This window comes from Pseudomonas moorei (assembly GCF_042846945.1).
Classification (GTDB): Bacteria; Pseudomonadota; Gammaproteobacteria; order Pseudomonadales; family Pseudomonadaceae; genus Aquipseudomonas; species Aquipseudomonas moorei.
The window spans coordinates 1,767,822-1,825,492 of sequence record NZ_AP035776.1 but is presented as its reverse complement, the minus strand read 5'-3'; the positions used below and the strand labels follow the sequence as shown (position 1 = coordinate 1,825,492).

Sequence of the window (57,671 nt, the reverse complement as noted above, 5' to 3'; positions counted from 1 at the left end):
TTGGCGAAAATCGGGCTCGCGGCGGCATCTTCGATGTCACCTTCGATCGCCATCATGCCTTCACGGCGGCTCTTGTTGAGAATCTCGTAGATCAGGCCCAGCACTTCAAGGTAGAAGCCATGGTTGAAACGCGAACTGAACATGCTCAGGGACTTCTTGAGCACGTGCATCGTCATGTAGCCAGGGTTGGCCTGCAGGAACGCACCGAGGGCCGCGCCGCCGATGATCATCACCTCGAAAGGCTGGATCAGGGCTGCAATTTTGCCGTGGGAGAGCACGTATCCGCCGAGCACGCTCGCGAATACGACGATGATGCCGATAATTTTAGCCATAGGTAGGAGAGCACTTACTGAGTCGGGTTCAAGGTCATATTCGGAAGTTAAAAAATCTCTTCTTCTACTTATCGGCAAAACTGCGCCAGACTATAGCCAGTTCAGGCGAAAAGCCAATTTGACCCGCTCCGGGCACAGTTAACGCTGACGATGATCGCCTCCCGACATGCCTAACGAAACGAACGTTCCAACTCCAAAACCGACCACTCTCGAAGGCTGGGTCAAGCTTCTCGATGGCGTGCGCCTGCCGGTTCCGCAAGCCAGTCACGACCGTGTCTGGCGGGCCATTCGCGACCAACGCAGCTCGTTGCGCGACATCGCCGAATTGATGCAGGAAAGCCCGGCCCTGGCCTTGAGCGTGATTCGCGAAGCCAACCGACACACCCATGGCAGCATGACCGAGCCGGCGGAAAACCTTGAGGTCGCGATCAATCGCCTCGGCCTCAAACGCACCGAAGAACTGCTCGACCGGTTGCCTGTACTGCCTCAGGCCGATATTCCGAAAGCACTGCGTCAGTTGCAGATGATCAGCCAGCACGCCACGCAACAGGCCAACGGTTTTTTTGCCGGTCGCCTGGCGCGCCTGTGGCAGGACATCCATTGGGGCAGCCTGCTGTTTCTGTCGCCGCTATGGCCATTGGCGCTCACGCATCCGCAATTGCTTGAAGACTGGGAACTGCGGGTCATCCATAAAGGCGAGTCGGCGCGCAAAGTCGAAAAGCAATTGTTTGGCGTACGCCTGCTGGAAATCGGTCAGGCCCTGGCGGATATCTGGCGCCTGCCGATCTGGGTGCAACAGGGCTACCGTCTGCTGCTCACCGAGCAACGGGAACTGGTGAAGGTTCTGCGCATTGCCCGCGACAGCGAGCATCCATTGCGGCAACAGAACCGCCTCGATGACGATCCGACCCTGCGCCGCTGGCTCAATCAACCGGCCAACACCGTATTGCTGGCCAACGGCCTGGCACTGTCGGCGCAACAGGCCTGGGACAGTCCGCACAGTGAGCGGTGGCAGTATCTGACCAGCCTTTACCTGCAGATACCGATGGACCAAGTGCAACAGCAACTGCACCAACAGGCAGCCAACAGCGCGCGCCATCACGCCATGCCGGACCTTTGGCACCCTGCCGAAGCCCTGATCTGGCCGTGGGGCATGAATCGCATCCACGCCAGCTTGTTGCCTGCGGCGGCGCCCACTGCCGAGGACCTGGCAAACTGGCGTAAACAATGTGCCGAGCTGCTGCTCGAGCCCAGTCGTTTCACCAATGCCATGCACTTGACCATCGCCGCCCGGGACGCCTTGGTCGCGTGCGGCATGCGTCGCGTCATGATCCTGATGGCCGATCGCACCCACGCCAACCTGCGAGTGCACCAAACGGCGGGGTTGCCCAAGGAAGTGGCGGCGATGAATTTCGCAGTCAGCCAGAGTACCGTGCTGCAACGCCTGCTTTCACAACAGGCCCAGGTACGAATCAACCCGACCAACAACGCGCAATTTTCAGCCCGGCTGCCCAATGGCCTGCGTGCGCAGTTCAGCGGCGAACACCTGCTGCTGCGCTCGCTGGTCAACAATGGTCGGGTGATCATGATTGTCGTGGCCGATCAGGGCGGCGGGCCGTTCTCGGAAATCACCGTGCAAGCCTTCGGCAAAACGGCGCAGTGCATCGAGAAAGCGCTGCACAACTTTAGCCGCCGCGGCCAATAGCGCTGCGCTACAATCCTCCCTTTTGTGCCCTGGAGACCTCACATGCCTGACTTCTCTGGCTTGCCGCTGGTGATCGAACCGAGCGACTTGCTCCCTCGCCTCGACGCCCGTGATCTGATCCTGGTGGACCTGACCAGCAGCGCCCGCTACACCGAAGGGCATATTCCCGGTGCACGGTTTGTCGATCCCAAACGCACACAGCTCGGGCAGCCGCCGGCGCCCGGGCTGATGCCGCCGCAAGCGGCACTCGAAGCGTTGTTCGGTGAACTGGGGCACAATCCCGACGCGGTCTACGTGGCTTATGACGACGAAGGCGGCGGTTGGGCCGGGCGTTTTATCTGGCTTCTGGATGTCATCGGCCACAGCAAATACCACTATGTCGACGGCGGCCTGACGGCCTGGCTGGCAGAAGGCTTGCCCATGTCGATCCAGGTTCCCGCTCCTGCGGGCGGCCCGGTTGCATTGACCCTGCATGATGAGCCCACCGCGACCCGCGAATACCTGCAATGCCGCCTCGGCGCTGCCGATCTGGCGATCTGGGACGCGCGCGGGCCGCTGGAGTACTCAGGCGAGAAAGTCCTGGCGGCCAAGGGCGGACACATTCCTGGCGCGGTCAATTTCGAATGGACCGCCGGCATGGACAAGGCCCGCAACCTGCGTATCCGCACCGACATGACGCAGATCCTCGAACAACTCGGGATCAGCAAAGACAAAGAAGTGATTACCCACTGCCAGACTCACCACCGTTCTGGCTTCACCTATCTGGTGGCCAAGTCCCTCGGTTATCCGCGGGTCAAAGGCTACGCCGGCTCCTGGGGCGAATGGGGCAACCATCCCGACACCCCTGTAGAGATTTAAGGTTTTTAAGGACAGTTAATGAACAAGCGTCTGTTTATCCTCAGCCAGTACCTGCTGCCCCACCACTTGCTCTCGCGACTGGCCGGCTGCATCGCCGAATGCCGCGTGCGCTGGTTCAAGAATGCGTTCACCGCATGGTTCGCCAAGCGTTATCAGGTGGACATGTCCCAGGCGCTGGTCGAAGACCTGACGGCCTATGAGCACTTCAACGCCTTCTTCACCCGCGCCCTGAAAGACGGTGCACGCCCCCTGGACCAGACTCCGGGCGCGATCCTCAGCCCGGCCGACGGCGCGGTCAGCCAACTGGGTCCGATCGAGCACGGTCGCGTGTTCCAGGCCAAGGGCCACAGCTTCAGCGTGCTGGAATTGCTGGGGGGCGATGCGGCCAACGCCGCGCCGTTCATGGGCGGTGATTTCGCAACCATCTACCTGTCGCCGAAGGATTACCACCGTGTGCACATGCCGCTGGCCGGCACTCTGCGCGAAATGGTCTACATCCCGGGCCGAATATTCTCGGTCAACCAGACCACCGCCGAAAACGTCCCGGAACTGTTCGCCCGCAACGAGCGTGTGGCGTGCATCTTCGACACCGAGCGCGGGCCAATGGCCGTCGTGCTGGTCGGCGCGATGATCGTTGCATCCATCGAAACCGTATGGGCCGGCCTGGTGACGCCGCCGAAGCGCGAGCTGAAAACTTTCCGTTACGACGAAGCCGCTCGTGCGCCGATCCATCTGGAAAAGGGTGCGGAACTGGGCCGCTTCAAGCTGGGTTCGACCGCTATCGTGCTGTTCGGGCCGGATCAAGTGAAGTGGGCTGAAGAACTGGCGGCCGGTTCGCCGGTGCAGATGGGCCAGGGGATGGGCTCACCGAAAGCCTGATAGACACCACCCGTGCAGGAGCAAGCCTGCTCGCGAAGAACTTGAGGGCGCCGCGGACATTCAGAATGCCCGCGTCATCGTTAACGTCCGTCGCGAGCAAGCTCGCTCCTACAAGTGTTTTGCAGTGTTACAGCTGGCCGTCGCGATCGCGAAAGCCCAGCAGATACAGCACACCATCGAGTCCCAGGGTGGAAATCGCCTGCTTCGCCGACTGTTTGACCAGCGGCTTGGCGCGGAATGCCACGCCCAACCCGGCAATCGCCAGCATCGGCAAGTCGTTGGCGCCGTCGCCGACCGCAATGGTCTGCTCCAGACGCAAACCTTCCTTGTGCGCCAGTTCCTTCAGCAGATCAGCCTTGCGCTGCGCATCGACAATCGGCTCGATCGCCACGCCGGTCACCTTGCCATCCACCACTTCCAGCTCATTGGCAAACACGTAGTCAATGCCCAGCTTGGCCTGCAATTGCTTGGCAAAGTAGGTGAAACCGCCCGACAGGATGGCGGTTTTGTAACCCAGGCGCTTGAGTTCGGCGAACAGGGTTTCAGCGCCTTCGGTCAGGCGCAGGGACGCACCGATGGAATCGAGTACGCCAACATCCAGACCTTTGAGCAACGCCAGACGCTCTTTGAAACTGGCGCGGAAGTCCAGTTCGCCGGCCATCGCCCGTTCGGTAATTTCCGAGACCTTGTCGCCCACACCGGCAGCCTTGGCCAGTTCGTCGATCACTTCGGCTTCGATCAGGGTCGAGTCCATGTCGAACACCGCCAGGCGACGGTTACGACGGAACAGCGAATCCTCCTGGAACGCGATGTCGACGTTCAGCTCCTGGGCGACGCTGAGGAATTCGGCACGCAGCGCCTGTGGATCGGCCGCCTCGCCACGTACGGAAAACTCGATGCAGCCCTTGCCTTTATCCGCTGGTGTATCCAAAGGCATGCGCCCCGACAACCGATCGATGTGGTCGATGTTCAGGCCATATTTGGCGGTGATCGAACTCACGGCCTGCAGTTGCCCTGCTGTCACTTTGCGGGTCAGCAGCGTCACGATGTGGCGCTTTTTGCCCTGGTTACCGACCCACTGCTGGTAATCCTCTTCGGACACCGGTGTGAAACGTACTTGTTGATCGAGCTCGTAGCCCTTGAACAGGATGTCCTTGAGCACCGACTTGCCTTGCTCAGTGTCAGGAATTTCAACCAGGATGCCGAACGACAGGGTGTCGTGGATCACCGCCTGACCGATGTCGAGAATGTTCACACCACCCTGGGCCAGAACGCCGGTAATGGCCGCAGTCAGACCGGGACGGTCGACTCCCGTGATGTTTATCAGGACGATTTCGCGCAAGGCGCACCCCCGCAAGTGGAAAAAAACCGCATTCTACCCACTTTCAGTGACCATCGGGCACCGTGAGCGCTTTGCCGGTCTAGACCCTGTCGCTATACTGCGCGTCAACTTCACGGATAAAAGAGCCGAGCTCAAGTGAACCGGCCCACGCCAGTAAAAACCGACAACTTCTTCCTGCTGATCTTCCGTGCACTGCGCCACCGCCGTGTACCGATTGCATTGCGCATCGCCAGCCATAACGTGATCCTGGTCGCTCTGGCTCTGGTGATCTATGCCTGCGTGATGGGTTTGCAGTTCAAGCAGGCCATGCACGAGCAGGCAGACGCGCTGGGCGAAAGCCTGACCACGCAGACGGCCACCTCGGCCACCGAGCTATTGGTGTCCAACGACATCCTCAGCCTCAACGTGCTGCTCAACAACCTGACCAAGAACAAGCTGGTGGCCCACGCCGCTATCTATAGCGTGGATAACCGCATCCTCGCCGAAGCCGGTCAGCGCCCCAAGCACGGCCTGCTGGGCGAAGCCGAAGGCATGTACCAGAGCAAGATCACTTTCCAGGACGTGACCGCCGGTCAGCTGCGCATCAGCCTGGACATGGATCAGTTCCAGCAACCGATGACCATCAGCCTGCAAAGCATGGGCATCCTGAGCGCGATTCTGCTGGCCCTGTCCCTGGCCTTGAGCCTGCGCCTGGGTCGGCATATCTCCACGCCGCTCCTGCAATTGCGGGTGTGGTTGCGCAATATCGATGAATACACACCGGCCACCGAACGTCAGGACGAGATCGGCGATCTGGCTCGCCAGCTGCATGCCAACTTCGCACCGGAACCTGCCGAGCCAGAGCCTGTGCCGGAACCCGAGCCGGAAATGGATGACATCGACGACGTCGAGCCGGGTTTCGAAGTACGCAACCTGCGAGACCCAAGCTTTGACGAAAGCCGCCCGATGGCTGCGATGAAAGCGGCGCCACGACGCACCATCAGCACCGTCGAAGACGATGACGAAGATGCCTTCGCCGATTTGCTCGATGACTCGACAGACAGTGCACCGATTCCGGCCGCCCGACCTGTCGTTTCGAACGTGCCGCAGCACAGCGCCGTACTGGCGGTGCAACTGGGCTCCCAGGAGCAATTGCGGCGCCTGCCTCGTACCCGCCTGGAAGAACTGCTCAAGCGTTACCGTGACTGTCTCGACCAGGCTGCCTCGCTCTACGAGAGCGAACTGCACACCCTGAACGACGGCAGCACGCTGATGCTGTTCCATAGTGAAGACAGCGGCGACGATTACCTGACCAATGCCATTTGCTGTGGAGAGTTGCTGCGGGCGCTGGGCCATCAGTTGCAGATCGAAGTCGCCGACAGCGGCATCACCCTGCAATTGCAATTGGGCCTGACCCTGGGTGACGACCTGTTCGGCCTGAGCCAGATCGACCTGCTGCTGACGGACACCGCCCAGGACGCCCTGGCCTTGTCGCAACACAGCCGCAACCTGCTGCTGGTCGAGCGCAAGATCGGCGACGACGCACTGATCCGCCAGCGCGCGCGGATCCGCCCGATTGCCAGCCCTGAAGGGGCTTGCTGCGTGGAGCGTTTGATGGAGCCTTATCCGTCGATGCTTGAGCGGCAGCTGGCGCGGATGTATGAACGCCGCGCATAACCCTTAAGCCCGCTGTGAAAAAGCCCGCAGATGATCACTCGTCTGCGGGCTTTTTTGTTGTCTGTAGCGGCCTCATCGCGAGCAGGCTCGCTCCCACTGGGGACTTCGATCCAATGCAGGAGCGAGCTTGCTCGCGATGAGGTCAGCACTGAGTGCGAAGGTCTCCAACCAGCAGAAACAACAAGGCCCGCATTAACGCGGGCCTTGTTCAGATTCCATCCGGGCTTAGAAGCGGAACACTTCCATATCTGTCCGGATCGGCGCAGCCATCGGAATCTTCGGCTGTTTATCCTGTTCTGCCGCTGGCGCCGCAGGCTTGGCCGCCGGTTTTTTTGGCGCTTCGGCAATCGGCGGCTGGTTGGCCAACGGCTTGAGCGCGACAGACAGCTGTTCTGCCAGTCGCTGCAGCAAAACACCCTGAGCCTGGACTTGTGCCGCCGTGGTACCGGCATGCTGCTCCTGCAGGTGAATGATGCGGTTATCGCGCACCTGACCACGGCGATCGATCAGACGCCATTGCGCATCGAGGATCGCCGGTTGCTTTTCACCCGAGTCCAGGCGCGTGATGGTCAGCAACACCTGAACATCCGGCGTGAAACCCGCGTTGGCGGGCGCCAGCACGACACGCTGGCTGTCCAGGCGCCCAGAGACCTGACGCAGCAATAGCTGGTCAATATCGGAAGACAGGCTACCGGCCCAGCGACCATCGAGCGAGGCTTGCAAGCTGCCGTCGGGCTGACGCTGCAACAGGGTTTCGCGTTGCAGGTAGTCAGCAACGGTTACCGGACCCAGCAAAACCGCCATGCCCGCGCTTTGCGCAGGCTGAACCGGACTTCCGCTGTCCAGTTGATACAACGACACCGGCTGGTGAACGCTGCAACCCGCCAGGCCAAGAACGCCAGCGAGCATCAAAATAAAAGGAAGGCGCAGAGCAGTCATCGTCCCATCCAGGTGATCGCCACAAGGCTGACCACAGTGAAAATACTCAATAAATATGAAGAACGCTCGGCCACGCCGGCGCTTGAAAGGCCATATCATCCGTGAATATGCGTTCCGACTCCAGCGCGAAAGCGCCGATCTACGGGTTAAATCGTAGGTCGAGCGCTCTAGGGGGCGTTCTTGGCTACTTTCGCCTCCGCGAAAGTAGCCAAGAACACCCCCTAGACGCTTAATTGAGGTTTTCGACGAGCAGCGCATCTACCCGCTGGAAGCCACGTGGCAATTTGTTACCACGACGCCCACGCTCACCTTTGTAGTGTTCGAGGTCGTCCGCTTTCAGTGACAAGGTACGTTTTCCGGCCTGCAGCACCAGGGTGGCGCCCTCCGGCAGAACGGCGATGTCCGTCACATACTCTTCGCGACTGGCCACTCGCTCACCGGAAATCCCGATGATCTTGTTGCCTTTGCCCTTACCTAATTGTGGCAGATCGCTGATTTTGAAGATCAGCAGGCGACCTTCGGTGGTCACCGAAGCCAGCCAGTTCTGCTCACGATCAGCCACCGGACGCGGCAGGATCACCTTGGCGTTGTTCGGCAGGCTCAACAGGGCCTTGCCGGCCTTGTTCTTGGCCTGCAGGTCTTCACCCTTGACCACGAAGCCGTAGCCGGCGTCCGAGGCAATGACATACAGCGCATCATCCTCGGGCATCAGCACGCATTCAAAACTGGCCCCCGGCGGCGGTGTCAGACGGCCGGTCAGCGGCTCGCCCTGGCCACGGGCCGATGGCAACGTGTGCGCCGCCACCGAATAACTGCGACCGGTGGAGTCGATAAACACCGCAAACTGGTTGGAGCGCCCCGCCGCCAGGGCCTTGAAGCCATCCCCGGCCTTGTAGGAAAGCCCGGTGGCGTCGATTTCGTGCCCCTTGGCGGAACGAACCCAGCCTTTTTCCGACAGCACGACGGTCACTTTCTCGTTCGGCAGCAGATCGTGTTCGGTCAGGGCCTTGGCTTCGGCGCGCTCGACGATCGGCGAGCGACGGTCGTCGCCGTAGGTTTCGGCGTCCTTGATCAACTCGGTGCGCACCAGCTTTTTCAGCTTGGCTTCACTGCTCAGCAAGGCTTGCAGCTTGGCTTGTTCCTTGAGCAGCTCATCTTGTTCGGCACGCAACTTCATTTCTTCCAGTCGCGCCAACTGACGCAAACGAGTATCGAGAATGTAGTCGGCCTGGATTTCGCTCAGGGCGAATCGCTCGATCAGTGCGGCTTTCGGATGTTCCTCGGTGCGGATGATGTGAATCACTTCATCCAGATTGAGGTAGGCAATCAGCAAACCGTCCAACAGGTGCAGGCGACGCTCGACCTTGTCGAGGCGGAATTGCAGGCGACGACGCACGGTCTGAACGCGGAATTCCAGCCATTCAACCAGCAAGGCCCGCAGGTTTTTCAGCTGCGGCTTGCCGTCCAGCCCGATGATGTTGATGTTGACCCGGTAGCTCGACTCCAGCTCGGTGCTGGCGAACAGGTGCTGCATCAATGCATCGTGATCAAAGTTTTTGCGGGTGCCCGGAATGATCACGATCCGGCATGGGTTCTCGTGGTCTGATTCATCGCGCAGATCGGCGATCTGCGGAGCCTTGGACGGCTTGGCCTGCATCATCGCGGCGATCTGCTCCAGCACCTTGGCGCCGGAAACCTGATGCGGCAGCGCGGTGACGATGATGTCGCCGTCTTCGATGTGGTACACGGCGCGCATGCGCACGGAACCGCGACCGGTTTCGTAGATTTTCAGCAGGTCGGCACGCGGCGTGATGATTTCCGCTTCGGTCGGATAGTCCGGGCCCTGGATGTGCTCGCAGAGCTGTTCGACCGTGGCCTTGGGCTCATCGAGCAAACGTACGCAGGCACTGGCGACTTCGCGCAGGTTGTGTGGCGGAACGTCAGTGGCCATGCCCACGGCAATACCGGTGGTGCCGTTGAGCAGGATATTCGGCAAACGTGCCGGCAACACCAGCGGCTCGTCGAGAGTACCGTCGAAGTTCGGCCCCCAGTCCGCAGTGCCCTGGCCCAGTTCGCTGAGCAGCACTTCGGAGTAACGCGACAACCGGGCCTCGGTGTAACGCATGGCGGCGAAGGACTTGGGATCGTCCGGCGCACCCCAGTTACCCTGACCGTCCACCAGCGTGTAGCGGTAGCTGAACGGCTGGGCCATCAGGACCATGGCTTCGTAGCAGGCCGAGTCGCCGTGGGGATGGAATTTACCGAGCACGTCACCGACGGTACGCGCCGATTTCTTGTGCTTGGCGTCGGCGTCCAGTCCCAACTCGCTCATGGCGTAGATGATGCGCCGCTGAACCGGCTTCAGGCCGTCGCCGATATGCGGCAAGGCACGGTCCATGATCACGTACATGGAGTAGTTGAGGTAGGCATTTTCAGTGAAGTCAGCCAGCGAACGGCGTTCTACGCCGTCCAAGCTGTCTGCAAGGATATCGCTCATGCGGGCCTCATCAATTCGTTGTCTGGCGCAGCAGCATGGTGCCACCGCGCTGGGTAAATTCAAGTTTGTTCAATGCGCTCATGCCGAGCAGCACTTGATCGCCATGCAGGCCTGGCGCGACCAGTGCGCGCACATCACGCAACACGATGTCGCCCAGTTGCAGCCGGTCGATGCGGGTTCGATAACCCTCGCTCAGACCGTTGGCCGTGCTCAGGGTCACCCCGAAGCCTTTCTCCAGCTTCAGCCGCTCGGCCAGGCTGGCCGGGATCGACACGTCGGTCGCCCCGGTGTCGAGCATGAAATCCACCGGCTGACCATTGATATGGCCGCTGGCAACGAAATGCCCCTGGCCATTGCTGACCAGTTTCACTTCGATAAAACCTTCGCCCTGCTCCGAGCTCACCGCCACATTCGGGTTTTGCTGGCGCGCTTCCCACTGGCCAAAAAACCGCGTCGCCAGAAACAGTGCGGCGCACCAGGCCAGGACCATCAACACCCGACCGGCGCGCTTGCCCGGTGGCTGCCGGCTCATGGCTGGGCACTCCAGCTACCTTCAGGCGCAGCAAAGCGCCAGACGATCGGCCGTAACTCGCCATCGGCGCGGGCACCGAAGTTGTTGTCGACACCGATCCAGGCACCGTCCGCGTCCACGATCAATGCCTCTTCCAGCCCGTAGTCCTGTGGATAACGACGATTTTCCTGCAACAGCTCGTCAGCATACGACCAGCAGCGTTCGACCCTGGCCGTCTGCGGGTCGCGGCGGCAGATCTGATAGGCATTGCGTTCCAGGGTAAACAGCTTGCCGTTGAACAACGACAGGTCGGAAAAGTCCCGGGGAACCGCTTTGGCCTTTGGAAACTGCGGCGGCTGCATCTCCTTGCCCCCTTCGCTCAGCAACACACAACCTCCGTCGCAGTCCCATACCGTCTGTTTGCGCTTGATCAGCAGCAATCCGCGGCTTTGGCGCTCGGCAGCGAGCCACATCTGATCACCTGCCGGATTGATCGCCAAGCCTTCGAACAACGCATTGAACTGCAACAGCATGCCACTGGCCCGCGCTTCGCGAATCAGCATTGGCGAGATTTTCAGCCAGGTAGCAGGCCCCGTTGGCGGTACCTGCAACACGGCCGCATGGCCTTCGCTGACAATGTAACGATTGCCGGCGCTGTCGCAGGTGATGCCTTCGAAATCCAGGTCCCCGCCTCGCACGAACGACGCCGCCCAGGTCCGTGAACGCAACCCCCACGGCAAGCCGTTATCCGGCACCACGGGCACATCGATACGCACGGCTTCGGCGTGCCAGACACTGCCTTGGGTATTGAGCCGGTAAATCTGATCATCATCGCGATCGGAGACTGCCCACAGCTCCTTGCCGCACTGGGCCAGCCCGGACAGGTTGCCACCGCGCATGCCTTCGACGGCATGCTCGGACAGCAGACGCAACTGAGGTGCCGGCTCGGCAGACACCGTGATCGAGGTCAGCAGCAACGCACACGCCAGGGCAAAGCCCAGACGCATCAGCCCAGCACCTCGGCCAGGTTGCCTTTGGATTCCAGCCAGGTCTTGCGATCGCCGGCGCGTTTCTTCGCCAGCAGCATGTCCATGATTTCCGATGTCGCTTCGAAATCATCCAGCGTCAGTTGCACCAGGCGCCGGGTGTTCGGGTCCATGGTGGTTTCGCGCAACTGCGGCGGGTTCATTTCACCTAGGCCTTTGAATCGGGTGACCTGCGGCTTGCCACGCTTCTTCTCCGCCACCAGGCGATCGAGAATGCCATCGCGCTCGGCTTCGTCCAGGGCGTAGTAAATTTCTTTGCCCAGGTCGATACGGTACAGCGGCGGCATGGCGACGTAGACGTGGCCAGCATCGACCAGCGCCCGGAAGTGCTGGACGAACAACGCACACAGCAGGGTCGCGATGTGCAGACCGTCGGAGTCGGCGTCGGCGAGGATGCAGATCTTGCCGTAGCGCAACTGGCTCATGTCCGCCGCGCCTGGATCGACGCCGATGGCCACGGCAATGTTGTGCACTTCCTGGCTGGCCAGCACTTCGCTGCCGTCCACTTCCCAGGTGTTGAGGATTTTGCCGCGCAACGGCAGGATCGCCTGGAACTCTTTGTCCCGCGCCTGCTTGGCCGAGCCACCGGCGGAATCACCTTCCACGAGGAATAGCTCGGAACGCATCGGGTCCTGCCCGGCGCAGTCGGCGAGCTTGCCCGGCAGGGCCGGCCCCTGGGTGATGCGCTTGCGCTCGACTTTCTTGCTGGCCTTCAGGCGACGACCGGCGTTGTTGATCGCCAGTTCCGCCAGGAGCATCCCGGTTTCCGGGTTGGCATTGAGCCACAGGCTGAACGCATCCTTGACCACACCGGAAACGAACGCCGCCGCTTCACGGGACGACAGACGCTCCTTGGTCTGGCCGGAGAATTGCGGCTCCTGCATTTTCATCGACAGTACGAAAGCGATGCGTTCCCAGACGTCTTCCGGCGCCAGCTTCACCCCGCGCGGCAACAGGCTGCGGAATTCGCAGAACTCGCGCATGGCGTCGAGCAAGCCCTGGCGCAGGCCGTTGACGTGGGTGCCGCCCTGGGCGGTCGGGATCAGGTTGACGTAGCTTTCCTGTACCGCGTCGCCACCCTCGGGCAACCACAGCAGCGCCCAGTCCACCGCTTCCTTGTTACCGGCCAGGCTGCCGCAGAAGGGTTCGTCCGGCAGGCGTTCGAATTCGCTGACCGCATCGACCAGGTAGGAGCGCAGGCCATCTTCGTAATGCCATTCGACTTTTTCGCCGGTGGCCTTGTCTTCAAAACTGACCAGCAGCCCCGGGCACAGAACGGCCTTGGCCTTGAGCACATGCTTGAGGCGACTGATGGAGAATTTCGGTGAATCGAAGTATTTCGGGTCGGGGGCGAAGAACACGCTGGTGCCGGTGTTGCGCTTGCCCACCGTCCCGATGATTTCCAGCTCGGTTTTCTTGTAACCGTCGGCGAAGGTCATCTGGTATTCGTTGCCGTCACGCTTTACACGTACCCGGACTTCGGTCGACAAGGCGTTGACCACCGAAATACCCACCCCGTGCAGACCGCCGGAGAACTGATAGTTCTTATTGGAAAACTTGCCGCCCGCGTGGAGTTTGGTGAGGATCAGTTCGACGCCGGAAACGCCTTCTTCCGGGTGGATGTCCACCGGCATGCCGCGGCCGTCATCGCTGACTTCCAGCGAGTGATCGGCGTGCAGGATGACCTGCACCGATTTGGCATGCCCGGCCAAGGCTTCGTCGACGCTGTTGTCGATGACTTCCTGGGCGAGGTGGTTTGGCCGAGTGGTGTCGGTGTACATGCCGGGGCGCTTGCGCACCGGGTCGAGGCCCGAGAGGACTTCGATGGCGTCTGCGTTATAAGAGCTAGCGCTGGGAGTGGCCATAGGGTCTCGTCGTCAGTGATTCAATGAAAAAGGGGCAACGGTTCACAGTGCGCTGAAATCAATCGCCTGGTACAAATCTGCGCCTATGCCGGCAAAGCTCAGCATGGCCGGAAGTTGCTCGGCAAAACCCTGGAAACCATGGTCGCCGCCCGCCTGGATACGCAAGGCACAGGCTCGGTAATACTGCTGGGCGAGGCGATAGTCCAGCGTTTCGTCACCGGTCTGCAACCACACCTGATAGCGCTGTGGATCCTGTGGGGCGGGCACTTCCAGCTCGGCCAGGGCCGTCACATGGTCGTGGGTCAGTTCCCAGGTCTCATCGGTATACAGGTTTTTCTGCGGCCCCAGAAACCCGTCGAACATCCGGTGCGGACTGACGGCAGGGTTGATCAACAGGGCTTTGAGGCCATGGCGTTCGGCCAAGTGAGTCGCATAGTAGCCGCCGAGTGAGCTGCCGACCAGCAGTGGCCGTCCCAGCGACTCAATCGCTTGTTCCAGCTGACCGATGGCTTCACGGGGATGGTGATGCAAGGCCGGCACGCGCAGTTGGTCACTCAAGCCCAGACGCTCCATCACTTCGCTCAACTGAGTGGCCTTTTTCGACGCAGGCGCGCTGTTGAAACCGTGGATATAAAGGATCGAGCCGGACATTTGAACTCCCTGTGCGTCGGGTAAAGAGGCGCAGTTTACAGGGACTTGGGCACGTTGGGTGCCGATGAATGCGTTCCTTGTGGGAGCTGGCTTGCCAGCGAAGAGGCCGTCACCTTCAACATCCATGTCGTTTGACAGTGCGCTTTCGCCAGCAGCTCCTGCAAGGTGCCTCAATAGCCGTTGGAGCCGTAATCGATCTGGAAGTCGAAACCAGTGACACGTTCCACAGCGGTTTCGAGCTGGCCATCCGGCAATAACCGCAACCAACGATACCCCGGCGCTTGCTCTGCGACCTTGAAATCATCGCTGCCCGGTTCGAACTGAATGCAGGTCGAGGGCGAAGCAATCAAACGCACATCGTTGCGCCATTGATCGACTTCCTGATGCACATGCCCCCACAGCACGGCGCGTACCTGTGGAAAACGATCCAGCACAGCAAACAAAGCCTCGGGATTACGCAGCCCGATCGGCTCCATCCACGCACAATCGATCGATACCGGATGGTGGTGGAAACACACCAGGTGATGGCGCTCCGGCGCTTCACTCAAGGATTGCGCCAGCAACTGCAACTGCTCGTCCTGCAAATACCCCGGCACCGAGCCCGGCACCGCTGAGTCGAGCAGCGTGACCCGCCAGTTGCCGATGTCGACCACCGATTCCAGCAACGCGCTCTGCACCGCCGCTTCAGCCATGATCAGCGGCTCGTCATGATTGCCGGGAATCCAGCGCGCTGGCGCATCGAGCTGCCGGGTCAAGTCGCGAAACTGCTGGTAAGACTCCAGCGTGCCGTCCTGAGACAGATCACCCGTGGCCAGGATCAGGTCGATCTGCGGCTGCTGCTCGCGTACCAACTCGATGACTTTCTGCAGGCTGTCGCGGGTATTCATGCCCAGCAGCGTGCCCTCCGCCTCGGCGAACAGATGACTGTCGGAAAGTTGCACCAGCAACGCCGTATCGGCGGCACTCAATGTGGATACGCTCGGCAAGGTGTTCTCCCAGGGCGTGATCACGGGATTGGATGAATGGCGCAATTATGCTGGGGGACGATCGAAAGGGGAAATCCGCGAACCTGACACAGTTCACAACTGCGGCTCACAATTAACTAACGCACGACTTCGTACTCGTGCCCCAACGCCAGGCAATGGCTCAACCACTCGCCCAGAAACATGTTCAGCTGGGCTTTTTCATCCGGCTGGTGCATCGAGGCATTCGGGTAAGGATAGATGCCACGAAAGCGTCGCGCATGTTCGGCGCTGACCACTTCGGCCATGCACGCGTCGTGATAGACCTGCACTTCCAGTTGCGGCACCGGCAGCCACGGCAGGCTGTGTTCCTGGCGAACTTGCAGGGTCGTGGTGTACGGGCAGACTTGCAGCACTTCCAGCGCCAGCACCCCGAGCATCTGGTCGCCATGGGTCACGGCGATGCGTCGCGCGGCAGGCTCGCTGCGCATGTCCGGCAGCAGTCGCATCAGGCGCGCGTAGTTCGCCTCGCAGGACGCTTGCAGCCCCACCAGATCCACCCGATAGCGATCGCGCAGCTTGTTTACAACCATAACCCCCTCACTTCAACGCGATTCAAAGCCAGCCATTGCAAGGCAATGATGCTTGGTGCGTTGGCAATACGTCCGTCGCGCACGGCTTGCAGGGCATCTTCAAAGGCCCAGACCGAAACGCGGATATCTTCTGCTTCTTCCTCCAGCCCATGCAGGCCGCCGACCCCGGTTGTCTCGCAACGCCCCAGGTACAAATGCACGAATTCATTACTGCCGCCCGGCGATGGAAAATATTTGGTCATCGGCCACAGCGCCCCGAATACAAGCCCAGCTTCCTCCTGCCCTTCGCGGTGAGCAACTTCTTCCGGTATTTCTTCCTTGTCGATCAGACCAGCGACCAGTTCGATCAACCAGGGATTGTCGGTCTTGCCCATGGCGCCGACGCGGAACTGCTCGATCAGCACCACTTCGTCGCGCTGTGGATCGTAAGGCAGCACGCACACCGCATCGTGGCGCACGAACACTTCACGATTGATCTCGCGGCTCATGCCACCGGCGAACAGCTCGTGGCGCAAGTGCACGCGATCGAGCTTGTAGAAGCCCTGATAGCACTTTTCGCGCCGAACGATATCAACGGCGGTCGGAATGGCGGTGGCAAAATCAGTCATGACTATCCTCGTAACGACAACGAGGCTCCAGCCTCGACTTCGCGCCATCCTAACGCGCCGCAGACCTTTGATGCAGCCCCTTTCCCGTCAGCGGGATAGACGGTGAGGGCGAAACCCACTCTAATTAGCTTAGTGGCGAACTGACTGCTTCGTTGACAGTCGAAGCGGGTAACTTTTCGCCTTTCCCTGTTTTATGAAGGACAACCATGTCGCTTTTTAAAATCGCCTCCGTGGCCGCTATCGCCCTGACTCTGGGTGCGTGCCAGAGCCTGTTCCAGCCCAACTACCGTGCGCCGCTGGAAACCACCCGCGATGCCTCCGAACAGCTCAAGCCTGGCTGCAAGGATCAGGATTGCCCGCTGGTGAACATTGATATCGTGCACTTCCCGACCGAGCCTGCGCTTGACGGCATCATCGAAACACGCCTGCTGCAAATGACCCGTACCACGCCCGACGCCCCCGTGGCGCCGACACTGGCCGCGTATCGCGAACAGTTTTTGCGCACCGCCGGCCCGCGCAATGGCAGTTATTTGCAATCGAAAGTACGCGAGCAGCATGACGGCTTGGTGATTGTCGAAATGTCCAGCTACCTGGACACCGGCGGCGAACACGGCACGCCGGGCCGGGGCTTCATCAACTACTCACGCCAACAACATAAAGTTCTGACGCTGTCGGACATGCTGGTGCCGGGGCAGGAAGAGGCGTTCTGGAAAGCTGCGCGGGTGGCGCACAACAACTGGCTGATCAGCACCAGGCTCGATCAGGAACCGGAGTTCGTGAAGAGCTGGCCGTTCCAGAAAACCCAGAACGTGGCGCTGACCTATGGCGGGGTGATCCTCAAGTACGACATCAGCACCATCGCGCCTTACGCGCTGGGCCATATCGAACTGAAGATCCCCTACCCTCGCCTGAACGGCATCATCAAGCCCGAGCTGTTTCCCGGCCGTAACTGAAAGCCCGGCCCAGCACGAGTTGCAACAGCCCTGCCAGCACCAGCGCCGGCAGGGTTGCACCGATGTCCGGATACAGATTGGCCAGCAGATGGTAGGTGCTGATCCCGCCCAGCCAGGCCAGCAGCGCCGGCCAGCGCAATGCGGCTGACGCCACCTGGCCACTGCGCTTACGCAGGATGAAGTGATCCACCAGCACCACGCCGAACAGCGGGGCAAACACCGAACCGATCAATAGCAAGAAGTTTTGGTACTGGGCCAATGGCGCCAGCAGGGCGATCAGGGTGCAGACCACGCCAATGGCCAATGCCAGGTGCTCGACCTGCCAGCGCAACAGAATCCCGCTGGACACCGCCGCCGAGTGAATGTCGGCGAAGGCGTTTTCCGATTCATCCAGCAGAATCAGCAGCAACGGAATACCCAGACCGGCACCCGCCAGGGCCAACAGCAAGGCATTGACCTCACCGCTCGACGCGAACGCCAGGGTGTAGGCCACGCCCAGGCTCATCAGCCAGAAGTTGCCGATAAAGAAACCGATCGCGGTGCCACCGAATACGCTTTTCGCCCGCTTGCCGAAACGCGAGTAGTCGGCAATCAGCGGCAACCACGACAGCGGCATGGCAATCGCAATGTCGAAGCCCACGGCAAACGGCATCGAACCGTCACCGGCCTGCACCCACAAGCCCGCCAGATCAGCCTTGGCGAACAGGTTCCAGGTCAGCCAGGTGCACGCGGCCAACAGCAGCCAGATGCCCCACTTGCGCAGGATCTTGCGCACGAACGTCAACGGACCGCTGACCGCCAGCAAGGTCGCCAGTGCGCCGAAGACCAGCGTCCACAGCATCGGACTGGACAGCAGACTGCCTTCGCTGAAGGCACGCGCGCCCAACAGGCTGGCGGCATCGCGCATGACGATGATTTCGAACGCGCCCCAACCGATCAGTTGCAGCAGGTTCAGCACCGCCGGCAGGCTCGCGCCTTTGCTACCGAGGCTGAGTTTGAGCGCAGCCATCGACGACAGGCCGGTATCGCTACCGATCACGCCAACGGCGGCCAGCAGCAGAACGCCAACCAGCGTGCCAAAAAAAATCGCCAGCAACGAGCCGGACAGCCCCAGGCCTGGCGCCAACAGTGCGCCGGTCTGCAACACCATCAGGCCGATGCCGAGGGAGAACCACAGGGAAAACAGATCACGGCCGCCGAACACACGCCTGTCAGACGGTACCGCGATATCGGGGGAGTAAGTGCTGGGTTGAATGCTCAAGGGTGTTATCTCGGAGGGACATTGTTGTTGTGTAAACGAGCCCTTGTGGCGAGGGAGCTTGCTCCCTCGCCACAAGGGTTATCAGGGCAGAATCAAACTTTCTTGTACAGCTGGCTGCCTTCTTTCTTGAAGCGCTCGGCCTGCTCGGCCATGCCTTGGGCGACGTCCACGTCGACCGCTTCGATCCGCTGGTTGGCGGCGTACTCGCGCACTTCCTGGGTGATTTTCATCGAGCAGAACTTCGGTCCGCACATTGAGCAGAAATGCGCGACCTTGGCCGAATCCTTCGGCAGGGTTTCATCGTGATACGAGCGAGCCGTGTCCGGATCGAGGCCGAGGTTGAACTGGTCTTCCCAACGGAATTCGAAGCGCGCCTTGCTCAAGGCATTGTCACGAATCTGCGCGCCCGGATGCCCTTTCGCAAGGTCGGCGGCATGAGCGGCGATCTTGTAGGTGATGATGCCGGTCTTCACGTCATCCTTGTTCGGCAGACCCAAATGCTCCTTCGGTGTCACGTAGCAGAGCATGGCGCAACCGAACCAGCCGATCATGGCCGCCCCGATACCCGAGGTGATGTGGTCGTAGCCGGGCGCGATGTCGGTGGTCAGCGGGCCGAGGGTGTAGAACGGCGCCTCGTCGCAGCACTCAAGCTGCTTGTCCATGTTCTCTTTGATCAACTGCATCGGCACATGGCCCGGGCCTTCGATCATGCATTGAACGTCGTGCTTCCAGGCGATCTTGGTCAGCTCGCCCAGGGTTTCCAGCTCGCCGAACTGCGCTTCGTCGTTGGCGTCGGCGATCGATCCCGGACGCAGGCCATCGCCCAGCGAGAAGCTGACGTCGTAGGCCTTCATGATTTCGCAGATTTCGTCGAAATGGGTGTAGAGGAAGTTTTCCTTGTGGTGCGCCAGACACCACTTGGCCATGATCGAACCGCCACGGGACACGATGCCGGTCACCCGCTTGGCGGTCATCGGCACATAGCGCAACAGCACGCCGGCGTGGATGGTGAAATAGTCGACGCCTTGCTCGGCCTGCTCGATCAGCGTGTCGCGGAACAGCTCCCAGGTCAGGTCTTCAGCGACACCATTGACCTTCTCCAGCGCCTGGTAGATCGGCACGGTACCGATGGGCACTGGCGAGTTGCGGATGATCCACTCGCGGGTTTCGTGGATGTGCTTGCCGGTGGACAGGTCCATGACCGTGTCCGAACCCCAGCGAATACCCCAGGTCAGTTTCGCCACTTCTTCTTCGATGGACGAGCCCAGGGCGCTGTTGCCGATGTTGCCGTTGATCTTCACCAGGAAGTTACGGCCGATGATCATCGGTTCCAGTTCGGTGTGGTTGATGTTGGCTGGAATGATTGCGCGACCGCGGGCGATTTCTTCGCGGACAAACTCCGGCGTGATTTCCTTCGGGATGCTGGCGCCGAAGCTGTGACCGGCGTGCTGCTGCTTCATCAGGCCGGCAGCGCGGGCTTCTTGCAGCTTCATGTTTTCGCGGATGGCGACGTATTCCATCTCGGCGGTGATGATGCCTTTGCGCGCGTAGTGCATCTGGCTGACGTTGGCCCCGGCCTTGGCGCGGCGCGGGTTGTTGACGTGAGCGAAGCGCAGCTTGGTCAGTTCCGGATCGGCCAGGCGCTCCTGGCCGAAGTGCGAGCTCAGGCCAGACAAGCGCTCGGTATCACCACGGTCGTCGATCCATGCCGAGCGCACATCACCCAGGCCCTTGCGCACGTCGATGATGACGTTGGGGTCGGTGTACGGGCCTGAAGTGTCATAGACGGTGACCGGGGCGTTGATTTCGCCACCGAAATCGGTAGGGGTCACGTCCAGGCTGATTTCGCGCATTGGCACGCGAATGTCCGGGCGAGAGCCCTGGACATAAATTTTTTGCGAGCGGGTAAACGGCTGTACCGATTGCTCATCGACCTTGGCCGATTCACTCAGGTGGGTGGCGTTTTTTGCTTTTGTCGTCATCACGGGCTCTCCAGACAGCATCCAGGCAGTGGAATTATGTCGGAGCGAACCTGTAAACGAATGGACGCACGGGCGCTGGGAGTTCCAGCAGTGCTGTGCTCAGTGCTCGAGGGGTGTTCGATTGTCGAACAACATCCCGGACGAAGCACAAGAGGACTCGCCGGGTGACGAGAAATCTTGTTCCCTACGCAGGCGCTAACCTGATCAGGTTCAACGGGATCCGAAATTATTCGATCTCAGCCTCATAGCAAGGCACCCCGACAAGAACCCGGTCAGTCTAGACACAACTGGCAAAGAACGCCAACACTGAGGCAATAACCATGATGAATGGCGCAATTGCAGGATTGTTGGCGCCCTGATGCGCAACTACACTCGCTACGCCGTCGCGCGCATTGACGCTGCACGTGTCGCGCCTTAGCCTTGGCGCTCAAATTACTTGTGTAATATTAATTCTAGGGAACGCCTATGCTGCGCAAACTCTCACTGGCCCTGGCCGTGTCTTGTGCGTCCAATGGAATGGCCTGGGCAGAAGCGCCCTTATCCAACAAAACCGATCTGGTCAGCGTCTACCAGGAAGCGGTGAACAACAACGCCGACCTCGCCGCCGCCGTCGCCCAATACGGGGCCCAGAAGGAAGTCGTGCCCCAGGCCCGCGCCGGACTGCTGCCCAATCTCTCGGGTGGCGCGCAAGTATCCAGCGTGCGCACCTCGCTCGATCAGCCGTCGGCCACCGCCAACCGCGATGCTCATTCGTACCAGGCCACCCTGGCACAGCCGTTGTTCCGTGCCGATCGCTGGTTCCAGTTCCAGGCCGCCAAGGACGTCAATGAACAGGCCGCGCTGCAACTCTCGGCGACCGAGCAAAACCTGATCCTGCAAACCGCCAACAGCTATTTCAACGTGCTGCGCAGCCAGGACAACCTGGCCTCGACCAAGGCCGAGGAAGCCGCGTTCAAACGCCAGCTCGATCAGTCCAATGAGCGCTTCGATGTCGGCCTCTCGGACAAGACCGACGTGCTCAATTCACAAGCCAGCTACGACACGGCACGCGCCAACCGAATCGTTGCGCAGCGCCAGGTGGATGATGCATTTGAAGCATTGATCACCCTGACCAACCGTCAGTACAACTCGATCCAGGGCATCAGCCACAACCTGCCGATCCTGCCGCCAACGCCGAACGACGCCAAGGCCTGGGTCGAAACGGCCGCCAGGCAGAACCTCAATCTGTTGGCCAGCAACTACGCCGTCAGCGCTGCCGAGCAAACCCTCAAGCAGCGCAAGGCCGGACACGCACCCACCCTCGACGCCGTGGCGAAGTACGAAAAAGGCGATAACGATGCCCTGGGCTTCAGCAACCCGAACGGCTTCCCCCAACCCTACGGTGGCAACGTCGAGCAAACCTCGGTGGGCCTGCAGCTGAACATCCCGATCTACAGCGGCGGCCTGATCAGCTCCCAGGTGCGTCAATCCTATGCGCAACTGGATCAGACCGAGCAGCAACGCGAATCCCTGCGCCGGCAAATCGTCGAAAATACCCGCGACCTACACCGCGCGGTGAATACAGACGTCGAACAGGTACAGGCGCGCAAGCAGTCGATCATCTCCAACCAGAGTGCAGTGGAAGCGACCGAAATCGGTTATCAGGTGGGGACGCGCAACATCGTTGACGTGCTGGATGCACAGCGCTCGCTCTACACTTCGGTGCGCGACTACAACAACACCCGCTACGACTACATCCTCGACAACCTGCGCCTCAAGCAACAGGCCGGCACATTGAACCCGGGGGATTTGCAGGACCTGGCACGCTGGCTCAATCCTGACTACAACCCGGACAAGGACTTCTTGCCGCCGGATCTGGCCAAGGCTGCGGCTGAGCAGTTGAAGGCAAGACCGGGGCAGTAAGATTGGAGTTGAACTGTGGCGAGGGAGCTTGTTCCCTCACCACACTGGATCATTGGCAGTCTCAGGATCGCTCAATCAACCGCCCCAACCCATCCAGCAACCGCTGCAATGCGCCTTGATTGCTGCGCATCACCTTCAACCCCGCCTCCGCCATCCGCTGCGCATCCCTGGGCAATTCGAACAGACGCTGCACCGCCAGCGCCAAGCCTTCGGCATCCTCCACTTCCTGCAACGCCCCGGCACTGCGTAACTGCGCGGCGATGTCGAGGAAGTTGAACAGGTGCGGACCACTCAACACTGGCTTGGCCAGCGCCGCCGGTTCCAGCAGGTTGTGCCCGCCATTGGGCACCAGGCTGCCACCGACGAAGGCACTGTCGGCCAAGGCATAGAGAAACAGCAACTCACCCATGGTGTCGCCCAGCAACACCGACGTCGCGGCGGTGACCGGCTCGCCCGTGGAGCGACGGACCGTGGCAAATCCCTGCTGTCGGCACAACTCGAACACCGCGTTGAAACGCTCGGGATGGCGCGGCACCAGAATCAGCAAGGCATCGGGATGGCTCGCCAGCAACTGACGATGGGCCGCCAGCACCACCTCGTCTTCACCCTCGTGGGTACTCGCCGCGATCCACACCGGGCGCTCCTGTGCCTGCCATTGAGCGCGCAGTTCGGCAGCGCGCTGCAACAGTTGCGGGTCGATGGTCAGGTCGAACTTGATTGAGCCGGTGACTTCAACGGTTTCCGCCCGCGCGCCCAAATCGCGAAAGCGCTGGGCCTCGGCTTCGGTCTGCACCGCGAACAGGCTCATTTCGGCAAGCATCGGGCCGGTCAGTCTGGCAAAGCGTCCATAGCCTTTCGCCGAGCGCTCGGACAGGCGTGCATTGGCCAACGCCACGGGAATACCGCGTTTGGCGCATTCATGGATATGGTTGGGCCACAGTTCTGTCTCCATGATCACCGCCAGTCTTGGCTGGACCCGATCAAGGAAGCGCCGGGCGGCGCACGGCAAGTCATAGGGCAAATAGCAGTGCTGGATGCGCGGCTCATTGGCAAACATCGCCTGGATGCGCTCCGAGCCGGTAGGGGTCATGCAGGTGACGGTCATCGGCAGTTGTGGATAACGTTGCAGCAGCGCGCGAATCATCGGCGCGGCGGCAATGCTCTCGCCCACAGACACCGCATGCACCCAGAGGCCACCCGGCTGCATCGTCGGCATCCCATAGGAGAATCGCTCACCGATGCGTTTGGCATAGGCTGGCGCCTTGCGCGCACGCAGCCATAGCCGAATCGCTACCACTGGCAGCCCCAGATAAAACAGCGCGGTATACAGAGTTCTATTCATGGCGGCGGAGTTTATCGGGTTTTTCGCCGATCGCCTGCAAGTGCACGGCAAAACGTTCCGCCAGCCAGCGCGCCGCCGGTCCGAGGGGTTCATCGCGGCGCCAGACCAGTTCCACCACCAGTGCCGGCGGGGTCCACTCGCTACTCAACTCGACCATTTGCCCCTGATAGGTCGGGTACTGCACCACGTGGCGCGGCAACCAGGCCCAGCCGAGGCCACGCACCAGCCATTCAGCCATCACGTAAAAACTGTCGGCCCGCCAGACTTGCGGGCTGGCCGGCTCACTGCCGGGGTAGACGCTGGACTGAGTCGACATCAGCAATTGGCGATGCTGTGCCAGCGCCTGGCAATCAACCTGGGCCTGCTTCGCCAGCGGATGGTCGACGCCGCATACGGTGACCATTTCCACGCTACCGAGCACTCGGCGTTCCAGCGCTTCGGGGATCTGGTCGTGAAAGAACAACAAGCCCAGATCGGCGCGACGCTCCACCAATTTGCGCGCCACCTCGCCCTGGGCTGCACTGGTCAATTGCACTTCCAGGCTGGGAAAGCGTTCAGCCAGCGCTTCGAAGCTTTCGATGACTGGCTGGTAAGGCATGGCCTCATCCTGAGCCAGGCGCAGACGCGCCTCCTGTCCACGCATCATCGCCAGTGCCCGGCCATTGAGGCGCTCACACTGACGCAGCACTTCCCGCGCTTCTTCCAGCAAGGCATTGCCGGCTTCGGTGAGTTTGGGCTGTCGGCCACTGCTGCGGTCGAACAGGCTGACGCCCAGGTCTTCCTCCAGCAACGCGATCGAACTGCTGACCGCCGACTGCGCCTTGCGCTGATCCCGGGCCACGGCAGAAAACGAACGTTGCTCCGCTACGCTCACGAACAAACGCAGCTGCTCCAGATTCCATTGCATGCTCATGTCTCAACCCATCTCCATAGCAGATAGGTAATGACTTTACCGCATCTGACGAATCTCTAGAATGCCACCTCACAAAGCAACACTTCATACGAGGATCGACCCATGACCGCTTACTACTACCTGGCCATTGCCATCTGCGCCGAAGTGATTGCCACCGTTTCGATGAAAGCGGTCAAAGGCATCAGCACCCCATTGCCACTGCTGCTGGTGATCGTCGGTTACGGAATTGCCTTCTGGATGCTGACCCTGGTGGTCCGTAGCGTGCCGGTGGGTGTCGCGTACGCGGTCTGGGCCGGCATGGGGATCGTGATGGTCAGCGTGGCGGCGCTGTTTATCTATGGGCAGAAGCTGGATGTGCCGGCGATGCTGGGGATGGCGCTGATCGTGTTGGGCGTTGTTGTCATCCAGCTCTTCTCCAAGACTGCCGGGCATTAAAATCCGCGCACAATCCACAGTGGGAGCGAGCAAGCTCGCTCCCACAGGTGCATCAGCCCCTCCAATCTTTGAGCCTGTATACTGCGCCCTCGTCTTGAACACTGAGGTCGCCGCATGCCATCCGTTATTTCCACCGACGTTCTGATTGTCGGCGCCGGTGTCGCCGGCCTCTGGCTGAATGCGCGCCTGCGCCGCCAGGGTTTTTCGACCGTACTGGTGGAAAGCGCCAGTCTCGGTGGCGGGCAAAGCGTGAAGTCCCAGGGCATCATCCACGGCGGCGCCAAGTACGCACTGCATGGCGCGCTGACCGGTGCTTCGGAAGCCATCGCCGACATGCCCCGCCGCTGGCGTGAGGCTCTGGCCGGCGACGGCGAACTGGACTTGTCCGGCGTGCGCCTGCTGTCCGAAGCGCACTACCTGTGGTCTCCGGGGACGATCGCCGGCAACCTCACCAGCTTCTTCGCCAGCAAAGCCGTGCGCGGTCGTGTCGATCAGGTCAAGGGCGACCAACTGCCACCCGCCCTTCAGGACAAGCGCTTCAAGGGCAAAGTCTATCGCCTGGCGGAACTGGTGATCGATGTGCCGAGCCTGATCCAGCGCCTGGCTGATCTGGCGGGCGATGGCTTGCTCGCCGGCCAGAAGATCGAGCCGCTGCTTGAAGCGGGTGTGTTGGTTGGCCTGAAGGTGGACGAGCGCGAGATCCGCGCCCAACGCATTGTCTTGAGCGCCGGCGCCGGGACCGCAGCCCTGCTCGAAGCGCTGGGCCTGAGCCAGCCTGCCATGCAGCGGCGGCCGTTGCACATGATCATCGCCAAGGGCCCGAGCCTCAAACCGCTGTACGCCCACTGCCTGGGCGGTGGCACCAAGCCGCGCATTACCGTCACCACACACCCGGCCGCCGATGGCCAATGGGTCTGGTATCTGGGCGGCGATATCGCCGAAACCGAGGGCGTCAACCGTGAGCCTGCGGAGCAGATCGCCACCGCGCAGAAAGAACTCGGCCAGTTGTTGCCATGGATCGACCTGAGCACCGTGCAATGGGCGACCTTGCGCGTGGATCGCGCCGAACCGCTGCAATCGGGACTGACCCGCCCTGACAACGCGTTTCTCGCCGAAGAGGGCCGACTGCTGGTGGGCTGGCCTACCAAGCTGGCGCTGGCGCCGGACTTCGCCGACCGGGTACTGGCAAGCCTTGCCCGCGATGGCATTCAACCGGGCCCGGTGGCGCCACTACCCCAATTGCCAAAGCCGCCAATGGGCGTTCCGGCGTGGGAGCAACTGCTGCCATGAGCCAACCCACCCTGCATGACCTGCATCGCCCCCTGGGCAGCACCGGCCTGCTGGTGTCGCCGTTGGGCCTGGGTACGGTGAAACTGGGCCGCGATCAAGGGGTGAAATACCCCAACGGCTTCCAGATTCCTGACGACGACGAAGCGCGCATGCTGCTCAAGCTGACCCGGGACCTGGGTATCAACCTGATCGACACCGCTCCGGCTTATGGCCGCAGCGAGGAGCGTCTCGGCCCTTTGCTGCGCGGCCAGCGTCAGGATTGGGTGATTGTCAGCAAGGTCGGCGAAGAATTTGCCGACGGCCTGTCGCGCCACGACTTCAGCGCCGCACACACCCGGTTCTCAGTAGAACGTAGCCTGCAGCGTCTGGAAACCGATTTTATCGACCTGGTGCTGGTGCACTCCGACGGCAATGACCTGGCAATCCTCAACGACTGCGAAGTCTATGCAACCCTCGCCGCTCTCAAGACCGAGGGCAAGATTCGCGGGTTCGGCTTTTCCGGCAAAACCGTCGACGGCGGCTTGAAGGCTCTGGAGCAAGGCGATTGCGCGATGGTCACCTACAATCTGAACGAGCAAAGCGAAAAAGCCGTCATTGACTATGCTGCTGCTCACGGCAAAGCCATTCTGGTCAAAAAAGCCCTCGCCAGCGGTCACGTATGCCTGAGCCCGGGCGTGGACCCGGTGCGCGCCAGTTTCGAATTGCTGTTTGAACATCCGGGTGTTGCCAGTGCTATTGTCGGGACCATCAATCCGCTGCACCTCGCCCACAACGTCGCGACCGTTGCCCAGGTCCTACGTAGCAACTGATGCCGCCCACGCGGCCTTAAGCAGGAGCCGACATGCCGCGTACGCTCATAAGAAAGAACCCGAGCAACTTCAAGACCCTGCCGTTATTCGTCGAAGCGACTCCCGAAGGCCTGACCTACCAGAGTGTCGGCATGCCTCTGAACTTCGCGCAGACCTTGCAACGTCGCAAACCGGTCAGCGTGGCGGAGGCCGAGCGCTTTTCGCTGGAACTGGCGAACCTTGGAGTGTCAGTGCGCCTTACCCTGCATTGGCAGAATCGCGATTATTGGGTTCTGGTACGCCAGCGTCGGCAAGATCGCGGCGATGTGGTACTCAAGTTGATTTCCGGGTACGTACCCGCCCATGAACTCAATATCCCGCTCCACACGGCCATTCAAGAGATCGCCGAAGAGTGTTTGCTGGAGACCCCGGAAGGCTGGCTAGGCGGGCGCTTCAATGATACCTGGCTGCCGGCGCCCTACTCCTCGGCACTGCATTATCGCGAGGCCCTGCCATTTCGCCTGACGCCTTTGTCCGGCTCGGCGCGACCGGTGCGTTGCGCCAATCTGCAATTGCTGGAACGTCCGCGAGCCTATGTGCATTTGCCGACTGCGTCGCTGCAATTGATCTACGACCTGCGACTGGACGTACCCAAGGAAGCAAAATCCCTGAGCCTGTTCCACGTCGATGAACGCCTGGAAGGTAATCAGCTGATTGCGCGGCTCGACCGTAAACGCCCCGACCTGTACTTGATGCCGCTCAAGGATGGTGCACCACTTGCCGAACTGTACACCCTCAAGCGTGACAAACTCCTGCCGGCCAGCACCCGGGGACTTTACCTCGCTGAAAGCTTTGCGACCCAGGAGGGCTGGGTCGTACGTGAAGAGCGGATTCGCTGGAAAGACTGGTTAGTGCAACAGGGATTACAACCGGCGAAGCCCCCTCGCCCAGGCCTCAAGCAATTAAGCCTCAAGGCGCTACGGCTGGTCGGTCTGGGAAAGGAGCGCGTGAGCAAATAGCGGACTAACGCCTGCGATCCATCCACGTGCGCAAGGTGGCGAAGACATGGAAGTAACGGTTTTCGCGCTTGCCCATGCCGCGCTTGGGAGAGAACGATTCTTCGGCGAATACGCCGGTGATTCGAACGCGAGAAGCCTGGGTCTTCAGCGTGCAAACCTTGGCGCCGGCCTGTTGCAGTGCATATTTGAGCAAACGCTCGGAATGCAACTTCCTTCCCGTTGCCTTGCAGAAATCGAAGATGCGCTCGATCCGCTTGCCGTATGCGACATAAGTGTCGCGTCCGCAAATGGCGAAGCGGTCGTTCACTCCACCCCACCACTGCCAGTCCGGAATGTAGGCATTGTGCCGCCGGGCCTGCGGATGATTGAACACATAGCCAGGCAGCTCGGTGTGGAAGAAATTGTCCGGTCGCACGAACACAACGAAATCCGGATTGAAGGATTCGATCATCGTGGTGACGGTGTGCAGTGAGTGAAGCTGATAGATCAGATTGCGCAGCGACGCATAATCATCGGCCCAGGTATCGCCCATTGCCTTGACCTGCTCGAAATTCCAGCGCTCCAGCACGCCTTCAGTGGAAGTAAGCTCTCCGGTCATCGGCTCGAACGGCTGGTAGTTGTCCGCAGCCAGCTCGCCTTTCTCGCCGGACCGCGCGTTCTGTACTTCATCGATTTTGTATAAGTGATAAAAGCACTTTATGTCGCTGCCAGCAGGCAACTGTTTCAGCACGCACTGCTCGATGGAAGGGAAGCAAATCTGCGAATTTCTCGGGATCCCGAAAAAAGCCACTGCAATTTTCAACACTCAACAGCACCTTTTGAAAGTATTTGTGGCCCGTTTGCAATCGGAATGGCGGTGCCACTCATCTTCGCCGAAACAGCGCCTGCCACCAGCGACGGGGTTGCAGAGGCACCACAATGACGTCTGACTTCTGCAACCAGTCGCGCTCATAATCCCAGGCGTGCCCCCCCCAAAGATTTCCTGCTTCGTTGGAAAAACCCAGGGTCATGAGCTGATAGGTATAACCGGCGTGGCAGCGCAACCAGTCGAACAGCACCAGCGCGTTGAAACCGGTGGAGGGCCCGACGTAACGCTTGCCACCCGGCCGGTCGACCGGGTAATTCCAAAGCGGCGGCAGTGGAATGCGATCCCGGTACATGGCCACCCGTGGCAACGGACACATCGGTGCAGCACACCCAACCAGCATGCTGAAACAGCGCTCGTTCGTCTGCTCGAACAGTCGTTGCACGTCCGCTGCGCAGGGCAGACCGAAAAAATAGGCATCCGGCGCGTTGTAGCCATGTACGAAGACATTCACGCTCTGCTCATTGAGCAGCGACGCCTTGATGCAGGTATTGAAGCTGACGACAACGTCATCGACGCCAATGTTCAGTGCCTGAAAATCCGCCGCGCTGATGGCCGGGTTGTTGGCAATCAGTACGACCCGAGCCGCGCGGCCAAGGCACTCCCGGAACGCCTCAGGCAACGCCCCCAGAACCGACTGGTCACCGCCAGGCAGCGCATCCAGTGCCATTTGTTCAATGGTTTGCGGCGACTCATGCTCCATCATTCAGACTGGCACCTTCATTCCGTAACGCAGCCTCACCCAGAACCGTGTGAACGCCGAAGGCGGCTGCCAAGGGCGCATCTCGCGCTGGATTTCAGTGGCGAGTGCCTGGCCAACGCGGGCAAAGGAATAGCGGCTTTGCGCAAATTCCTGACCATTGCGTGCGATACGCTCCGCCAGTTGCGGGTCATCCTGCAGCATTTTGATCTTTTCCACCGCCTCGTCTTCGCTACGATAAAACACGGTGTTGTGCATATCTTCGAAGCCGAGCAACTGGTCTTCTTCGCCCTGGCTCCATGCCAACAGCACGCAACCGCAGGCCATGGCTTCAAAGTTCTTGATCATGAACTCGTTCATGCCGATATCGGCGCTGACGAAAATCTTGATGCGATTGAGCGTTTCCAGATATTCCGAGCCCGATTTCGTTCGCGTCACCAACATGCCGGTGCGCTGCGAAAGCGACTCAAGCAGCGCTTTGCGCCGCGTGTATTCAGTACTTTTCAGGCTGCCAAGAAAACCGATGGGAATGTCCCGCACGGCTCCGGTGTTGCGCAGCATCTGCTCGTCGTACCCCTTGGAGACAAACACCGTATCGATGCCTTCGGCCAGCATCTTGCGAGCGACCACAGCACCGGACACCAGCGCCCGACAACTCGGGAGACGGCGGTAGAGACGCGAATACACGCCACGGTATTTACTTTCGGGCATGTAATTCTGGTAGGCGTCATGCTCAAGAAAGACCAACCCGGAAATGCACTTGAGCACCCGCAGTTGCGGAGCCAGGCGCTTGACCCGGGAAAAGATCACCACGCGATCGAATGTCTGGTAATTGACCGAGGCCAGAAACGAGCCCAGATTCATCTGTTGCTGCTTGCTCAACCGGTAGATGAAACATTCATCACAGTTTTGCTGCACGATGTCGTAGAGCCGGTCGAGAATGACTCGCTGCTCGCCCATCACCAGAAGCATTACTTTCATAGGTTTATTGACCACACGACGCAGGCAGGCAAGCGCATTCGATTCAAACCTGCCACATCAACGGAAACATTCAGCTCCCCAAGGCAAAATCCGCTTACACGCAGAACATAACGATAGGCATTCATTTCATCAACGACTGCGGATTTTTTCGACAATCGCGGTAGTGGAGCTGTTTTCCACAAGCCCAAGCACTTTCACGGCGCCGCCGTAAGCAGTCACGATGTCCGCACCGACCACCTGGTCGATCCCATAGTCCCCGCCCTTTACCAGTACATCCGGCTTGACCTCGCGCAACAGGTTTTCCGGCGTGCCTTCAGGGAAGCTGATCACCCAGTCCACTGCCCCCAACCCGGCCAGCACAGCCATGCGCCGGTCGACACTGTTGATCGGACGGCCCGGCCCTTTCAGGCGGCTGACCGACGCATCGTCGTTGACCGCCACGATCAGGCGATCGCCCTGCGCCCGCGCCTGTTCCAGGTAGGTCACATGGCCGGCATGCAGGATGTCGAAGCAGCCATTGGTAAACACGATCCTTTCGTTGTGAGCACGGGCATCGTCGACCGCCAGCAGCAGTTGCTCGAGGCCGAGCACACCTCGCTCCGAGCCCTCCTCACGCTGGATGGCGCGACGCAGTTCCGGGGCACTGATGGCTGCCGTACCGAGTTTTCCGACCACGATACCCGCCGCCAGGTTGGCCAGGCCGACCGCATGCGGAAGCTCTTCGCCAGCGGCAATCGCCGCGGCCAGGGTGGAAATCACCGTATCGCCGGCACCGGTCACGTCGAACACTTCACGGGCCCGGGCCGGCAGGTGCAACGCCGGATGATCCGGACGCAGCAGGGTCATGCCGTGTTCGCCACGGGTCACCAGCAAGGCGCCGAGTTCGAGATCGTGCATCAACTTCCCGCCCTTGCTCACCAACTCGTGCTCATCGGCGCAGCCGCCGACGATGGTTTCGAACTCGCTGAGGTTTGGCGTGATCAGACTCGCGCCCCGGTAGATCGAGAAATCCTTGCCCTTGGGATCCGCCAGCACCGGAATGCCGCGGGCACGGGCCGCCTGGATCAGCACCTGATGGTTCTTCAGCGCGCCTTTGCCGTAGTCGGACAGCACCAGCACCTTGATGCCTTCGAGCAATTCATCGACTTGCACCGCCAGCGCCATGGCGTCGGTGGCAAACGGTTCTTCGAAGTCGATACGCAGCAATTGCTGGTGACGGCTCATGACCCGCAGCTTGACGATGGTCGGCTGGTGCGCAATGCGCTGGAACAGCGCGCGCACGCCTGCACCCTTGAGGCTATTGACCAGGCTGTCGGCGGCTTCATCGTCGCCCGTCACGCCAACCAGCGAGGCCGGCGCGCCGAGGGCGGCAATGTTCAACGCAACGTTGGCGGCACCGCCCGGGCGGTCCTCGATGTGCTCGACCTTGACGACCGGTACGGGTGCCTCAGGGGAAATCCGTGAGGTACCACCATGCCAGTAACGGTCGAGCATGACATCGCCGACCACCAAGACAGGGGCTTGATCGAATCGCGGCATGGACAACTTCATGGAGCAACCCACATACAAAATGAACAGGGGGGCGATATTAACACAGGGTGGGCATGGGCTTGTGCGGCGGCTGCAACCGGATCATGTAGCAGGTTTCTTTGCTCATTTTTTGAGCAATATCTCTAATGGGCGCTTGCAGGCGTCCTTCGTTCAGGAACCTTAACAAATGCGTTGTCGAGATTTATTCCGGCTTGGTCAAGAAACGTAAAGCTTTGGATACATGGCACCGAGTGCATTGCGCGCCCGATGTGCAAGAGGGTGAGCCTTGCTCACCCTCTTGCCGGTATCAAGCGATGTCTTGCGCCGGGGCATCGAGGCCCAGGGCATTCAGGCGCGAGTAGTAGCCATTTTGCGCCAGCAGTTGCGCATGGGTGCCACGCTCGACGATTTTCCCCTGATCCATGACCAGGATCAGGTCAGCCTTCTCGATGGTCGACAACCGGTGAGCGATCACCAGCGTGGTACGGCCTTTCATCACTTGATCCAGCGCGGCCTGAATATGGCGCTCGGACTCGGTATCAAGCGCCGACGTGGCCTCATCGAGAATCAGCAAAGGCGCATTCTTCAACAGTGCCCGCGCAATCGCCAGACGCTGCCGCTGGCCGCCGGACAGCAATACGCCGTTTTCACCAACCTGGGTATCAAGCCCCTCGGGTAACTGCTGGATGAAATCCATCGCGTAGGCGTCTCTCGCGGCTTTCTCGATATCTTCACGAGGCGCGCCGGCCAAATCGCCATAGGCAATGTTGTTGGCCACGGTGTCGCTGAACAGCGTCACATGCTGAGTCACCTGGGCGATGTGCTTGCGCAAGTTCAGCAGTTTGTATTCTTCCACCTCAACGCCGTCGATGAGGATTTGACCCTTGTCGTGGTGATAGAAACGCGGGATCAGGTTGGCCAGCGTCGATTTGCCACTGCCGGAACGTCCTACCAGCGCCACCATTTGTCCCGGCTCTACCGAGAAACTGATGTCATCGAGCACCTGACGCTCGGTGTCCGGGTAGGTGAAGCTGAGGTTACGCACGTCCAGACGACCGCTGACAACATCACGCTCAATGGTGCCGGTGTCGACTTCGGGCTCGACATCCAGTTGTTCGAAGATGCTCTCGGCACCTGCCACACCCTTCTGGATGGTCGAACTGACTTCGGACAATTGACGGATGGGTTTGGGCAGAAGGCCAGCCAGCGTGATATAGGCAACCATGTCACCGGCAGACGCATCGCCACGCAGTAACAGCACCAGGAACATCAGCGATGCCATGGCGGTGTAGATCACCAGTTGCAGCAACGGCGTATAGATGGCGCCGGTTCGGGTCATGCGCAGTTGCTTGTCGGTGTTACCCTGACTGGCTTCGAAGAAACGCTTTTGCTCGTAAACCTCGCCACCGAAACTGCGAACAACGCGATAGCCCTGGATGGTTTCCGAGGCCACGTGCGTCACATCGCCCATGGCCAACTGGATCTTCTTGCTCTGTTTACGGAATTTCTTGCTCGCCGTACGCACCATCAGCGCGATCAGCGGCAGGATGGCGACCATGACCAGGGTCAAGCGCCAGTTCATGAACAGCAAAGAGGCAAACAGGAAGATGACCGTCATGCCCTCACGGATTACGACCTTGATCGCATCTGTAGCCGCCCCCGTGACCATGGTTACGTTGAAGGTGATACGTGAAATCAGATGACCCGAGTTATGCTTGTCGAAGTACCGGTTAGGCAGCACCAGCAGGTTGTTGAACAGCTGCACTCGCAGGTCATGGACCAGCCCGAGGGAAACCTTGGCCAGGAAGTAGTTGCCCAGATAAGACCCCAAACCCTGCCACGCCGCGATCAGGATGATCAGCAACGGCACCGCCTGCAGCAGCTGCAGGTCACGCAGGTAAGGCACGGTCGGGAACAGCGCAGCTTCCGGGTTGGACAGGCCATCGACGAAGTACTTGAGGATGTAGCCCAGCATTGGCTGCGTCGAAGCGAAAATCAGAAATCCAACAATGCTGATCAGGAAAAGACTGATGTACGGCCTGACATAGCCGAGCAGTCGGAAGTAGATTTTCAAGCTCGATGGGCTTGCGGAGAGACTGGAGTCGGTCATATCACGCGAATGTCGATAAAAAGGACGCTGACTTTAGCACAGCTTCTTCAGGGTTCTGGCAATCGCGTAAAGACTGGTATTGTGACGCCCCGAAACCCTTACCCAGCCCCCTCAGCCTTAAAATGGTCGTTCAACTCAGGAATGAATCACTCAGCATGCAATTAAACGGCCTGAACAAAACGTCCAATCGTGTCTTCGATTTCATTTGCCTGTGGATCCTGCCGCTCGGTTTTTTACTGCTGCTTTGCGCGCTGTTTTTTCTCCCAGGGCGCAATGTGCTTCACAAACTTTTTTATGGCCTGTTCAGCATTCCAACGCTGATAGCTCTGTGCTTGCGCCCGCGGGCGGGCAAAGAACTGCTGAATGAGCCGATCTTCATCGCGGCACTGCTATTCGTGGCCTGGGCGCTGGTCAGTCTGTGCTGGGGTCCAAGCGAACAAGATATCGGCGGTGAGTTCAACCCCCCCTTGCACACATTGATGCTGTTCGCCGGGTGCTACCTGCTGGTGCGTTTTCGCAGCGAAATTATCCGTCCTTTGCTGTTCTGCGCAGCAATGGTGGCGTTGATCGCATCGGTCTACAACCTTTACATGTTTGCCCGCACCTATGAACCAGGCATACGCCTGATTGGCGGGGGCGCCTTCGACAACCCACTGCTCAGCTCTCATATATTCGGCTTTTTCTGCACCTACTGGCTCAGTTTGAGCATGACTTGCAAGCGTCATCAGATCCTGTGGCTGAGCATCCCGGCAATGGCGGTCATGTTCGCCGCAGTGATGGCGACCGGCTCCAGAACCCCTCTGGTCGCGCTGACACTGGCTGCGCTCTGGCTGAGTTTCATCTGCTGGAATCGGCGCTCCGTTGCCTTGCTTGGCGCGCTCTTCGTCACCGGTGCCGCCGTTGCCGTGATGTTTTCGCAAATGATCAATGCACGGGGCGACTCCTACCGCTTCGAAATCTGGCAATTGGCCCTGCAAAAAATTGCCGATCACCCGTGGATCGGTCATGGCTTCAACGCCGACCTGAGCCTCGACCCCGGCATCGGATACAGCCTGTCGGAGCCCCATAGCTTTGCCCTTGGCGTGCTTTACTACGTCGGCATTATCGGCTTGTTACCCTGGCTGTTCTTCCAGGCTCAAGGCCTGCTGTGCAGCTGGCGCTACCGGCTGCAACCGCTATTCATCATCGCTTCAACCTGGCTGGTATTCGGCATAGGTGCGGGCCTGACCGAAGGCGGAGGGATTATTTCCCGGCCAAAAGAGCACTGGTTCCTGTTGTGGATTCCCCTGGCCCTGATTGCCGCCTTGAGCATCAACCAGCGGGCCAGACGCTTGCTGGCCATGCCGATCAAAACGTTGACAGCGGGCGCCCTGCAAAAGCTTACCGCCAATGCGCAAGTCATCGAAGAAGATGGTTTGGGTCCAAAGGTCCTGCGCCTGGTCGACGGTAGCTTCCTCAAACTGTTCCGGCGCCGCCGCTGGTATACCTCGGGCAGTTTCAACCCGTATTCCCAACGATTTGCCATCAACAGTGTGCAACTGCGCACCATGGGCATTCCAACACCGCCAATCCTCGATCTTTACCGGCTCGAAGACGGCAGCACCGCCGTGCACTACACCCCCTTGCCCGGGCACACGCTGCGCCAGGTCTTGCAAGGTATTACCGCCCCGGCAGTACGCCAGGCACTGGTGGAACGTTTTGGCAAATTCATGGCGCAACTGCACGAGCAAGGTGTCTATTTCCGCTCTCTTCACCTGGGCAATGTGCTGGTCATGGATGACGGTGAATTCGGCCTGATCGATCTGGCCGATATGCGCATCTACCCTTCCTCATTGAGCTCGTCCCTGCGTCAGCGCAATTTGCGTCATATGCAGCGTTACACCGTCGATCGGCGCTGGTTGTTCGAAGAACATTTCGAAGACCTGCTCAAGGGATACGCTGCGACGGCATCACAAGCCGACGCAGATAATCTGCACAAACAAGTGCTGACCGGAAACTCCCCGGTCCGGGCTCAACAATAAATGAAATCACGAGCGCGGCACCTGTGCCGCGCGCCGCATGGAACATGAGGGCAACAGCCGCCGTTCCAGCACTGATGGCTTGCGCGGATATCTGACATTGGGGTGGATTCATCCACCCCTCAATCAATACCTGAATGCCATCGCTTCAGAGTGATCGAGCCCAACCCGAGGCTCAGTCTTTTTCCAGCGGTGAGAAATACAAGCGGCCCAGACCACGCCAGGTTTTCTTGTTCCAGGCCCTGAACGGAATCTGTGCCAGCAGCTCACGGGCCAGCTTGCGATCACGGCTGGCGGTTTTCAGGAACATGGAACTCAGGAATTTAAAGCGCACTTCGTCGTACAACGGATGATCGCTAAAGAGCGCGTAGGTACGCAGGATGTTGTCGATCATGAAACGGTTATTCTTGTAGGAGTTGGTGGCGTGCTTGCGATAGCGCGCCATCACCACGCTCAAACCATCGATGAAGTAACCCGCATGGGTCACCTTCAGCTCGATCAACAAGTCCTCCAGGCGAATGTTCGGATCGAACCCGCCAACCTTGTCCAGCGCTTCGCGACGAATCATCAGGGTCGGCGCCGGGGGATAGGGCTTGCGCTCCAGGAACATGTCATCGAAGTCCAGACGGCGGAACGGCACATCACGACGCTGACGCTTCTCCGGATAGAGGTTGCCGTCGCCGTCGATCAACTCGATATTGCCGGCGCAAATCCCGACTTCAGGCTTGCCATCCATGTACTCGACCTGAATCGCGATGCGCTCGGGCAACATGATGTCATCGGAACCGAACGGCACGATCAGGCTGCCCCGTGAGCGGGCAATCGCGCCATTCAAGGTATTGGTCAGCCCCTGATTTTTCTGGACCCGGAAATCGAACCCGTATTGTGCCTGCAGAGCCTGGATACGCTCGACACTGTCATCGGTAGAGCCATCATCGACCACCAACAGCTCAATGTTCTTGTAGCTCTGATTGAGGACACTGAGGATGCTGTCCTCGATATAGCGACCGTGGTTATACGAGGCAATGATGACTGTTACGAGAGGTTGAGCGTCGCTCATGGCTGATCCTTCCGGGCCTGGCTCAAACCAGAGTCGATCAGATTCAGGTACTCCTGGCGGAACACCTCGATGTCATGTTGTTCCTGGAGATAACGATAAGCTTGTTCACCCTTGGCCTTGAGCGCTGCGTCCGACAGTCCGAGGTAATTATCCAGCGCCGCGACCAGGGTTGGCACATCGGCCGGCGTAATGGCCAGGCCGCCTGCACCCTGGATCAACGGCAGCATGGCCGGCACGTTCGAAGCAATCACCGGCAGATGCCCGCTCATGCCTTCGAGCAGCGCCAGACCCAGGCCCTCTGCCAGGGACGGCATGGTCCAGATGTCAAAGGCGCGAACGTACTGCAAGGCGTTTTCCTTGAAACCGAGCAAATGCGCGCGACCGCTCAAGCCCAGGCGCTCGATCTCGGCGGCCAGGCGCGCCTGTTCGCGCCCGGCACCAATGATCGCCAACTGAGTGGTCGGGTACTTGTCCTTGAGGGCAGCAAACGCTTGCAGAAGATACGTGTGCCCCTTGACCGGCACCAACCGCCCCAGCGCACCAATCAATCGCACCGATGGATCGATACCCAACAGTTCGCGCGCGCGCTCACGGCTGTGCTGCAAGCCTTCTGCCTGCTCGATGTCGATGGCATTGGTAATGGCGTAGGTGTTCTGGTCGGTGAAGCCGCAGTCACAGTCGAGCAGATACTGCTTGACCGCCGGTGACACGCCGACAAAGCGCCAGTGCCGATCAATCAGCCGCTGGGTCTGGCGGCGTCGATAGAAACGGTCGTACTCGCCAAATCCGTGGGAGATGCCAATGCACAATGGCACCTTCAACCAACGATTGAGTGCCAGCATCATGTTCACGGGCTTGAAACGGTTGCAGATCACCACGTCGAATTTTTCTTTGCGGCAGAACTGATACAGCCGCCACATGGCCCGCAGGCGCATGCCTTTGAGCGCCTTGTCGGAAAACTCGAAATACACTGATCGGTCGGCACGGCTCACCGCCTCACCCGGCCCGGGCTTGCCCCTCAAAAACGCCGCTGTCACTTCATAGCGATCGCTCGGCAGAGCCTTGACGATCTGCTCCGCGAGGTCAGCAAAATCATGAGCCTTGACGTTGTAGTCCGGCTGCAATTGCAGAACCTTTGACCGTTGGCTCATAACTCTCCCCGGTGAAAACCAGTCGCATCGATAACCCAGGCGGATTCAGCGGCGAGGCGCTTGACCTCGGCCGGATCGGGTTCAGGCAACGATGACCATTCGTTGCGCTTCCAGCAGACAAAGTGGAAATACGGAAACCGGCGATCGCCATCGCGATCATTACTCACACAGCCATCGCGCCAATACCATTTGTGCGGAAAGTTTTCCGTGCCGTCGTGCCACTTGATGCAACCACCGGGCGTACTGAATGCCTCGGTGAATTCGCTGCGTCGGCGCAACGGGTTGAACTTGCCCACCAGGTTGAACAACGGCTTGGGGAAGTTTTTGCGCCAGAGGAAGATGCGACTGAATGCTCCCTCGTCCAGTGCATGATGCTTCTGATCTTCGAACCGCGCTTTCCAGTCCTTGATCTGCCTGAACAACTCACGATTGCGGGCAGTGTTCCTGATCAGGCAAAGATGGCCGGCGACTCGCCGCTCGTGGGTGGAGAACAGATCGTAGGAGGCAAGCCGATCCGCAGTGAAGTAGCTGCGCAGATCGCCGTATACCAGATCAATATCGCCATAACCCCAGAAATCATAGCCCTGCAGGCGGTCAGCATGAATAAGCCCAAACGCCGGCCGGATGTCGCACAGCTTGTAAGCCTGTTTTGGCGCAAAGTCGATGCCCAGGCGCTCGGACACGATCCCGCAATAGTCGCTCAACATCATGTTCTCGACGGTGACGTTAGGCGGTAAGTTTTCAGGAATCCCGCAGTCGCTGAAAAACAACCAGTCGATGTCGGGATTACGACGGCAGCTCTCCAGAAAAAACGGCATCCAGGATGGCCAACGCCCGAAATAAGGCATCAGGAACAAAATACGCGGGCATGGGTTAATCACAAAAACTCACCTGTCAATGCTTGAAATGCCGCCATGTCAGGCCGCGTGCTACGTCAATTCTGCTTCACGGATGCTTCAACATGCTGCAGTAACCAGAATAATTCTTGGCGTCTGACCGCCTTGCGAAAGAATTCATTCTCGCCATAGAGGGGCGGAACTCTACTGGCCAGGAACCACTGTATCAACCGGCGTACGCGTCGCTTTAACGGCATCGGCGGCTGCAAATCATGCATCATCCCCAATGCCATGGCTTTGTCACGCTGCCGCTCCAGTGACATCGGCAAACAGAAAGGCTGCATTGGCACCGACGAATCGAAAAAAGGTGGCAGTGCGATGCCGTGACCGGCATCACCCATTGGCCAACGATCGTTGTCGTGCAGGTGGTTGGCGTAACCGAGCACAGTGGTCGGCTGCCACTCCAGCCCTCGCAGCGCTTCGAGTACAGCTTCCCGGGCGCAGATGTGGTCCGGGTGTGGATCGAGGGTCGGGTGCGGCAGGACGAGAACTTCAGGGCGCGCCCGCAGCAGCAGTTCGCGCAGATCGGCCAGCAGATTGTTCCAGGTCGGCGAACCGTCCACATCGCCAGGCAGGGCAAAGGGGTTCAGATGGCGGAACAATCGGGTGTCGTCAATATCCGCGTCCCGTGAACCCACCGGTTGAGCCGGTGAAGCTTGCATGGTCGCCAGTTGCAGACAGAAGTAACCCAGTTGCACGCAATGGGCTTCGGGCACGCCGGCCCAACGAGGTACGGCGATACTGTCCCAGGCCCGCAACCGCCCTTTCAGGCGCGCCGCCTCGACCTTGTTCAGGCCGATCTGCTGATAGTGCTCGGCTTCTATTTCACCGGCGGTGAGCGTGACGATCCAGGTCTCGTCGGCCTGACTGTACAAACCGTAGGCGGCCAGCTCGGCATCATCGGCATGGGGCGCAATCACCATCACCCGTTGGCGGCGATAATCCGGATGTTCGAAGGCCCATAGCACGGGTTCGCCGAGCAGCCGGCAGAAACGCCCACGCAGACGCAATTCACCTCGCGACAACGCTTGCGCCTGCCCACTCAAGTTGAGATAGCGCAGGCCGTTGACCCCGCGTTCGAACGTTTGCCGGTCAGGGTGATCGCCGCCCGACAACTCGACCACCGGATCGATAAAGCGCCCCAGCCACGTGCTCTTGACCCGAAGCGCCAACACCAGCGTCGCGTCGTCGACCAGCATGACACCGTCATCCAGCCGCAAGCGCTCCCCGGTCAAATGAACCTTGGGCTGCGGGGTGTAAGGCGGGAAGTTGTATTGGTAATCATCTTTGGGCGAATAGAACAGATGGTCGGCAAACCAGGCCTCGTGGGCAATCCAGCCCAACACCGCGAGCACCGGCGGCAACCACCAGGTCAGCATGAAGCCGCTGGCGATCAACAGCGCCAGGGCAATGAGCAGACCGATGCGTTTATTGCGCCGATGGCGCTTGAGCAGTTGCTGTTTGCGGCTCATGGGTTGACTCATACGGTGAAGACCGGCACCGGGTTGCACCAGCGCTCCTTGTATTCCCGGTCGGCGCGGCCGAAGGAGAAGCGCAAGGGTTTGTCCAGCGCGCGGGCATGCTCCCAGGCACTCTGGGTATTGAGGAAACTCAGTACGCTGCCGGGGCTGAATTCGCGGGTTTCAGGGTCAACGCCACCATTGATGTACTCGACGCTGATCCACTGCGGCGTCTCGACGCGATACACCAGCTGAATCGCGATCGGTGCATCGTTGAGGAAAATCACCGAACCGATCAACAGCTCACGCAACAACTCGATGACCTCGGCCATACGTTCCGCGCCGGTCGCCGCAAAGCCCCAGCGACGCTGGAACAGGTCGCAGTAGATCGCCGCCAGCTCACCACTGGAAAACTCGGAAACCGCTCGCACGACCCCGCCCGCCTCTTCCAGCAACCGGAGTTCACGACGCTGGTTGTAGCGAAATTTCTTCGACAGCTCTTCAGGGGTACGGGCCATGGCCAGTTGTTCGGCCTGCAACTTGATTCCGCTAAAACGGCTCTCGTTCAGTGCCGACAAATAACGAGCGCGATGACGCAAGGGGACCTGGGCATCATCGGCGGCCGGCAGAATGATCTCGGCATTGCCGAGGTCGAACAGACCCTTTTTGCCCTTGCTTTTGAGCACATCCTTGGACAGGGCGAGGTCACGACCCCAGGTCGGAATCGCCGCTTTGACGTCGCCGTTTTGCTCCCAGGCCAGGTAGCGAACCGGAATATCAGCCAGCTGCGCCAGCCGTTCGACCACCATTGGATGAGTGGCGACGCTGCCGCCATAACGCTGCCAGGCCTGGGCATAGGTCGAAGCATCAGCTACCGACCAGCCACGTTCGCGCCAGCCTTGAAATCGGTTGAGCATCAGCCCCTCGGTGCCAGTTCGATAACGTGTGGCAAATGCCAGAAAGCCTCGCGTACCGCACGGTCGGAGAAGCGTTCATGCAGGCGATCGAGCATCAGCTCGGCGCACTGGTGACGTTGCTGTTCGTCCATTGCCGCCAGATGTTGCAGCCCTTGGGCCAGGTGTTGGGCATCGCCCACCGGGAACAGAATACCCACGCCCTCGACCACTTCCTTCGCCCCGGCACACGCCGTGGCGAGCAACGGCACGCCGGCGGCCATGGCTTCGAGCAGCACCATGCCGAAGGGCTCGCGATCGGAGCTCAGGGCAAACACATCGAAGGCGCGAAAATAACGCCGCGCCTCGGGTACCTGGCCGAGAAACAGGACACGGTCGCCAATGCCCAGCTCGCGCGCCTGGGCCTTGAGGTCTTCCTCAAGACGACCTTTGCCGAGGATCACCAGCTGACTGTTGGCCGGCAAACCCGGCAACGCCATGGCAAAACCTTCCAGCAATGTGGCTTGATCCTTGTCCGGGTGCAGCCTTCCGACGTTGCCGACAATCCAGGCATCGACCGACAGGCCCAGGGTTTCCCGTGCCTCACGGGCCGACAGCTGGCTGGCCTGCAAGGCCGGCACGTCAATGCGGTTGTAGAGCGTCTGAATCCGCGCCGCAGGCCACTTGGGCAAGCACTCACGCATGTCATCGCGGACCGCATCGGATACCCCGAGCAGGCTCAGGCGCTTGCTGAAAATGCGTGCGAAGAGTTTACGGCTGCCGCGCTTGTAATCGCCAAACGCGTGATGCACGCCAATCACTGGCAAAGAAGTGCCAAGCAAGGCGATATAAATCGGCTTGAAGCGATGGGCAATGCAGAAACTGAAGTTGCGCGAGGCGGCGATCTTGCGCAGATCGCCGATGGCGCCCAGCTTCAGGCCACGAATGGCCCTGGAGCTGTATTCCATGAACAACACTTCATCGGATGCGCAAGCCGTGGCAACTTCGGCGTCGGCAACCCCGGTCAGAAACACCGTGGTCACACGATACCCGGTCCCCGCGAACAGGCTGGCGTACTGCCGGGCGCAGTCCAGAAACGGGCCGTCATAGCCGTGACAGAACTGCAGCACATGGCGTTCAGCCGAGCGTGTCATAAGCGTTGGCGCCCTCTTTGACCACTAGAATGTCTTCCATGATCAAGTACTGTAGATCGGAACCGAAGAACATGTTCAAGGCATCCGTCGGCGAGCAGATCATCGGTTCGCCGCGACGGTTGAGCGAAGTGTTCAGCGACACGCCGTTACCCGTCAGGACTTCCAGCGCCTTCATCATGTCGTAATAGCGCGGGTTGTATTCGCGCTTGAGCACCTGGGCACGGGAAGTACCGTCCTCATGGACGACTTCAGGCACGCGGGTTTTCCACTCTTCAGCCACTTCGAAGGTGAAGGTCATGAACGGCGCAGGGTGATCGATCTTGATCATTTGCGGTGCCACGGTGTCGAGCATCGACGGGCAGAAAGGCCTCCAGCGCTCGCGGAACTTGATCTGGTGGTTGATGCGATCCGCCACACCGGCCACGCTCGGGCAGCCGATGATCGAACGACCGCCCAAGGCACGCGGACCGAACTCCATACGGCCCTGGAACCAGGCCACCGGGTTGCCATCGACCATGATTTTGGCGATCTGCTCCGGCATGTTGTCGAGCTTGCGCCATTTCGGCTTGTTCTCGTGACGGGCGCACGCGGCGATCACATCTTCATTGCTGTACGACGGGCCGAGGTAGACGTGCTCCATCTTCTCGACCGGTACGCCACGTGCGTGGGACACATAGGCTGCGGCGCCAACCGCGGTGCCGGCATCGCCGGACGCAGGCTGCACGAACAGCTCCTTGATGTCGTCGCGGGCGATGATCTTCTGGTTCAGCTTGACGTTCAGCGCGCAGCCACCCGCGAAGGCGAGCTTGCCGGTCTGCTTGAGGACGTCGCCCAGATAGTAGTCGATCATCTGCAGCGCGATTTTTTCGAACAGCGCCTGCATGCTCGCGGCGTAGTGGATGTAAGGCTCGTCGGCGATGTCGCCTTCGCGCTTTGGCCCCAGCCACTCGATCAGCTTCGGCGAGAAGTAGAAACCCTTGCCCTTCTCTTTATAGCGACGCAGGCCGATGACGTTGGCGTAGTCGGTGTTGATCACCAACTCGCCGTTTTCGAACGAGGCCAGACGCGAGAAATCATACTTGCTGGCGTCGCCATACGGCGCCATACCCATGACCTTGAACTCACCGTCAAGCATCTCGAAACCGAGGAACTCGGTGATCGCGCCATACAGGCCGCCGAGGGAGTCAGGGTCGAAGAATTCCTTGATCTTGTGAATCTTGCCGTTTTCACCGTAACCGAAGAAGGTCGTGGCGTATTCGCCCTTGCCATCGATCCCGAGGATCGCGGTCTTCTCTTTGAAACCGGAGCAATGGTAAGCGCTGGAGGCGTGGGCCAAGTGGTGTTCGACCGGCTCGATCTTGATTTTCTTCGGGTCGAAGCCCAGTTGCTCCAGGCACCAGACAATCTTGTTGCGATAGCGCTTGTAGCGACGGTTACCCATCAGGATCGCGTCGAGGGCGCGGTCCGGGGCGTACCAGTAACGCTTGGCGTAATGCCAGCGCGCCTTGCCGAACAGGCTGATCGGTGCGAACGGAATTGCTACCACGTCAACGTCGGAAGGCTTGATGCCGGCCTGTTCCAGGCAGAACTTCGCCGATTCGTAAGGCATGCGGTTCTTTGCATGTTTATCGCGCACAAAGCGCTCTTCTTCAGCCGCCGCGACCAGCTTGCCGTCGATGTACAAGGCTGCGGAAGGATCATGGCTAAGGGCGCCGGACAGGCCAAGAATCGTCAATGCCACAGGGGTCTAGCCTCTTTAGTCTGCATGCAGGCGCAACGCGCCTCAAAAATTAATGTGCCCTCGCAAGCGGCGAGAGACAGCTAAAGGGCGGGATTATAGCTTAAACATGCCGGGAATGACCCTACGGTTATCAGCCTCGTAAAGACGCACCGCGCACTCAGCCACGCGCCGGGCGCCAGTAAATGCGGATGTTGCCATCCATGCCCTGCCGGACAATCGTGTATGGCAAGGCAACGGTATCCAGTGCGCCGGACAGGGCGAGGTCCAGCAATACCAGCGGCACGAGCACTCCGGTAGGATCGGGCGGCGCATTCATTACGCAGAAATCGTAGGCCAGGCCGCTATAGATCCGGGGAATGGACTGACAATAGGTTTTTTGCCTCCGAAGCCCCCGAGCCGCATCCTCATCGCCCTGCAATACGGTCGCGGCGGTTCCGCAACCGGCCAGGGCCAGAGAGATGGCACTCGATGCTACCGCTCTTTTTATCGTCAAGATCTGCCCTCCGAAAAACGTCAGGCAAACTAGCATCGAGGTTATTCGAGCCCCAGTTCATGGCTTCTCAAAATCATGTAGGACCGATCATAAAAACCTGTCACCTGATCCTGGGCAAATGATCTGGCCGTGTCAGGCAGCGCTGGAAGCATCCTTGGGCAGGCGCTGATCGATGACATGATAAAGCGCGCTGTTTTCAGGCCAGTTACGCATGAACCGCGCCCGGTCCCGTGCATAGGCCGGGGCGAAGCTGCCGAGCGAGCCGTGCTGACACATCGAATCCAGATCGATCAGCGCCCAGCGATCCTGCTGCCAGAACAGGTTGTGACCCTTGAAATCGCCGTGACTGATGCGCAATCGGATCAATTCGGCAAACAGGTGATCCAGCGCCGCCAACTCCGCCTCGGGTGCGTTGCCGCGCTCGACGTAAGGCGCAAAGCGCTCGATGATGTCCGGCCCCGGCAAGTACTCGGTGACCAGATAGGCGCGACCGCGCAACCAGAGATAACGCTTCTCCAGCAACGCCAGCGGTTTGGGCGTGGCGATGCCGAGGAACGCCAGGCGATTGCCTTCGCGCCAGGAATGCCAGGCACGGCTCGGACGCCAGAAGCGTTTGAGCCAGTGAGCGAAACCCTTGATGTTGTAGCGCTTGATGACCAGCGCACGACCGCCCACCTCGACCTTGCCAACGCTCGCCGCGCCGCCGGTCTTGTACAAGTGGCCCTGATCGAGCAACGCATCGGCCTGCGCCAGAACCGGCAACATCGCAGCCTCTTCCTCGCGGCGAATCGCCCGCAAACCGAACGCGCCGCGCTGCACGCTGAACAGCGTGCACTCACGACCGACCTTGTTCAGGAAGTCCTTCAGGCGCCAGTTGCGGACCTTGTCGATCTGCTTCTGCAAGGCTTCCATGGGCAAGGCATGCTCACCGTTGCTCAGCAGGTAGTACACCAGCAACTCTTCGGTGAATGGCTCCAGCGACGTGGGCAACTGGGCAAAAAACACCCCGAGGTTTTCCAGCACTTTCTGCCGTGACAGGGGCTGGCCGGGCGTTTCGCTACAGATCCCGGCGCCATCGATCAAATAAAGGCGATTGCCCTGGCGCAGCAGGTTGTCCAGATGCAGGTCTTCCTGCCACAGGCCCTTGCGGTGCATTTGACCGATCGCACCCAGCGCTTCAGCCAGAACGGCTGCTTGTTCATCGGCCAGCACAGGCTGGTGTTCGACCCGTTTCCAGGCCTCATCGAGGCTTTCGGCGTTCTCGAGAAAATCGAACAGCAACCAACCACCCTCACCGTCCTTGAGACCATCGGCCAACAGCAATGGCGTGGTCAGGCCTTGCGCGGCGAGAAGACGAACACCTTCCAGCTCCCGCTGAAAATGCCGGGCGGCCTTGCTACCAACCAGCAATTTGGCCAACACCGGGCGACCGCGCCAGATGCCCGCACCGACATAACGCTGCCCCGGCAACACCCGCAACAGGCTCAACAACTGCAGCTGCGCAGGCCCGGCAGCATCGGCCAGCGGAATGCTCAGCGGCAGGCTCGGGCTGCGACCGGCGTTTTTCAGCTCGGACAATCGCATCAACACTTCTCCTTCTGGCCGCGCATGTGATATTCGCTCCACTCGGACGCCCGATGCAGTAACGGCTCCGGATCCTTGATCCGGTCGCGCTGGCCCGATAACAAAGGCCGGGGCTTTTTCAAGTCGTCATCAAGCTGCAGGGTCCAGAGCGCGTCGAAAGAGCCAAGGCCATGACGCTCAAGCTGCGCATGGTCTTCAGCGGCCAGAAAATCAGTCATTCACGCCCCTCGAAAAATCTCACCACATGCCGGATCCGCTTTTTATCCGCAGCGGTGAGGCGGGGCCTTTGCCTGTATTGCAGGTAAAAGCGCAGGCGCTGGGTCGCCGACAGGTGATACTTGGCAACCTTGTCGAGACACGCCAGGTCCTTGGTAATACGGTATTTGAGCCAGAAACCGCGCCAGAAATCCCCATTGGGGCAGTCGATCAGAAACAGCCTGGCCTGATCGTCGATCAGCAGGTTGCGCCACTTCAGATCGTTATGGGTGAACCGGTGATCGTGCATGGTCCGGGTGTAGTCGGCCAATTGACGACTGACCGCGTCGACCCAGGCACGGTCCGCCAGCTTCGGATCGCGCCGGTTGGCCAATACCGACAGGTCTTCGGTATGGGGCAATTCACGGGTGATCATTGCCCCACGATCATAGGCCGCGCCGCGTCGCTCCAGCCCCCACGCCACCACCTCGGCAGTGGGAATGCCCCACTTGGCGAAGCGCTTGAGGTTCTGCCACTCCATCTTCACCCTCGGCTTGCCGAGGTAGCGACGCAGGCCTTTGCCTGCACCGACATAGCGCTTGACGTAATAGTTGACGCCATTGCGCCGAATGCGAATGACCTCGGACAGCGGATCGAGGGTCAGCTGCTCGCCTTTGAGCGCAAAAACGGCATCAAGACTACCGAAGTCATCTGCCAGGTCGCTGTAAGCCGGTTCCAGTTTCCAGGCCGACATCAGAGCGCATCCCCGTAGCGCTGTTTACGCTCGTAAAGCTTATTGGCCTTGCCTTCAAGCCACGCCAGCAGCGGGCCTTCTTCCGCCAGGATCTGGCGCAGCGGTCGCTGGAAATAACCTTTGAGGAAGCGCAGTTTGTCGCGCCGGGTCAATCCGATGTCCAGCGCCGAGAAATACAGCGCCGCCAGATCCTTGTCGCGCCAGCGCCGGGTGATCGCCGGTCGGGTCTGGGCGCGGTGCAGGTCGATCACCGAGAGCTTGAAGTCATCTGCGGTCACCGGTTTGTCGGTGTGCAGCAGGAAGTGACAGATGTAGCAGTCGCGATGGTTGACCCCGGCGCGGTGCATCATGCCGGTCATGCGCGCCACTTCGGCGATCAGCGCACGCTTGAGCCGTGGCTCGGGCGGCTGCTTGACCCAATCGATGCTGAAATCTTCGAGACTGACAGTCGGTGCCAGCTCTTCGGTGACGATGAACGAGTGCTGGTCTGCCGGGTTGCTGCCCTTTTCGCCATAAGCCACGGCGGTCATGGTCGGGACGCCGACTTCCTGCAGACGCTGGATGGCTTTCCACTCCTGGCCCGCGCCGAGCACCGGTAATTTGGCGGTGAGCAGGTTCTTGAAGATTTCGCCCCAGCCGATGCCACGGTGAATCTTCACGAAGAACCCGTTGCCGTCCACTTCAGTGCGCAGGGTGCGGCGAGCTTCCAGTTCGCGGTACACCTCGCCCTGCAGCCCCTCGACTTCGGCGAACGGGTCGCGTCCGGCCCAGAGGCTCTTGAACGGTTCAGCCAGCATCAACTTCATTCAGCGTGCTCCGCCAGAATCACATCAGCCGCGTGCTGCGGCATGCTATAGAGGTCGGCCGTCTCGGCGAAGGCCACACCATTGCGGCTCCAGGCCGCCCGTGCCTGAGCGTCATTCAGCATGCCGGTCAGGTACTGGTTCAACTGCGATTGATCGAACGGCTCATCCAGCACCAGGCCGGCATCGGCCTCGGCAATGTAGTGGGCGTAACCGCATACCGCACTCACCAGCACCGGCAACCCGGCCACCAGCGCCTCAAGCAGCACGGTACCGGTGTTTTCGTTGTACGCCGGGTGGATCAACAGATCGGCACCGAGCAGGAAACGCGGAATATCGCTGCGCCCCTTGAGGAACGTCACGTTGTCGCCGAGTCCCAGCGTGGCACTTTGCATCTGGAATAACTTGGGGTCGTCCTGACCAATTACAAACAGCCGGGTGCGTTTCTTCAGATCAGCGGGCAATGCGGCCAGGGCCTTGAGGCTGCGATCCACACCCTTGGTCTTGAAACCGGAACCGATCTGGACCAACAGCAGCTCATCATCCTTCAAGCTGAATTCGGCTCGGAAGCCGGCGCGGATGTCGTCTGCATCGGCCGGGCGGCGCCGGTCCTGGGCAATGCCCGGTGGCAGCAGGTGGAAGCGCTTGAGCGGCGTGTCGTAGTGCTTGATGAACAGCGGCTGCTGCACTTCGGAAATCATCAGGATTTCGGTCCTGGCATCCCTGGCGAACACCGCGCGTTCGTACTCGGCAAAGTGGCGGTAACGCCCCCAGCGCCGGTACAGCGAATTACGCAGATTCTGCGCCTTGTCTTCGAAGCAGCCGTCGGCGGCGTAGTAGACATCCAGGCCCGGCATTTTGTTGAAGCCGATCAAACGGTCGACCGGACGCTTGGCCAGGTCCGCCTCCATCCACGCGCTGAGTTTTTCGTTGCGCCGATGGTTGAACAAAGCCTTGACCGGCGCTACCAGCACTTCGAAGCCCGGCGGCACGTCGCCTTCCCAGATCAACGTGTAGACGCGAATCTGGTGGCCACGCTTTTGGCACTCCAGGGCAATGCGCATGAAGTCGCGCTGCAAGCCGCCAAAGGGAAAATATTTGTACAGGACAAATGCCAATTGCATCAGCGCAGCTCCTCAGCCAGTAACAACGTGCTCAGTCGGCTCGCGACACGCTCGGGATTCAGACGCGTGAAGCACAGTGGCCACTCGCGTTTCAGGTCAAACCGACGGGCGTCTTCGGCCGTCGGTTGATAGGTGCATTTTTTTTGCAGGCAAGGCGCGCAAGGGAAGTCGCTGGCGATGTGGATCTGCGACTTGCCGTAGGCCCCGGTCAGGCCAGGATTGGTCGGGCCGAACAATGACAGCGTCGGCACGTCCAGTGCAGCGGCCAGGTGACCCAGGCCGGTGTCCACTGCCACGCAGGCCTGTGCGCCGGCCAGCGCTTTGCCGACACCGGCCAGATTCAGTTTGGGCAGCACTTCGACGTGCTTCATGTCTTTGGCAATGCGCTCGGCGCGGGCCTTCTCGATGGCATTGCCCCAGGGCAACTTCACCCCGACGCCCAGATAACCGACACGTTCGGCCAGCTCGCGCCAGTAGGCTTCGGGCCAGTGCTTGGTGTCCCAAGTGGTGCCGTGCAGAAACAGCACGTAAGGGTTCTTGCGCGGCAACTCCACCAGGCGCTCGACGCTCAGGCCGTAATCGCCCAGGCCCTTGGGCAGGTCGTAGCCGAGGGCGATGGCGAACAACTGGCGAACTCGCTCCACCGCATGCTGGCCACGGGCAACCGCCAGGCGCCGATCATAGAAACGCGCAGCGATCGGCTCGCGTGCCGAGCTCTTGTCCAGGCCGGCCACCGGCGCCTTGACGTAACGGGTCAGCCAGGCACTTTTCAGCAGCCCCTGGGCATCAATGACCAGGTCGTACCGGGTCGCACGAACGCTTTGCTTGAAACGCTTCCACTCGCCACTCTTGATGGTTTGCCAGATGTTCTTGCGCCAGCGACGGATCGCCACCGGAATCACCTTGCCCACCGCAGGGTGCCAGGTCGGGATCTCGGCGAACCCCTCCTCCACCACCCAGTCGAATTTGATGCCGGGAATCGCCCGCGCCGCATCGGTCAACGCCGGCAACGCGTGAATTACGTCGCCCAGCGATGATGTCTTGATCAGCAGTACCCGCAAACTATTGAACCTCGACCACAGTGCCCTGCAACCGCTGCAAGGCTTCGTTCACTGCCTGCGGCATGAGCTGGCGCAGACAGTTGTAATGGCCGAATCGGCAGGTGCGGTCGAAGCAAGGGCTGCATTCGATGCCCAGGCGCACGATTTCGACGTGCTCGGCCAGCGGCGGCGTAAAACCCGGCGAAGTCGAACCGTAGACTGCCACCAGCGGCCGGTTCAGTGCGGCGGCGACGTGCATCAGGCCGGAGTCGTTGGACACCACCGAGTCGGCGCAGGACAGCAGATCGATTGCCTCGGCCAGCGAAGTGCCGCCACTGAGGTTCACCGACTCTTCACGCAAACCGGGAATCAGGCGCGAACGAATATCTTCGCCCACGGCATGATCGTTTTTCGAACCGAACAGCCAGACCTGCCAACCCTCGCGGATTTTCGCTTCGGCAACCTTGGCGTAGTGCTCCGACGGCCAGCGCTTGGATTCGCCAAACTCGGCGCCCGGACACAGCGCCAGCACCGGACGATCGAGGGCCAGACCGAACCTGGCCAGTGCCGCTTCGCGGGTCACCGGGTCGATCTGCAGGCTCGGTCGCGGGTAAGGTTTGGGCAATTCGACACCCGGCTCGTGCGCCAGGGCCATGAAGCGCTCGATCATCAGCGGGTAACGTTCCTTGTCCAGCGTGCGCACATCATTGAGCAGGCCGTAACGGAATTCGCCGCGCCAACCGGTGCGTTTGGGGATGCCGGCGAAAAACGGCACCAGCGCCGACTTCAGGGAATTGGGCAACAGGATCGCCTGGTCGTACTGGCCGGCCAGGGATTTGCCGATACGCCGACGCGTCGCCAGCTCCAGCACGCCGTGACCGAGCGGAAAGCTCAGGGCCTGGCGGACTTCGGGCATGCGCTCAAGAATCGGCCGGCTCCACTCGGGGGCCAGCACGTCGATTTCGCATTGCGGGTGGCGTTGCTTGAGACACTGAAACAGTGTCTGCGCCATCACCATGTCACCGACCCAACTGGGCCCAACGATCAGAATTTTCATGTGGTTTCCAAAACGATCCGGGGAGGCTTTACGCCTCCCCGCCTCGAGAATCTCTGCAGGGGCAACGCATGCTTGCGATGGGTCATCACTTTCAACATTGCTGTCGACTGTCACTCCGCTATCGCGAGCAGGCTCGCTCCCACATTGGGTATGGGTGCCTCAATCTACACATCACCACTAATCCCTGTGGGAGCGAGCCTCGCGATGAACCTGAGGACTGCGCGGGGTATCAGGTTAGCCGAGTCATCGTTAACCACCATCGCGAGCAAGCTCGCTGCTACAACCCCAGCTCTTTCCAGATCCGCATGACCTGTCGCCGTTCGTCCGCGAACTGGTCGCCGGGAATCACCCCCGGGTCCTTCTGCAAGGCCTGCCGGTGGGCGGCGGAGCGGTACGCCTTATAGGCTTCACGCAACAGGCTGGTATCTTCGGCGGGCATCAGGCCTTCGTGTTCCAGCTCTTCCAGAATCCGGATATTGTCCGTCCAGCGCAGCAATGCCGGGTGTGTTTCGGACCACGCCAAGGCCGCGTATTGCACCATAAATTCAATATCGACGATACCTCCGGCGTCCTGCTTGAGATCGAACGGCGCCGTGGCCTCGAAGGCATTTGCCCCGGTGCCGGCGGCGGTGCTCTTGCTGCCGAGGTTGTCGCGCATCTTGGCGCGCATCTCGCTGACCTCCTGGCGCAGGGTCGGCAAATCACGCGTTTTGCCCAGGATCGCCGCGCGAACCTGTTCGAATGCCCGGCCAACATCCTCGCTGCCCACCAACACCCGGGCCCGCACCAATGCCTGATGCTCCCAGGTCCAGGCTTCATTTTCCTGATAGCGGGCAAAGGCCCCCAGCGAACTCACCAGCAACCCCGCCGCACCTGACGGTCGAAGGCGCATATCCACTTCATAGAGTTGACCGGAGTTGGTCTGGGCCGTCAGTAAGTGAATGATCCGTTGCCCCAGGCGGGTAAAGAATTGCGCCCCATCGATAGGCTTCGGCCCATCGGTCTCCGCTTGCGGATCGCCATCGTGGATGAACACCAGATCCAGGTCCGAACCATGCCCCAATTCCAGGCCGCCGACCTTTCCATAACCGACAATGATGAAGCCGGGATCGCACAACGTGCCGTCGCTGCGCAGTGGCGTACCGTACTTGGCCACGGTCTGACGCCAGGCCAGGGCCAGCACTTGCTCCAGAATCGCTTCGGCGAGCCAGGTCAGGTAATCGCTGACTTTCATCAGTGGCAGGCTGCCGGCGATTTCCGACGCAGCAACCCGCAAGCGGTGCGCCAGTTTGAAATGGCGCAAGGCTTCCATTTGCTGTTCGAGGTCATCCTCGGGGATTCGCGTCAGGCGCTCGCGCAATTCGGCGGCCAATTCCGGCGCCAGGGGCGGTTTGAACAGCCGGCCTTCGTTGAGCAGTTCGTCGAGCAGCAACGGAAAGCGGGTGATCTGTTCGGCGATCCACGGGCTCGCTGCGCACAAGGTCAGCAGGCGCCGCAAGGCACCGGGGTTTTCGGTCAACAGCACCAGATACGCTGAGCGACGAGCCACGGCTTCCACCAGTGGCAGCACCCGCTCCAGCACCAGATCCGGGTTCGCGTGCTCCACGGCCTGAGCCAACAGCCGCGGTATAAATGCATCGAGGCGCTCGCGCCCCAAACGCTGCATGGCGCGAAGTTGCGGACTGCCACGCAGGCTGGCCAGGGCTTTCAGCGCCTTGGGCGCATCGCTGAAACCACCCTCCTGCAACTGGCGACAGGCCGCCTCTTCATCCTGAGCCTCTTCCCACAGGGGGAGCCACTCACCACCGACCACCACTTCGCTTTCGGCATCGTCTTCGTCGGGATCGGCGATCACCTGGGCGAAGTGCCAGGCAATGCGGCCGCGCCAGTACATCAGTTGCTCATGAAAAGCCGCCCAATCGGCGAAGCCCAACATAAAGGCAATGCGTGCCTGATCCTGCTCGCCATCGGGCAGCATCTGCGTCTGGCGGTCGGCAATCGTCTGGATCGCATGTTCGGTGTAACGGAGGAATTCGTAGCCTTCGCGCAGCTCGCTGATCACCGCCGGCGGCAAGTAACCCTGACCTTCCAGCGTGCTCAGTACCTTTAATAGTGGACGTTGCTGCAGGCTCAGGTCGCGCCCACCGTGAATCAACTGGAAAGCCTGGGCGATGAACTCGACTTCGCGGATGCCACCAGAGCCCAGCTTGATGTTGTCGGCCATGCCCTTGCGCCGCACTTCCTGCTGGATCAGTTGCTTCATGGTGCGCAACGCTTCGATGGCCGAGAAGTCCAGATAACGCCGGTATACGAAGGGTCGCAGCATCTCTTGCAGTTGCGCACCGGCCACTTGATCGCCCGCCACCACCCGCGACTTGATCATCGCGTAGCGTTCCCAGTCGCGACCCTGATCCTGATAGTACTGCTCCAGCGCGTTGAAACTCAGGACCAGCGCGCCCGCCGAACCGTACGGCCGCAGGCGCATGTCGACACGGAACACAAAACCGTCGACGGTCATCGGGTCCAGGGCCTTGATCAGGCGCTGGCCAAGACGGATGAAGAATTCCTGGTTATCCAGCGGACGTTTCACACCGACGGTTTCGCCGCCCTCGGGGTAAGCGAAAATCAGGTCGATGTCCGACGAAAGGTTGAGTTCCACCGCACCAAGCTTGCCCATGCCCAGGACAACCATTTGCTGCGGCTGGCCACTGCGTCGACCGGTCGGTACGCCGAACTGCTGGCAATGGCGTGAGTACAGCCACTGATAGGCCTGATCGATGCTGGCGTCGGCCATGTCCGACAGGTCGCGGCAGGTCTGCACCAGATCGGCCTGGCGGGTCAGGTCACGCCAGATAATCCGTACCTGATGACGGGCACGTTGACGGCGCAACGCGCGACCGAGCTGCTCTTCGGTCTCGGCGGCGCTCACCGCTGCCGCAATCTGCGCACACAACTCGCCGGGAGCGAAGTGGCGGTCGAGTTCGCCAGACTGCACCAGGTCCAGCAACATCAAAGGGTCACGAACACTCTGTTCAATCACGAAATCGCTGGCGGCGGTCACGCGGGCAAACTGTGCCCAGCGATCCGGGGTCCAGGTGGAGAGGCCATGGTCATCATCCAAAGCACCGACGGCGGTACGGAACGACTGCTCGGCACGGGTGACAAACGGCAGCAGAACGGAGGGCAGTTCGGCGAGCGAAGGGAGGCTCATGGTCTATCCTTGATCGGCGTGTATTGGGCTGCATGTAGTGAATCTTGCAAACACACTACCTGGAGGACTGTCGAACAAAAGTTAGAAATAGCTGAAAATTCTATTTTTTTGGCATCCAGCATCAAGCTTTCACCTTTTACGATTGGAAAAAGACCAACCTTAACGATTATTCTCACAACGCAGCCGGGGGCCACAAGCCGCTCATCTGTAGTTTTACTACTCGTATATACATTAGCAAGGCTGAAATGCCGGAAGATTTGTAGTAAAACTACACACCGCCGGAACAACCTATCGGCAATCCAAGAATTCATAACGTCTGCCCACAAGGCCAGTCGCTAACTCAGGCAACCGATTCTGGTAGCCTTTCCGCCCTGGAGCAAGCCATGCAAGACCTCGATCCCGTCGAAACCCAGGAATGGCTGGACGCCCTGGAATCGGTTCTCGACAAAGAAGGCGAAGACCGTGCTCACTATCTGATGACCCGTATGGGTGAACTCGCGACCCGCAGCGGTTCGCAGTTGCCTTACGCCATCACCACGCCTTACCGCAACACGATCCCCGTTACCCACGAAGCACGCATGCCTGGCGACCTGTTCATGGAACGCCGCATTCGCTCGCTGGTGCGCTGGAACGCGATGGCCATGGTAATGCGTACGAACCTGAAAGATTCTGACCTCGGCGGTCACATCTCCAGCTTCGCTTCCAGTGCGACCCTGTATGACATCGGCTTCAACTACTTCTTCCAGGCCCCGACCGACGAACACGGCGGCGACCTGATCTACTTCCAGGGCCACACCTCGCCAGGCGTTTACGCCCGTGCATTCATGGAAGGCCGCATCACCGAAGACCAGATGAACAACTTCCGCCAGGAAGTCGACGGTCAGGGCCTGTCGTCCTACCCGCACCCTTGGCTGATGCCTGACTTCTGGCAGTTCCCGACCGTGTCCATGGGTCTGGGCCCGATCCAGGCGATCTACCAGGCACGCTTCATGAAGTACCTGGAAGCCCGCGGCTTCATTCCTGCCGGCAAACAAAAAGTCTGGTGCTTCCTGGGCGACGGCGAGTGTGACGAGCCGGAATCCCTTGGCGCGATCTCGCTGGCTGGCCGCGAGAAGCTCGACAACCTGATCTTCGTCATCAACTGCAACCTGCAGCGCCTCGACGGCCCGGTTCGCGGCAACGGCAAGATCATCCAGGAACTCGAAGGCGTGTTCCGCGGTGCCCAGTGGAACGTGAGCAAAGTCATCTGGGGCCGTTTCTGGGACCCGCTGCTGGCCAAGGACGTCGACGGCATCCTGCAACGTCGCATGGACGAAGTCATCGACGGCGAGTACCAGAACTACAAAGCCAAAGACGGCGCATTCGTGCGTGAACACTTCTTCAACTCGCCAGAACTCAAGGCGATGGTTGCAGACCTGTCCGACGACGAGATCTGGAAACTCAACCGTGGCGGCCACGACCCGTACAAGGTCTATGCGGCGTACCACCAGGCGGTCAACCACAAAGAACAACCGACCGTCATCCTGGCCAAGACCATCAAGGGTTATGGCACCGGTGCCGGCGAAGCGAAGAACACCGCGCACAACACCAAGAAAGTCGATGTCGAGAGCCTGAAGTTGTTCCGCGACCGCTTCGACATTCCGGTCAAGGACGAAGAGCTGGAAAACCTGCCATTCTTCAAGCCGGAGCCAAACAGCGCCGAAGCCCGTTACCTGAGCGAACGCCGTGCCGCACTGGGCGGTTTCGTGCCACAGCGCCGCGCGCAAAGCTTCAGCGTACCGACGCCGTCCCTCGATACCCTCAAGGCCATCCTCGACGGCTCGGGCGACCGTGAAATCTCCACCACCATGGCCTTCGTGCGCATCCTGGCGCAACTGGTCAAGGACAAGGAAATCGGCCCGCGCATCGTTCCGATCATCCCGGACGAAGCCCGTACCTTCGGTATGGAAGGCATGTTCCGTCAGTTGGGCATCTACTCGTCCGTTGGCCAGCTCTACGAGCCGGTCGATAAAGACCAGGTGATGTTCTACAAGGAAGACAAGAAGGGCCAGATCCTCGAAGAAGGCATCAACGAAGCGGGCGCCATGAGCTCCTTCATCGCTGCCGGTACTTCGTACTCCAGCCATAACCAGCCAATGCTGCCGTTCTACATCTTCTATTCGATGTTCGGCTTCCAGCGTATCGGCGACCTGGCCTGGGCCGCTGGCGACAGCCGCACCCGTGGCTTCCTGATCGGCGGCACCGCCGGCCGTACCACGCTGAACGGTGAAGGCCTGCAACACGAAGACGGTCACAGCCACCTGCTGGCTGCCACCATCCCGAACTGCCGCACCTACGATCCAACCTACGGCTACGAGCTGGCGGTGATCATCCAGGACGGCATGAAGAAGATGACCGAAGAGCAACAGGACGTCTTCTACTACATCACCGTGATGAACGAGTCGTACCAGCAGCCAGCCATGCCGGCCGGGGCCGAAGAAGGCATCAAGAAAGGCATGTACCTGCTCGAAGAAGACACCCGC

At 60.2% G+C, this 57,671-nt stretch carries 47 protein-coding genes, 1 pseudogene and 1 riboswitch (2 of these 49 cut by a window edge); of the genes and pseudogenes, 12 read left to right on the top strand and 36 right to left on the bottom strand.

Annotation, left to right across the window (positions count from 1 at the left end):
• Positions 1–332: the 5' portion of a flagellar motor stator protein MotA gene (motA, locus tag ACGJAX_RS08540; RefSeq protein WP_090328484.1), read on the bottom strand. It extends 520 nt beyond the left edge of the window; the window shows 332 of its 852 coding nt (coding positions 1–332); the start codon lies at positions 330–332; its stop codon lies off the left edge, out of view.
• A gap of 166 nt (positions 333–498) precedes the next feature.
• Here motA and ACGJAX_RS08535 point away from each other — a divergent pair, with 166 nt between their 5' ends.
• Genes ACGJAX_RS08535 through asd form a run of 3 tightly spaced genes read left to right on the top strand, consistent with a single transcriptional unit; the run spans position 499 to position 3,774 of the window.
• Positions 499–2,037: an HDOD domain-containing protein gene (locus ACGJAX_RS08535; RefSeq protein WP_390958381.1), complete on the top strand. Its 1,539-nt coding sequence runs from the start codon at positions 499–501 to the stop codon at positions 2,035–2,037.
• A gap of 42 nt (positions 2,038–2,079) precedes the next feature.
• The gene (locus tag ACGJAX_RS08530; RefSeq protein WP_390958379.1) at positions 2,080–2,895 is read left to right on the top strand and encodes a rhodanese-like domain-containing protein; all 816 of its coding nucleotides are present in this window, start codon (positions 2,080–2,082) and stop codon (positions 2,893–2,895) included.
• 18 nt (positions 2,896–2,913) lie between these two features.
• The gene (gene asd, locus ACGJAX_RS08525) at positions 2,914–3,774 is read left to right on the top strand and encodes an archaetidylserine decarboxylase (protein WP_047536672.1); all 861 of its coding nucleotides are present in this window, start codon (positions 2,914–2,916) and stop codon (positions 3,772–3,774) included.
• Between the two features lie 127 nt (positions 3,775–3,901).
• Here the strand turns inward: asd and serB are convergent, their stop codons facing one another.
• Complete coding sequence (gene serB, locus ACGJAX_RS08520) at positions 3,902–5,116, bottom strand: phosphoserine phosphatase SerB (protein ID WP_034148725.1); 1,215 nt, start codon at positions 5,114–5,116, stop codon at positions 3,902–3,904.
• Positions 5,117–5,251: 135 nt separating this feature from the next.
• On the opposite strand from serB, the gene ACGJAX_RS08515 reads away from it, so the two are divergent.
• Positions 5,252–6,772 (top strand): AhpA/YtjB family protein, encoded by a 1,521-nt coding sequence (locus tag ACGJAX_RS08515; RefSeq protein ID WP_390958377.1) that lies wholly within the window; start codon positions 5,252–5,254, stop codon positions 6,770–6,772.
• A gap of 225 nt (positions 6,773–6,997) precedes the next feature.
• Here ACGJAX_RS08515 and ACGJAX_RS08510 read toward each other — a convergent pair whose 3' ends face one another.
• From ACGJAX_RS08510 to ACGJAX_RS08470, 9 genes are all read right to left on the bottom strand, one after another.
• Positions 6,998–7,711 carry a membrane integrity-associated transporter subunit PqiC gene (locus ACGJAX_RS08510; RefSeq protein WP_090328471.1) on the bottom strand — a complete coding sequence of 238 codons (714 nt, stop codon included), beginning with the start codon at positions 7,709–7,711 and terminating at the stop codon, positions 6,998–7,000.
• A gap of 229 nt (positions 7,712–7,940) precedes the next feature.
• Positions 7,941–10,208, bottom strand: a complete 2,268-nt coding sequence (gene parC, locus ACGJAX_RS08505; protein ID WP_090328470.1) for a DNA topoisomerase IV subunit A — start codon at positions 10,206–10,208, stop codon at positions 7,941–7,943.
• 10 nt (positions 10,209–10,218) lie between these two features.
• Complete coding sequence (locus ACGJAX_RS08500) at positions 10,219–10,740, bottom strand: TIGR02281 family clan AA aspartic protease (protein WP_247258072.1); 522 nt, start codon at positions 10,738–10,740, stop codon at positions 10,219–10,221.
• On the bottom strand, positions 10,737–11,726 hold the full coding sequence (locus tag ACGJAX_RS08495; protein WP_390958374.1) for an esterase-like activity of phytase family protein: 990 nt from the start codon (positions 11,724–11,726) through the stop codon (positions 10,737–10,739). The genes ACGJAX_RS08500 and ACGJAX_RS08495 overlap by 4 nt, the downstream gene beginning before the upstream one ends.
• Complete coding sequence (parE, locus tag ACGJAX_RS08490) at positions 11,726–13,630, bottom strand: DNA topoisomerase IV subunit B (RefSeq protein ID WP_090328462.1); 1,905 nt, start codon at positions 13,628–13,630, stop codon at positions 11,726–11,728. Before parE ends, ACGJAX_RS08495 begins: the two co-directional genes overlap by 1 nt.
• A 42-nt stretch (positions 13,631–13,672) precedes the next feature.
• The gene (locus tag ACGJAX_RS08485; protein WP_248915311.1) at positions 13,673–14,281 is read right to left on the bottom strand and encodes a YqiA/YcfP family alpha/beta fold hydrolase; all 609 of its coding nucleotides are present in this window, start codon (positions 14,279–14,281) and stop codon (positions 13,673–13,675) included.
• 170 nt (positions 14,282–14,451) lie between these two features.
• Entirely contained in the window at positions 14,452–15,267 is an 816-nt protein-coding gene (gene cpdA / locus ACGJAX_RS08480) for a 3',5'-cyclic-AMP phosphodiesterase (RefSeq protein ID WP_247258069.1), read from the bottom strand.
• A gap of 116 nt (positions 15,268–15,383) precedes the next feature.
• Positions 15,384–15,836 carry a DUF1249 domain-containing protein gene (locus tag ACGJAX_RS08475; RefSeq protein ID WP_008063540.1) on the bottom strand — a complete coding sequence of 151 codons (453 nt, stop codon included), beginning with the start codon at positions 15,834–15,836 and terminating at the stop codon, positions 15,384–15,386.
• Entirely contained in the window at positions 15,827–16,444 is a 618-nt protein-coding gene (locus ACGJAX_RS08470) for an NUDIX domain-containing protein (protein WP_090328454.1), read from the bottom strand. The genes ACGJAX_RS08475 and ACGJAX_RS08470 overlap by 10 nt, the downstream gene beginning before the upstream one ends.
• A gap of 206 nt (positions 16,445–16,650) precedes the next feature.
• Between ACGJAX_RS08470 and ACGJAX_RS08465 the strand changes: the two genes are divergently transcribed.
• Positions 16,651–17,397, top strand: a complete 747-nt coding sequence (locus tag ACGJAX_RS08465) for a DUF3298 domain-containing protein (protein ID WP_390958371.1) — start codon at positions 16,651–16,653, stop codon at positions 17,395–17,397.
• Here the strand turns inward: ACGJAX_RS08465 and cytX are convergent.
• Both cytX and thiC read right to left on the bottom strand, forming a co-directional pair.
• A complete protein-coding gene (gene cytX, locus ACGJAX_RS08460; protein ID WP_390958368.1) occupies positions 17,366–18,658 on the bottom strand; it encodes a putative hydroxymethylpyrimidine transporter CytX in 1,293 nt (430 codons plus the stop codon). The two genes, ACGJAX_RS08465 and cytX, sit on opposite strands and share 32 nt — an antisense overlap.
• Before the next feature lie 92 nt (positions 18,659–18,750).
• Positions 18,751–20,640, bottom strand: coding sequence for a phosphomethylpyrimidine synthase ThiC (thiC, locus tag ACGJAX_RS08455; RefSeq protein WP_090328446.1), 1,890 nt, complete (start codon positions 20,638–20,640; stop codon positions 18,751–18,753).
• A gap of 164 nt (positions 20,641–20,804) precedes the next feature.
• A riboswitch (TPP riboswitch) is annotated at positions 20,805–20,910 on the bottom strand.
• Positions 20,911–21,105: 195 nt separating this feature from the next.
• Here thiC and ACGJAX_RS08450 point away from each other — a divergent pair.
• On the top strand, positions 21,106–22,542 hold the full coding sequence (locus ACGJAX_RS08450) for a TolC family outer membrane protein (RefSeq protein ID WP_247258066.1): 1,437 nt from the start codon (positions 21,106–21,108) through the stop codon (positions 22,540–22,542).
• A gap of 61 nt (positions 22,543–22,603) precedes the next feature.
• Here ACGJAX_RS08450 and waaA read toward each other — a convergent pair whose 3' ends face one another.
• Both waaA and ACGJAX_RS08440 read right to left on the bottom strand, forming a co-directional pair.
• The gene (gene waaA, locus ACGJAX_RS08445; protein ID WP_390958365.1) at positions 22,604–23,884 is read right to left on the bottom strand and encodes a lipid IV(A) 3-deoxy-D-manno-octulosonic acid transferase; all 1,281 of its coding nucleotides are present in this window, start codon (positions 23,882–23,884) and stop codon (positions 22,604–22,606) included.
• Complete coding sequence (locus tag ACGJAX_RS08440) at positions 23,877–24,797, bottom strand: LysR family transcriptional regulator (protein ID WP_090328438.1); 921 nt, start codon at positions 24,795–24,797, stop codon at positions 23,877–23,879. Before ACGJAX_RS08440 ends, waaA begins: the two co-directional genes overlap by 8 nt.
• A 102-nt stretch (positions 24,798–24,899) precedes the next feature.
• On the opposite strand from ACGJAX_RS08440, the gene ACGJAX_RS08435 reads away from it, so the two are divergent.
• From ACGJAX_RS08435 to ACGJAX_RS08420, 4 genes are all read left to right on the top strand, one after another.
• Positions 24,900–25,232: a multidrug efflux SMR transporter gene (locus ACGJAX_RS08435; RefSeq protein WP_007902582.1), complete on the top strand. Its 333-nt coding sequence runs from the start codon at positions 24,900–24,902 to the stop codon at positions 25,230–25,232.
• A gap of 114 nt (positions 25,233–25,346) precedes the next feature.
• Positions 25,347–26,522 carry an FAD-binding oxidoreductase gene (locus tag ACGJAX_RS08430; RefSeq protein WP_247258064.1) on the top strand — a complete coding sequence of 392 codons (1,176 nt, stop codon included), beginning with the start codon at positions 25,347–25,349 and terminating at the stop codon, positions 26,520–26,522.
• On the top strand, positions 26,519–27,331 hold the full coding sequence (locus ACGJAX_RS08425; protein WP_390958362.1) for an aldo/keto reductase: 813 nt from the start codon (positions 26,519–26,521) through the stop codon (positions 27,329–27,331). The genes ACGJAX_RS08430 and ACGJAX_RS08425 overlap by 4 nt, the downstream gene beginning before the upstream one ends.
• A 32-nt stretch (positions 27,332–27,363) precedes the next feature.
• Entirely contained in the window at positions 27,364–28,329 is a 966-nt protein-coding gene (locus tag ACGJAX_RS08420; RefSeq protein ID WP_248915306.1) for a metal ABC transporter ATPase, read from the top strand.
• Positions 28,330–28,333: 4 nt separating this feature from the next.
• Here ACGJAX_RS08420 and ACGJAX_RS08415 read toward each other — a convergent pair whose 3' ends face one another.
• The 5 genes from ACGJAX_RS08415 to msbA all read right to left on the bottom strand — a co-directional run bounded on the left by ACGJAX_RS08415 (position 28,334) and on the right by msbA (position 34,515).
• Positions 28,334–29,134, bottom strand: coding sequence for a hypothetical protein (locus ACGJAX_RS08415; protein WP_390958359.1), 801 nt, complete (start codon positions 29,132–29,134; stop codon positions 28,334–28,336).
• A 58-nt stretch (positions 29,135–29,192) separates the two neighbouring features.
• Positions 29,193–29,897, bottom strand: a complete 705-nt coding sequence (locus ACGJAX_RS08410; protein ID WP_247258075.1) for a hypothetical protein — start codon at positions 29,895–29,897, stop codon at positions 29,193–29,195.
• A gap of 3 nt (positions 29,898–29,900) precedes the next feature.
• Positions 29,901–30,875, bottom strand: a complete 975-nt coding sequence (locus ACGJAX_RS08405) for a glycosyltransferase (protein WP_390958357.1) — start codon at positions 30,873–30,875, stop codon at positions 29,901–29,903.
• A gap of 129 nt (positions 30,876–31,004) precedes the next feature.
• Positions 31,005–32,426 (bottom strand): bifunctional D-glycero-beta-D-manno-heptose-7-phosphate kinase/D-glycero-beta-D-manno-heptose 1-phosphate adenylyltransferase HldE, encoded by a 1,422-nt coding sequence (gene hldE, locus ACGJAX_RS08400; protein WP_390958356.1) that lies wholly within the window; start codon positions 32,424–32,426, stop codon positions 31,005–31,007.
• Positions 32,427–32,712: 286 nt separating this feature from the next.
• Positions 32,713–34,515, bottom strand: coding sequence for a lipid A export permease/ATP-binding protein MsbA (gene msbA, locus ACGJAX_RS08395; protein WP_247258059.1), 1,803 nt, complete (start codon positions 34,513–34,515; stop codon positions 32,713–32,715).
• A gap of 155 nt (positions 34,516–34,670) precedes the next feature.
• On the opposite strand from msbA, the gene ACGJAX_RS08390 reads away from it, so the two are divergent.
• Positions 34,671–36,536: an O-antigen ligase family protein gene (locus tag ACGJAX_RS08390; RefSeq protein WP_390958354.1), complete on the top strand. Its 1,866-nt coding sequence runs from the start codon at positions 34,671–34,673 to the stop codon at positions 36,534–36,536.
• A 172-nt stretch (positions 36,537–36,708) separates the two neighbouring features.
• On the opposite strand, the gene ACGJAX_RS08385 is transcribed toward ACGJAX_RS08390, so the two are convergent.
• The 16 genes and pseudogenes from ACGJAX_RS08385 to glnE form a co-directional block, all read right to left on the bottom strand.
• A complete protein-coding gene (locus ACGJAX_RS08385) occupies positions 36,709–37,593 on the bottom strand; it encodes a glycosyltransferase (protein WP_390958352.1) in 885 nt (294 codons plus the stop codon).
• Positions 37,590–38,744, bottom strand: a complete 1,155-nt coding sequence (locus tag ACGJAX_RS08380) for a glycosyltransferase family 4 protein (RefSeq protein ID WP_248915303.1) — start codon at positions 38,742–38,744, stop codon at positions 37,590–37,592. Before ACGJAX_RS08380 ends, ACGJAX_RS08385 begins: the two co-directional genes overlap by 4 nt.
• Complete coding sequence (locus tag ACGJAX_RS08375; RefSeq protein WP_390958350.1) at positions 38,741–39,625, bottom strand: DUF6625 family protein; 885 nt, start codon at positions 39,623–39,625, stop codon at positions 38,741–38,743. The genes ACGJAX_RS08380 and ACGJAX_RS08375 overlap by 4 nt, the downstream gene beginning before the upstream one ends.
• A 53-nt stretch (positions 39,626–39,678) precedes the next feature.
• Positions 39,679–41,112: a PIG-L family deacetylase gene (locus tag ACGJAX_RS08370; RefSeq protein WP_390958348.1), complete on the bottom strand. Its 1,434-nt coding sequence runs from the start codon at positions 41,110–41,112 to the stop codon at positions 39,679–39,681.
• Between the two features lie 8 nt (positions 41,113–41,120).
• Positions 41,121–42,017: an antimicrobial resistance protein Mig-14 gene (locus ACGJAX_RS08365; RefSeq protein WP_247258053.1), complete on the bottom strand. Its 897-nt coding sequence runs from the start codon at positions 42,015–42,017 to the stop codon at positions 41,121–41,123.
• Positions 42,017–43,147, bottom strand: coding sequence for a glycosyltransferase (locus tag ACGJAX_RS08360; protein WP_390958345.1), 1,131 nt, complete (start codon positions 43,145–43,147; stop codon positions 42,017–42,019). Before ACGJAX_RS08360 ends, ACGJAX_RS08365 begins: the two co-directional genes overlap by 1 nt.
• Positions 43,131–44,888, bottom strand: coding sequence for a carbamoyltransferase (locus ACGJAX_RS08355; RefSeq protein WP_247258051.1), 1,758 nt, complete (start codon positions 44,886–44,888; stop codon positions 43,131–43,133). Before ACGJAX_RS08355 ends, ACGJAX_RS08360 begins: the two co-directional genes overlap by 17 nt.
• 157 nt (positions 44,889–45,045) lie before the next feature.
• Positions 45,046–45,381 carry a YceK/YidQ family lipoprotein gene (locus ACGJAX_RS08350; protein ID WP_247258050.1) on the bottom strand — a complete coding sequence of 112 codons (336 nt, stop codon included), beginning with the start codon at positions 45,379–45,381 and terminating at the stop codon, positions 45,046–45,048.
• Positions 45,382–45,513: 132 nt separating this feature from the next.
• Positions 45,514–46,965 carry a lipopolysaccharide kinase InaA family protein gene (locus tag ACGJAX_RS08345; RefSeq protein ID WP_390958342.1) on the bottom strand — a complete coding sequence of 484 codons (1,452 nt, stop codon included), beginning with the start codon at positions 46,963–46,965 and terminating at the stop codon, positions 45,514–45,516.
• A 128-nt stretch (positions 46,966–47,093) separates the two neighbouring features.
• Positions 47,094–47,183 (bottom strand): annotated as a pseudogene (locus ACGJAX_RS08340) (lipopolysaccharide kinase); the annotation flags it as partial.
• Complete coding sequence (locus tag ACGJAX_RS08335; RefSeq protein ID WP_247258048.1) at positions 47,180–47,914, bottom strand: lipopolysaccharide kinase InaA family protein; 735 nt, start codon at positions 47,912–47,914, stop codon at positions 47,180–47,182. The pseudogene ACGJAX_RS08340 and the gene ACGJAX_RS08335, both read right to left, overlap by 4 nt.
• On the bottom strand, positions 47,914–48,720 hold the full coding sequence (gene rfaP, locus ACGJAX_RS08330) for a lipopolysaccharide core heptose(I) kinase RfaP (protein WP_247258047.1): 807 nt from the start codon (positions 48,718–48,720) through the stop codon (positions 47,914–47,916). Before rfaP ends, ACGJAX_RS08335 begins: the two co-directional genes overlap by 1 nt.
• Positions 48,717–49,841, bottom strand: a complete 1,125-nt coding sequence (locus tag ACGJAX_RS08325; protein ID WP_390958340.1) for a glycosyltransferase — start codon at positions 49,839–49,841, stop codon at positions 48,717–48,719. The genes rfaP and ACGJAX_RS08325 overlap by 4 nt, the downstream gene beginning before the upstream one ends.
• Positions 49,841–50,902, bottom strand: a complete 1,062-nt coding sequence (gene waaC, locus ACGJAX_RS08320) for a lipopolysaccharide heptosyltransferase I (protein WP_247258045.1) — start codon at positions 50,900–50,902, stop codon at positions 49,841–49,843. The genes ACGJAX_RS08325 and waaC overlap by 1 nt, the downstream gene beginning before the upstream one ends.
• 1 nt (position 50,903) lies before the next feature.
• Positions 50,904–51,938 carry a lipopolysaccharide heptosyltransferase II gene (gene waaF / locus ACGJAX_RS08315; RefSeq protein WP_247258044.1) on the bottom strand — a complete coding sequence of 345 codons (1,035 nt, stop codon included), beginning with the start codon at positions 51,936–51,938 and terminating at the stop codon, positions 50,904–50,906.
• A 277-nt stretch (positions 51,939–52,215) separates the two neighbouring features.
• Positions 52,216–55,149, bottom strand: a complete 2,934-nt coding sequence (gene glnE / locus ACGJAX_RS08310; RefSeq protein ID WP_248915297.1) for a bifunctional [glutamate--ammonia ligase]-adenylyl-L-tyrosine phosphorylase/[glutamate--ammonia-ligase] adenylyltransferase — start codon at positions 55,147–55,149, stop codon at positions 52,216–52,218.
• A 383-nt stretch (positions 55,150–55,532) separates the two neighbouring features.
• Here glnE and aceE point away from each other — a divergent pair, with 383 nt between their 5' ends.
• Positions 55,533–57,671: the 5' portion of a pyruvate dehydrogenase (acetyl-transferring), homodimeric type gene (gene aceE / locus ACGJAX_RS08305; protein ID WP_390958337.1), read on the top strand. The gene runs 507 nt beyond the window's last position; 2,139 of the gene's 2,646 nt are visible here — the first part of the coding sequence; the start codon lies at positions 55,533–55,535; the stop codon falls past the right edge of the window.

Coding starts and splice junctions, on each gene's coding strand:
- ACGJAX_RS08430 (WP_247258064.1), top strand. CDS start 25,347: ATGCCATCCGTTATTTCCACCGACGTTCTGATTGTCGGCGCCGGTGTC.
- ACGJAX_RS08385 (WP_390958352.1), bottom strand. CDS start 37,593: ATGAGCGACGCTCAACCTCTCGTAACAGTCATCATTGCCTCGTATAAC.
- asd (WP_047536672.1), top strand. CDS start 2,914: ATGAACAAGCGTCTGTTTATCCTCAGCCAGTACCTGCTGCCCCACCAC.
- ACGJAX_RS08345 (WP_390958342.1), bottom strand. CDS start 46,965: ATGCGATTGTCCGAGCTGAAAAACGCCGGTCGCAGCCCGAGCCTGCCG.
- ACGJAX_RS08495 (WP_390958374.1), bottom strand. CDS start 11,726: ATGCGTCTGGGCTTTGCCCTGGCGTGTGCGTTGCTGCTGACCTCGATC.
- ACGJAX_RS08335 (WP_247258048.1), bottom strand. CDS start 47,914: ATGTCGGCCTGGAAACTGGAACCGGCTTACAGCGACCTGGCAGATGAC.
- ACGJAX_RS08475 (WP_008063540.1), bottom strand. CDS start 15,836: ATGGTTGTAAACAAGCTGCGCGATCGCTATCGGGTGGATCTGGTGGGG.
- ACGJAX_RS08365 (WP_247258053.1), bottom strand. CDS start 42,017: ATGCTCAACCGATTTCAAGGCTGGCGCGAACGTGGCTGGTCGGTAGCT.
- ACGJAX_RS08470 (WP_090328454.1), bottom strand. CDS start 16,444: ATGACTGATTTTGCCACCGCCATTCCGACCGCCGTTGATATCGTTCGG.
- ACGJAX_RS08325 (WP_390958340.1), bottom strand. CDS start 49,841: ATGCAATTGGCATTTGTCCTGTACAAATATTTTCCCTTTGGCGGCTTG.
- ACGJAX_RS08420 (WP_248915306.1), top strand. CDS start 27,364: ATGCCGCGTACGCTCATAAGAAAGAACCCGAGCAACTTCAAGACCCTG.
- ACGJAX_RS08390 (WP_390958354.1), top strand. CDS start 34,671: ATGCAATTAAACGGCCTGAACAAAACGTCCAATCGTGTCTTCGATTTC.
- ACGJAX_RS08410 (WP_247258075.1), bottom strand. CDS start 29,897: ATGGAGCATGAGTCGCCGCAAACCATTGAACAAATGGCACTGGATGCG.
- ACGJAX_RS08500 (WP_247258072.1), bottom strand. CDS start 10,740: ATGAGCCGGCAGCCACCGGGCAAGCGCGCCGGTCGGGTGTTGATGGTC.
- ACGJAX_RS08370 (WP_390958348.1), bottom strand. CDS start 41,112: ATGAGCCGCAAACAGCAACTGCTCAAGCGCCATCGGCGCAATAAACGC.
- ACGJAX_RS08450 (WP_247258066.1), top strand. CDS start 21,106: ATGCTGCGCAAACTCTCACTGGCCCTGGCCGTGTCTTGTGCGTCCAAT.
- thiC (WP_090328446.1), bottom strand. CDS start 20,640: ATGACGACAAAAGCAAAAAACGCCACCCACCTGAGTGAATCGGCCAAG.
- hldE (WP_390958356.1), bottom strand. CDS start 32,426: ATGAAGTTGTCCATGCCGCGATTCGATCAAGCCCCTGTCTTGGTGGTC.
- ACGJAX_RS08380 (WP_248915303.1), bottom strand. CDS start 38,744: ATGAGCCAACGGTCAAAGGTTCTGCAATTGCAGCCGGACTACAACGTC.
- ACGJAX_RS08405 (WP_390958357.1), bottom strand. CDS start 30,875: ATGAAAGTAATGCTTCTGGTGATGGGCGAGCAGCGAGTCATTCTCGAC.
- ACGJAX_RS08440 (WP_090328438.1), bottom strand. CDS start 24,797: ATGAGCATGCAATGGAATCTGGAGCAGCTGCGTTTGTTCGTGAGCGTA.
- parE (WP_090328462.1), bottom strand. CDS start 13,630: ATGGCCACTCCCAGCGCTAGCTCTTATAACGCAGACGCCATCGAAGTC.
- waaA (WP_390958365.1), bottom strand. CDS start 23,884: ATGAATAGAACTCTGTATACCGCGCTGTTTTATCTGGGGCTGCCAGTG.
- rfaP (WP_247258047.1), bottom strand. CDS start 48,720: ATGAAGTTGATGCTGGCTGAACCGTTCAAGAGCCTCTGGGCCGGACGC.
- waaF (WP_247258044.1), bottom strand. CDS start 51,938: ATGAAAATTCTGATCGTTGGGCCCAGTTGGGTCGGTGACATGGTGATG.
- ACGJAX_RS08535 (WP_390958381.1), top strand. CDS start 499: ATGCCTAACGAAACGAACGTTCCAACTCCAAAACCGACCACTCTCGAA.
- msbA (WP_247258059.1), bottom strand. CDS start 34,515: ATGACCGACTCCAGTCTCTCCGCAAGCCCATCGAGCTTGAAAATCTAC.
- parC (WP_090328470.1), bottom strand. CDS start 10,208: ATGAGCGATATCCTTGCAGACAGCTTGGACGGCGTAGAACGCCGTTCG.
- ACGJAX_RS08530 (WP_390958379.1), top strand. CDS start 2,080: ATGCCTGACTTCTCTGGCTTGCCGCTGGTGATCGAACCGAGCGACTTG.
- ACGJAX_RS08465 (WP_390958371.1), top strand. CDS start 16,651: ATGTCGCTTTTTAAAATCGCCTCCGTGGCCGCTATCGCCCTGACTCTG.
- glnE (WP_248915297.1), bottom strand. CDS start 55,149: ATGAGCCTCCCTTCGCTCGCCGAACTGCCCTCCGTTCTGCTGCCGTTT.
- ACGJAX_RS08485 (WP_248915311.1), bottom strand. CDS start 14,281: ATGTCCGGCTCGATCCTTTATATCCACGGTTTCAACAGCGCGCCTGCG.
- ACGJAX_RS08425 (WP_390958362.1), top strand. CDS start 26,519: ATGAGCCAACCCACCCTGCATGACCTGCATCGCCCCCTGGGCAGCACC.
- ACGJAX_RS08510 (WP_090328471.1), bottom strand. CDS start 7,711: ATGACTGCTCTGCGCCTTCCTTTTATTTTGATGCTCGCTGGCGTTCTT.
- ACGJAX_RS08435 (WP_007902582.1), top strand. CDS start 24,900: ATGACCGCTTACTACTACCTGGCCATTGCCATCTGCGCCGAAGTGATT.
- ACGJAX_RS08360 (WP_390958345.1), bottom strand. CDS start 43,147: ATGACACGCTCGGCTGAACGCCATGTGCTGCAGTTCTGTCACGGCTAT.